Genomic DNA, 53,296 nt, shown 5'->3' with positions numbered 1-53,296 from the left:
CCGCCGCCTCCTTGGCCTCCTGCTCCTTCTTCGCCTCCTCGGCCTTGGCCTCCGCCTCGGCCTCCTTGGCCGCCGCCTTGGCCTCGGCCGCCGCCTCCTTGGCCTCCTGTTCCTCCTTGGCCTTGCGCTCCTTCTCCTCCTGCTCCGCCTTGGCCTTCCGTTCCTTCTCCTCCTGCTCGGCCTTGGCCTTCGCCGCCTCCGCCTCCGCCTTGGCAGCCTGGTCCTTCTGCCACTGGATGAAATCTTCCTGCTTCTTGGCAGCGGCAGCCGCAGCCGCGGCGGCCTCCTCCTCCTTCTTCTCCGCCTCCTCCTCGGCGACCTCGGCCTTGTCCTCCTTGTAATCCGACGCGAGGGTTCCGCTGGTGCCCCGGGACTTCACGGATCCCAGATCGAACGTGCTGTTGCTCCAGCTGTCCCGCACCTTCGTCATGGCCGTTATCGCCGCCGCGTCGAGCTGGTCCTCGACGGTCTGCTGCCACATCAGGAGAGCTTTGTTGCCGATCTGCTCCCAGGTGCTGAGCTCCTTGAGCTCGCCGAAATCCTGGGCGTCGACGCTCAGGCCCGTCTTGCCCGTGCCCGTGATCTTGTCGATGGCGGCCTTGTTGCTGAAGCCGGTCTCCGAGATGTAGTTCGTGGAGGAGCTGTATCCCCCATTGCCCGTCGGGTAGGTCTCGATCTCGTAGGTGATCTTCGTGATGTTGTGGTCCCACACGTACTCCATCACCGCGGACAGCAGCTTGTGGAGCACGGTCAGCGGATTCCCGTACTGCCACTCCCATGTCGCCCAGGCACTGTGGAGATCCGAGACCGCGGCCCTGAAGTCCTTCTTCGCCTGCCGGATCTCGTTGCCCTGTTTCGAGTAGCCCGTACCCGAACTCATGTCCTCCGCATAGTCGGTGTACTGCTTGTTGATCTTGTTGACGAGGTCCCAGAAGACACCTGCGGCCTTCCCTCGCCAGGCTTCGTTCTTCTCCGTGCCGACCCTGCTCTGCCACTCCTCCACCAGCTTCTGCTGACTGATGAAGAACTGCGCCACCCGATCGAAGGCACCGGCCACCACGTCGAAGTTGCCGAGCGTGACGGAATTGGCATCGTCCACGGGCAGGCCGTTCCAGCTGAAACCGTGGGTGCCCTCCTTCTCGTTGTTGAGCAGCTCCTCCAGGGCCAGTCCGGTGCCGTAGGCGTACCGCGCGGTCGGCGTGGTGTCCCAGGTGGGCTTTCCGTCCATCCCCAGGTGACCGTCGATGCTGCTGGAGAACTTCCCGCCCTCCTGGTACCCCTGGCTCGGCACCCTGCCGTCGCCCTTGCTGCCGAGCAGCGTGATGCGCGCTTTGTACATCGACACGTCCGACCCCGCCCCCTCACCCTTCGAGTGGTAGAAGGGGATGACGAAGTCGGTGTTCGAGATGTCGGAACCGGCGTTCTCGTAGAGCCAGTTCAGGTCCTCCGTGTCGACGTAGTCGACATAGCCCACGTCAGAGATCTCCACCTTCATCAGCGGGATTCCCTCGTTGCCGACAAGGGCGTCGAACAGTTCGCTCCTGTTCGGCGCCTTGTATCCCGTGAAGAAGTTGACGGCCTCGGACCACTTGTCGTTGGTACCGGTGAGGTCGTCGGTGATCTTGCTGGAGTCGAGCGCCATGCCAGGAAGCCTTTTCGGTCAGGGCGGAAGGGGGAGCGAGCGGCAGGGGTACGGTCTACGAAGTCGTGCGGGGACGGGCGGGAGGCCGCCCGCCGGGGCGGGCCGACGGCCGTGCCGGCTCAGTCCTCTTCATCGTTGTCGTTGTTCGAGCCGCCGCTGCTCTCGGAGAGCACCTCGTCCACGCCTTCGAAGAAGTCGACCAATTTCTTTCCGTCGATCTTCTCCAAGTTGTCGTCCTGGGTCTTGAACATCTTCTCGATGGTGTCCTCGAGGTTGTCCTCGATCTCCTCGAAGAGTTCGACCTGGAGCTTGAGAATCTCGTCGAGTTGATCGACCATCCCGTTCAGGCTCTTGACCAGATAGCCGCCGTTGGTGCGCCCCTCCGCGTCACCGGCCATCGCCCCGATCGCGAGCGGCACCTTCTGCCCGTCGAGGAAGCCGGGTGCCGTCTTCGCCCCGTCCTCCCCGCCCTGCAGCGTGGGCATCCCGGGCACGAGCACCTTGTCCGGCGAGTCCCCGTTCTCCCTGATCTTCTTGACCGCGGCGAGGAACGGGATGACGTCGTCGTCGAGAAAGCTCTGCAGCCATTCCTTGTTGAGATTGACCGTGGGTGATTCCGCCATGTCGAATCTTCCTGTCTTCTGAGGGGCCGTCGGCTGCGGGGGGAACGCACACGCGTGCCCTATGCCGACGGTTCACGGGGACGCGGGCGACGACAACGCCGCCCTCACGGCAGCGGGCGGCCGTTCGCGTGACAGACACGCGGACGGCCGCCCGAAGAGAGCCAAGGGCGTGTCGCCCCGGGTCAGCCGCCGATGCGCACGCTCTCCCACAGCGACGTCAGCGACTTCTCGCTGTACTGGTAGCTGTCGGAGACGTCGTTCAGCAGGGCCGAGTTCTCGGCGAGGATGCGCTTCATCTCCTCGACGGCGTGGTTCCAGGACGCCTGCTTCTCGGCGTACACCGCCTTGTCGTCACCTTCCCAGGTCTTCTGGAGCTCCTGGAGCTCCGCCTCCAGGTTGGTGAGGATGCTGTCGATCGCCTTGGTCTGCTGGACCATGTCGTCGGCGGCGTTCTGCATGTGGGAGTAGTCGACGTAGATCTGGCCGTCGGTGAAGTCAAGCGGGGGGGTCATGGTCGTCCTCGTCTCGCGGCAGGTACTTCAGGAGGGAAGGGTGTCGTGCCGTGCCCGGGCGCCGGTCGGCGCTACCGGGGCGGGTCGGGTCGTCAGCGGCCGGCGGTGGAGCCCGAAAGCGCGTTGAAGATCTCCTCGGAGCGGTTGTAGGCCTGCTGGATGGAGTCGTTGGACGTGGACTGCTGGATGCCCTGCGCGCGCATCGTCTCCTCCAGCGTGGTGATCATGTCGCGGAGGTTGCCGGAGATGATCTCCGCCTGCCCGTCCCATCGGTCGAGCAGCTTCTGGAACGCGCCACCGTCGCTGCCGGCGTAGCCGGAGGACAGGTTGTGCTTCATGTTCTCGACGTCCTGACGGCTGGTCTGGACACCGGTGAACGCCATCTCCAGGGCCGTGACACCGTTCTGTGTCGCCGATGCCAGTGACTGCTGTGCGCCTGTACCCGCCATGTTCCTGTGCCTCCTGGGATGTCACGCCGCCGGTCGTGGGACCCGGGCAGCGCGGTACGTGGCCGGACGCGGCCGGAGGACCGGCGTCCGGTTGGTTCGGACTAATGGAGCCTAAAGAGAAAGGAGTTGACGATTCAATGGCTTGCGTCACCTTGTCGGCTCCGACCGGGTGTTTCAGGCCTTCCGCCGCGGGATCCAGGCCGAATGTCAGCCCTTCCCGTCAGCCGAGCCCGTGCACTTCCCGTTCTAGGACGCTTGATCGTCGCGTCCCGTTGCGGTGACACGACCAATTTCCCTCGTGTCACACGATGTTCACCTTCCCTCCCTGTGGTGGGTCCTTCCGGCGCCACCGCGCGGCCTCGCCGCCGGTGCGTGTCACTTCGGCTCGCAGCGCGGAGTCGTGTTCGCACTCCGGCCCAGGGCCGCCGCCTCCTTCGTCAGGTCCGGCCCCGTCGGAAGCATCGCCAGCAGCGGTGCCGGCAGTCCGCGCGCCTGGCCCTGCGAGTAGCCGAGCGCGCCGAGCGCGTCGGCCGTCCCCACCCGGTACTTCATCCCGGTGTCCGTCACCAGGTAGACGGTGGTGCCGACCTTGCTCCCGCTCGCCCCGAGCGCGCGCACCAGGGACCCGCCGCCCGGCCGTACGGTGATCGTGCCGACCGGCATGCAGGCGGGGGTGAGCCCCTCGGGCGGGGCCTGGGAGACCGGGCCGAGGGCGTCCGTCCCGGTCAGGGCCACGCTGATCCGGGGGCCGCGCTCTCCCGGCTCGATCCGTACGCAGACGGTACGGTCCTCGCCCAGGGCCACCGCTTCCGGCGGCGCCGAGGGAAGGTCGGGGTCTTCGGCCGTCTCACCCGCGCCCGGAGCCAGATGGCTGCTCAGCACGTCCGCGCCCAGGGTGGTCAGCTTCGCCGCGCCGTCCCGGTACACCTTCTCGCGGGTCTCCGGGTCACCGAGCACCAGCGCGGCACCGGTCGCCGTGAGGGGCGCCAGGCCCTCCTTGCGCAGCAGGTAGTAGCGGTCGGCGGAACCGGGCACCGTGACCCGGAACACTTCGCCGATCCGGGTCTCCCGGCCACCCAGCGACGGGCCGTCCTGACCCTTCCCCGGCACATCCGGCGGGCGCAGGTCGGGCCCCGACGGGAGGGCGTTCAGGAAGGCCGCCGAGACGGGGAGCCTCGGGGTGGATCCGTAACCGAGGGCCTCGCGGGCGCGGCTGTCCTCGTCGAGCCGGAGCTTGCTGCCCCGCCACACGAGATAGCCGGCCTTGTCCGGGCCCGTCACCAGCATTCCCTGGCCGGTGGGCAGCCCGGCGGCGTCGGCCGGCGCGCCGACGGCCACGACGGTGCCGGTCGAGGCCGTCTCACCTCCCGAGCAGACCTGCCACGGGCCGGTGTTCAGGTCGCCGCTCCCGGGCAGCGCGTCCGGGGCTCCGTTGATGCCGACGGGCGATCCGTGCGGCGTCCCCTTCAGGGAGGCCGAGCCGACCGACACCGCCTTCATGTCGGCGCCCGCGAGCAGCCGGGCCGAGGCGTAGTTGCGCACCGGCCGCAGCCGCCCGTCCAGGTAGAGGTAGCGGGAGCCGGTGTCCTTGTTCACGACAAGGGTCCCGGCCGCCCGCCAGGAGTCCTTGGTGCCGGGTTTGAGCAGCCCGAGGACGAAGGACCCGGCCGACAGCAGGACGGCGATCACGATGCCGATCACCACGCCCCGGTTGGTCCGGCCCTGGGGGCTCTCCGGGGCGTCCGGATCCGCGCGCAGCATGCCCGAGGTCAGCCGGCCCATGACGAACATGTGGGCGTGTACCTGGTCGCGTTTGGACTGCATGGCAGCGTGTCTCCCTTCCGGTCAGCCGTTGATGGACCGCAGGGTGCCGTACACACCGAGCACCCACAGGGCGAGCGGCAGCACGCTGACCGCCAGGGCCGAGTGCAGCAGTTCCCCCGCGCGGCCCCAGTACGGCACGAGCCGGCGTCCGGGGACGGTCCAGGCGGCGATGGCGAGCGCCGCCGTGGCCGCGAGCAGGCCCGCGGCCGTCACCAGCCGGTAGCCCGGCGAGGCGGCCGGGGCGGCGACCAGCACCAGCAGGAGCAGCCCCGCCACCCCCGGGACCACCAGCGACATGCGCTGCCAGATGTTGCCCAGTCCCCGCGCGTGGAGGATGAGCAGCAGGGACAGCGCCACCGTCATGATGATCTCGGCCAGTTCGCGCTCGCGGGCCAGGGTGACCAGGCATCCGGCGCCGACCACGCCGACCGCCCCGTACAGCGAGGTCATCCAGCCGTCGGCGAGGATGGCGCGAGCCGCGACCACGGACGTGGCGTGGGGCTCGATGCCCTCCTGCAGCTGCTGGGCGTTGGTCGGCAGAGGGGGCATGCGCATGCCGGACATCCGGAACGCCAGCGAGGGCACGAAGGCGCCCAGGACGACGGCCAGGACGGCGAGGATCCCGGCGGCGTGCACGGGTGCCAGGTCCGTCGTGATGAGCAGGACGGCGGCCAGCGCCGCGAACACCGAGACGACGGCGACGCCCAGGAAGAGCGCGGCGAACGCCGCCACGACGGCGAGTGCGAGTACCGCCCCGCCGGCCGCCGCCGCGCCGGCGGCGAGCAGCCGCGCGCCCAGCGTCTCGTACGCGTGCGGTCCGCTGAGAGCGCCGCCCGGCAGCAGCCAGCCTGCCAGCGCCAGGTAGGGCCCCACCATGAAGCCCAGCGCGGCTCCGGCTCCGGCGTCCCCGACCGCCCGGCTCGCTGCGCCCGCGCCCGCTAGCAGGAGCAGGCCGGTCGCGGTGGCGAACACGGCCCGGGACAGCGCGGAGCCGCCGGGCCACGCGAGCACCACCATGCCGCCGATCAGCACCGCGACCGCAATGCCGAGCAGCACCCACCGGCTGACCTTGGGGGTCCAGCCGAAGGGGTGGTCCCGCATCGTGGTGGATATGCCGTCGACCAGATCGTCGAGGTGCACCTCGGGCAGGGCCTCGGTGCGCGGCCTGAGGTAGAGGGTGTCGCCGTCGCGCAGGCCGTAGGAGTCGAGGGTGCGTTCCTCGTCCAGCGGTTCGCCCCCGAGCCGCTGGAGTACCCAGCCGCCGTGGTCGATTCCGGCTTCTTCGAGGTCGTCGCCGGCGTATCCGAGCACCGCCGGCAGCAGGTCCGCCACGGGGACGTCGGCGGGCACGGCGAGGTCGATGCTCTTGGCTGGGGCTCGTACCGTCAGACGGCACAGCTCGGCCACCTGAGTGTCAGTCATCGGGATGGCTCACGCTTCTCCGGTTACTGCTGAGTACGGTCAGGGGAACGCGATCTGACGCACCGCCGGGCATCGCTCTGGGTCGAACGCGTTCCACAACCTCGGGGGACAGGGCCGGTTGTCGGCGGTCGGCGGTCGGCGCGATGATCGTAGTATCAGCTGCCTGTTGTGGGCGACCATGGCTCATGAAGCGGAACTCGACATGAACATCGGCCCAACCGCCCGGTGTGGCGCGCGGGACGCCGCGGCACGGACGGTGACGCGGCGCGCGCCGTCGCGCACCGATGACCCCGCCGCGTGGCGGACGTACGACCTGGCGATGTAGCAGGATTGTGACACTGCGGCACGCTCGAAGGGCCCGCCCCCGGCCGGGGTCCGGGCGGGCGGTCGTCGTCGGCCGACGCGCGGCGTAGGGTGCGTGCGACAGCGAGGCCCCGTCCGGTGTTCCGGCACCGTATCGGCGACGACGTCGACGTCGTTCCGCCCGCTCTCCCCCTTGCCCCGTAAGGAGACGGTTCCTTGAGTGTGGTCCTGTTCCGCCGCCCGGCCCGACGACGGGGTCCGGAGATGCCCGACGGGGAGCTGAATCTCCAGGAGCCTCCGATCCTGCCGGAGACGGTGCCCGACACCTCGGCCGTGTGGACATACCTCCCCATGGCGCTGATGTCCGTCTCGATGATGTTCATGTTCATGCGGCCCGGCATGACCCGGGGCTCCGGCGGCTTCATCTACATCGCCCTGGGCCTGATGGTGCTCGGCGCCGCCGCGATGTTCATCGGCCAGTTCATGCGCAAGGCGGCCGAGCGCAAGCAGAAGCTCAAGGGCGAGCGCCGGGACTATCTGCGCTACCTCACCCAGATCCGGCGCAAGGTCCGCGGAGCCGTGGTGGACCAGCAGACGGCCCTGGCCTGGCGCCACCCCGAACCCGCCGCCCTGTGGTCGATGACGGGCACCACCCGGCTGTGGGAGCGCCGCCCGCGCGACGAGGACTTCGGCGAGGTCCGGATGGCCGTCGGCGAGCAGAAACTGAGCCTGAAGCTGAACCCGAGCTCCACCAACCCGGTCGAGGACCTGGAACCGCTGAGCGCGCACGCCCTGCGCAGTTTCATCCGCGCGTACTCGACGGTGCCCGAGCAGCCCATCGCGATCTACCTGCGGGTCTGGGCCCGGGTGCTGTTCCGGGGCGACGAGGAGCGGATACGGTCCGTGACCCGGGCGCTGATCGCCCAGTTGGCCACCTTCCACTCGCCGGACGACGTGTGGATCGCGCTGTGCGTATCCGATGAGCGGCGCAAGGACTGGGAGTGGACGAAGTGGCTCCCGCACAGCCTCCACCCGCACGACACGGACGGCGCCGGCCCGACCCGGATGACCGTCTCGGCCCTGGGTGAGCTGGAGAACCTGCTCGGCGCCGAGTTCATGGAGCGGCCCCCCTTCGACCCGGAGGCCGTACCGGGGCGCGAGGAGCCGTTCACGGTGATCGTGGTGGACGGGGGCACCGTCCCGGCAGGCCATCGCCTGGACGGTGCCGGCTTCCGCAATACGGTCGTACTGGACCTGAGCGGCGCCCTCTCCTGGCGGCCCGGCCGGATCACGCTGCGCTTCGAGGTCGGCGAGGACGACCTCGGGCTGGTGCGCACGGACCGCGAGCGCAAGGAGCAGACCACCCGGCTCGGCCGGCCCGACACCTTCGGCCCGACGGGCGCCGCGTCGCTCGCGCGACGGCTCGCCCCGTACCGCATGGGCCTGGGCACGGCCTCCGACTCGGCCGAGCCGCTGTCGGCCAACGTCGAACTGACCACGCTGCTGGGCATTCCCGACCTGCACCGCCACGACCCGGAGACGCTGTGGCGGCAGCACACCGGCCCCACCCGGCTCAAGGTGCCGATCGCGGTCGGCGCGGACGGTGAGCCCGTCGAGCTGGACATCAAGGAGTCCGCCCAGGGCGGCACCGGGCCGCACGGCATGCTGATCGGCGCCACCGGCTCCGGCAAGAGCGAGCTGCTGCGCACCCTCGTCCTGTCGCTGGCCCTGACCAACTCCTCCGAGACGCTCAACTTCGTGCTCGTGGACTTCAAGGGTGGCGCCACCTTCCTGGGCCTGGACGAACTCCCGCACACCTCCGCCGTCATCACCAACCTGGCCGGGGAGGCGGCACTCGTCTCCCGGATGCAGGACGCCCTGCACGGTGAGCTGATGCGCCGCCAGGAGCTGTTGCGGTCGGCGGGCAACTACACCTCCGCACTGGACTACGAGAAGGCCCGCGCCTCGGGCGTGCCGCTGGAGCCGCTGCCCAGCCTGTTCGTCGTCGTCGACGAGTTCAGTGAGCTGCTCGCCGCGCACCGCGAGTTCATGGAGCTGTTCGTGATGATCGGCCGCCTCGGCCGGTCACTCGGAGTGCATCTGCTGCTCGCCTCGCAGCGCCTGGACGAGGGCCGGATGCACCAGTTGGAGAGCCATCTCTCCTACCGGATCGGCCTGCGCACGTTCTCCGCGATGGAGAGCCGCGGCGTCCTCGGCGTACCGGACGCCTACCAGCTGCCCTCGGCGCCCGGCAGCGGCTTCCTCAAGTCGGGCGTGGAGGCGCTGACCCGCTTCCGCGCTGCGTACGTCTCCGGCCCGTACCAGCAGCGGCGGGGCAGCGCCAACCAGGCGCGCGTGGCCAGCCAGACGGTCCCGTGGACCAACGGTTACGTGGTGCCGCGCCGGCTGCCGGACGCCCCCGCCCCCGAGCCCGCCCCGGAGCAGGAGGAGACCGGCGACACCCTGCTCTCGGTGGCCGTGGAGCGGCTGCTGACCGCCGGGCCGCCGGCCCACCAGGTGTGGCTGCCGCCGCTGGACCTCCCGGCCACCCTCGACCAGGTGCTGCCGCCGCTCACCGAGGACCCCGAGCTCGGTCTGACGACCGTCGGATCCTCGAACCGGGGACGGCTCACCATCCCGCTCGGGATCATCGACCGCCCCTTCGACCAGCTCCGCGACCTGCTGTCCGTCGACCTCTCGGGCGCGGGCGGGCACATCGCCATCGCGGGCGGCCCGCAGAGCGGCAAGAGCACGATGGTGCGCACGATCATGGCGGCGCTGGCGCTCACCCACACCCCCCGCGAAATCCAGTTCTACTGCCTTGACTTCGGCGGCGGCACGCTCGCCGGTCTGGCCGGCCTGCCGCACGTCAGCGGGGTCGCGGCGCGTCTGGACACCGAGCGGGTAGGCCGTACGATCTCCGAGGTCACCACGCTGCTGGCGGAGCGGGAGCGGTTCTTCCTGGACAACGGCATCGACTCCATGGCGACCTTCCGGCGCCGCCTGGCCGCCGGGGAGTTCCCCGAGCACCGGCACGGCGACGTGTTCCTGGTCATCGACGGCTGGTCGACGGTGCGCCAGGACTTCGACCGGCACATCCAGACCTTCGGCGCGATCGCCGCCCGCGGTCTCAACTACGGCATCCACCTGATCGTCACCACCGCCCGATGGGTGGAGCTGACGTCCTCGATCCGGGACCAGGCCGCGACCCACCTGGAGCTGCGGATGGGTGACCCCATGGACTCCGAGATCGACATGCGGCGCGCCGCGACCGTACCGCGGCTGCCGGGCCGCGGCCTGACACGGGACGCCAAGCTGCACTACCTCACCGCGCTGCCGCGGATCGACGGCGTGGAGTCCGCGGACGACCTGTCCGAGGGCGTGGCGGCTCTGGTGGCGGCGGTCCGGGAGAGCTGGCAGGGTCCGCCGGCCCCGCCGGTCCGGATGCTGCCGACCCGGCTCCCGCTGTCCGCGCTGCCGGCTCCGAAGGGTGACTTCAAGATGCCCATCGGTCTGGAGGAGGAGCGCCTCTCCACGGTGTGGCACGACTTCTCCGAGACCCCTCACATGATCGTGGTCGGCGACGCGGAGAGCGGCAAGACCAACATGCTGCGGCTGACGGCCAAGGCCATCATGGACCGGTACACACCGGCCGAGGCGCGCATCATGGTCGTGGACTACCGCCGCGCGCTGGTGGAGGCGATCCCGGACGAGTACCGCCTCGGCCACGCGGTGTCGATGGACGCCCTGAAGGAGCTGATCGCGGGTGCCGCCCGGGCGGTCGCGGCCCGTGCGCCCGGTCCGGAGATCACCCCGGCCCGGATGCGCACGTGCGACTGGTGGGACGGCCCGCGGCTGTTCGTCCTCGTGGACGACTACGACATGCTGGGCACCAGCCCGATGAACGCGCCCTTCGACCCGCTGCTGAACCACCTCGCCCTCGGCTACGAGGTCGGTCTGCACATGGTGGTCTCCCGCTCCGCCGCCGGCGCGGGCCGGGGCCTGGGAGAACCCATGCTGCGCCGCATGCAGGAGGTCAACACCCCGACGCTGCTGTTGTCGTGCCCGCCGTCGGAGGGCTTCATCCTGGGCAGCATCAAGGGCCGTAACCTGCCGCCGGGCCGGGGCACGCGGGTGACGCGCCGCAAGCAGACCCAGGTGCAGACGGCGGTGCTGGAGGACCAGGAGTCGTGAGGGGCGACGGCCGGGTCCGGGCGCCCCAGGCGTCCCCGCCCGGCCGTCGTCCCGGACCGTCAGCCGCCCGCCGGGGCGCCAGTTCCGTGCCCGGCCGTCGCCCCGGGCCCGTCAGCTGCCCGCCGGGCGCCAGTTCCGTGCCCGGCCGCGCGGGATCACCACCGCGCCCGCCGCCACCAGCAGCACCAGCCCGCCGCCCACGCCCGCGATCACCAGCGCACGGGTGCGCGGCTCGGTCGCGGGCGGGGGCGGGACCACTGCCCGCTCCGGCCGCGGCGCCGTGCCCTTGTCGTCCGTCGGTACGGCCGTGAGCGCGGCGTACGGGTCGAGCCGTGGCGGCACCGCCGGGTACGCCGCCTCGGTCAGGCGGCGCGAGACCTCCGCGGCCTTCAGCTCCGGGTAACGCGCCCGTACGAGCGCCGCCGCCCCCGCGACGTGCGCGGCGGCGAACGAGGCGCCCGAGCCGATGAAGTGGCCCGAGCCCTTCGGGCCGATGCTCACCACCGCGTCGCCGGGAGCGGCCAGGTCCGCCCCGCTCACCAGGGGCGCGTCGGCCGGTCGCGAGCCGTCCGGGCCGTAGTCCATCACCGCGAGCACGCCCGGGGCCGCCGCGGGCCAGTACCAGGGCGCCGGCTCGGTGTTCCTCGGCAGTGCGTCGGGCGCCACCGGGGCCACCACCAGCGCGTCCTTGCCGCTCGCGTAGGCGACCGCGTCCGTCAGCTGCGACTTGCCGCTGTCCAGGGCCACGGCGACGTAGATGACCTGGGCGCCCTCGTCGGCCGCCTGGCGGATCCCGTCGGCGACCTGGGCCGCCGTGGACCCGCCGCGCTCGTCCGTGCCCCGTACGGCCAGGATCCGGGCCTGCGGCGCCAGCCCCGCCGGGCCCCCTTCGTCGCCGGGGGCCGCCGCGATCAGACCGGCCGCGAACGTGCCGTGCCCGACGCAGTCCTCGCCGGCCGCCCCGAGCGCGGTCACCCGCCCCGACAGCGCGGGCGCCCCCTCGGCGACTCCGGTGTCCACGACCGCGACCGTCGTCCCGGCGCCCTGGGAGAGCGGCTTGGCGCGGGACATGCCCAAGGACCCCAGCGTCCAGGGTTCGGCCTTGGCCTTCTCGCCTGAGACCGAGGCGCAGGTGTCGTCCTCCGCCAGGACGGAGCGCACGACCGGCAGCCCCACGGAGTCGGCCGCGGCGGGCACGGCCCCGACGGCGCCCAGCGCGGTCGCGGTGGTCAACAGGGTGGCGGCCACGGCCGGGGCCCGGGGGCGGCGGCGGGGACGAACTCGGGCACGGGACATGGCGCGCATGATATGCGGCGCGTCCGACGGCGCGTCGAGCGGGCCGTGACCTGCGGACGACGAGGGGTGCATCACGGGACATACGCACGGCCTCACCCCAACTCGTCGGTCCCTCCTGGAACATCGCCGCACCGGTCCCGTAGCCTTCGTCGCGTGCGCACAGCCGTACGTACCCGGACGCGGAACAGTTGCCTGTCGGCCCCCTCGTCGGGAGAGGCACGCGGCGGCGGCACCACAAGGAGGAGGATCGAGCGTGTCACGGCAGTTGCTCAGGGTCGGGTCGGGACAACCGGACAGCTTCCGGACGATCGGTGATGCCCTGGACATGGCACGCACGGGTGCGGTGATCCGGGTCCACCCCGGCCGCTACCCGGAGAACCTCACGGTCAGGACCCGGGTCACCATCGTCGCCGACGGGGAGCCGGGCAGCGTCGACATCTGCCCGCGCAGGGGCACCGCCGTCGTCCTCGTCGCCGACGCCGTCATGCTCACCGACCTGACTCTGCGCGGCGGGAGTGAGGACCTGCCGGTGGTCGACGCGCCGCGGGGCCAGGTCGCCATGGACGGCTGTACGGTCATCGGCTCCGGCTGGACGGCCGTCCTGGCCCGCGAGTCGGGCTCGGTGGCCATGCGCGACTGCCGGGTCAGCAACCCGAAGGGCGCCGGTGTCGTGGACTCCGCGCCCACGGGCAGCATCATCGCCGGCTGCCTCATCGAGAACCTGGGCACCTCCGGTGTCGTCATCGGCGCGGAGGCCCGTGCGACCGTACGGGACTGCCGGATCCGCGACGCCCGCGCCAACGGCGTGCTGACCTCCGACGAGGCGCAGGGGCTGGTGGAGGACTGCGACATCTCCGGCACGGACAAGCCGTCCATCGCCCTGGAGGGCCGCAGCGGCACCCGGGTCGTGCGCACCTCGGTGCACGACACCTCCGTCGGCGTCTACATCACCAGTTCCGCCCGCCCGGTCCTGGAACACGTCACCGTCTCCGACACCTCAGGTCCCGGCATCATGCTGGCCGCGAGCGCCGACCCCGAGTTCGTGAACTGCCGCACCTCACGCACCAAGGGCAGTGGCCTGGCCGTCACCGAGCGCTCCCGGGGCACCTTCCAGGACTGCGAGTTCGACACCGCCGCCGCCCCCGCGATCCGGGTGGTCAACTCCAGCGCGCCCTTCCTGACCCGCTGTGCGGTGCGCGACTGCGCGGACGTGAGCGGCGCCGTGCTGCTGGAGGAGGAGTCGTCGGCGGAGTTCGACGACCTGCTGATCACGGACGCGGCCGGCACCGGCATCCGGATACGCACCGGCGCCGACCCGCTGCTGCGCCGCGCACGGATCACCTCATCGGGCGGCCACGGCGTAGAGGTGGCCGAGGACGGGCGCGGCCGGCTGGAGCACTGCGAGATCGACCGGGCGGGCGGCGCGGCCGTACGCATCGCCTCCGGGGGCAACCCCGACATCCGCGACACGGTCATGCGGGCGGCGACCGACGCCACCGTCTCCATCGGCGGCGAGGGCCGGGCCACCCTCCGGGACTGCCGCATCGAGTCCGCCACGGCCGGCGGCATCACGGTGGACAACGGCGGCGAACTCTCCGCCCTGCGCGCCCACATCACCGACTGCGGTGCCCACGGCGTCCTCCTCGCGAACGGCGCCCGTGCCACCCTCACCTCCTCCCAGGTCATCGGCAGCGTCGGCGACGGCATCCGGATCGACACCGCCGAGCCCGTCACCGTCACCGGCTGCGCCGTCCGGGACAACCGCGGCGCGGGCCTCAGGCAGACGAGGGTGAACGAACGGCTCACGGTCGAGAACCTGAACAGCTCCGGCAACGTGGCCCCCGACGCGTGGGGCGACACCCTCCCGCCGGACGTCGCGACGGGCGGGGCCGGTGACTCGGCCAAGGAGCCCGAGGGCCCGTTGGAGGAGCTGGAGTCGCTGGTCGGCCTGACCGAGGTCAAGAGCCAGGTGCGGACGCTCGTCAACCTCAACCAGCTCAACCAGCGCCGCGCCCAGCTGGGCATGCCCGTCCCCCAGATGAGCCGCCACCTGGTCTTCTCCGGCCCGCCCGGCACCGGCAAGACCACGGTCGCCCGGCTGTACGGCGGCATCCTGGCCGACCTGGGAGTCCTGCGCTCCGGGCACCTGGTGGAGGTCTCCCGCGCCGACCTGGTCGCCCAGGTCATCGGTGGCACGGCCATCAAGACGACCGAGGCGTTCAACGAGGCGCTCGGCGGTGTGCTGTTCATCGACGAGGCGTACACGCTGCTCTCCGACAGCAAGGGCTCCGGTGCCGACTTCGGCCGGGAGGCGGTCGACACCCTGCTGAAGCTGATGGAGGACCATCGCGACGACGTGGCCGTCATCGCCGCCGGCTACACCGGCGAGATGGACACCTTCCTCTCCTCCAACCCGGGCCTGGCCTCCCGCTTCACCCGCACCATCGAGTTCGCCAACTACTCGGTCGACGAGCTGGTGACGATCACCGAGAACATGTGCGCGGGGCACCGCTACGCACTCGACCCCCGGACCCTGGACACCCTCGCCCTGCACTACGGGCGTATGCCGCGCGACGCCACGTTCGGCAACGGCCGCGCCGCGCGACGGGTGTTCGAGGAGATGGTGGACCGGCAGGCGTCCCGGCTCGCCTCCATGACGAACCCGGCGGAGAGCGACCTCACCCTCCTGCTGCCCGAGGACGTGGCGCCGGACAACGCTCCGGCGGACGACGGCCCCGGTTCCGAGGAACTGCTCGCCGAGCTGCACGCCATGATCGGTCTCACGGCGGTCAAGAACGAGGTCGCCGCCCTGGTCAACCTGCTCACCGCGGCGAAGCAGCGCAAGGCCGCCGGGCTGCCCACCCCGAGGATCAGCAACCACCTGATCTTCTCCGGGCCCCCCGGCACGGGCAAGACCACCGTCGCGCGCCTGTACGCGGACCTGCTGCGCTCCCTCGGCGTCCTGCCCAAGGGTCAGCTGGTCGAGGTCGCTCGTGCCGATCTGGTGGGCCGCTACGTGGGTCACACCGCGCAGCTCACCAAGGAGGCGTTCGAACGGGCCCTGGGAGGTGTGCTGTTCGTCGACGAGGCGTACACGCTCACGCCGGAGGGCGCGACCTCGGACTTCGGCCGGGAGGCCGTCGACACGCTGCTGAAGCTGATGGAGGACCACCGCGACGAGGTCGTCGTCATCGCCGCCGGCTACACACGCGAGATGCGCCGCTTCCTCGACTCCAACCCGGGCCTGGCCTCGCGGTTCTCGCGGACGGTGGAGTTCGAGAACTACTCCACGGACGATCTGCTGGAGATCCTGTCCAAGCAGGCCACCGACTACGGTTACGACTGCTCCCCCGAGGCGATGACCGCGCTGCGCGGCTACATGGACGCCCTGCCGCGCGACCACGCCTTCGGCAACGCGCGTACGGCCCGCCAGGTCCTGGAGGGGATGATGACCCGTCAGGCAGGCCGGATCGGCGCGATGTCCGCGCCGGGCCTGGACGATCTGCGCCTGCTCCTGCCGGAGGACCTGCCCCCGGAGGCGGCGGCAATAAGCCAGTGAGGTGCGGCGGGCCCGCGGTCCCGGGCCCGCCCCCGCGGGTACCTCGGTTCGTGCAGACCTCCGCGCGGTCCACGCCGACGAAGGAGGCGCCCGACCAGGCGCTGTGCTCGCCGGTGACCCGGACGCGCAGGGTGAGGCCGTGGGCGGAGAGGTGGTCGGCGAGTGCGGTGAGTTCGGCAGCGTCGCGGCCGGGGCGTTCCACGGAGTCCGGCGCTCGGGGTGTCCGGTGCCAGGGCGAGCGGTACCGGAGTGCCGGGGCGCCACGGCTGGCCGGGGGCGCGGTCGGCGGGGGTCTGCACGCGCAGGAGCTCGGGAGGCGGAGCACCCTGGTGAGGCAGCCGGTGCGGTAGGTGCCGGCGACGCCGCGCCGGAGCGTGAGCGGCACGGCGAGCCGCGTTCGGCCCGGTAGCGCGGGCAGGGGTAGCGCTCGACGTCGTCCGCGTCGCTCAGGAAGGCTTCTTGAGGGGCCGTCATGACACCGGAGACGGTCACCAACGATTCTCAGAAGTACCCCGAACCCACGTACGACGCGGTCATGCGGGAGCGGCTCGCGCTGGTCGGCTCCTGGGCCTCCCTTGTGGCCGGTTCACCGGGGAGCATGTCGGCGAGCCACGTGTGATCAGCACGCTCGTCGGGCCGCCTCTCCTGCACGTCGACTTCAAGTTCGTCCGGGCCTCCGACTTCGCCGAGCGGACTGAGGCCCCGGAGATCCTGTGGGACCGGGACGGCCTCCTGTCCGGCGTCCTCGTGCAGCAGCCGCCGGTCACTCCGGTGTTCGACCTCCAGTGGATCGAGGACCGCTTCTGGATCTGGGTGCACTACGGTGCGACGAAGCTCGGCCGCGGAGAACTGTTCGAGACCATCAGCTTCCTCACCTACCTGCGCGAGACCGTACTCGGCCCGCCGGCCGCGCGCCGGGTGGGCGCGATCCCCCGCGGTGTACGCCACTTGGAGGCCATCGCCCCCGAAGAAGCTCGCAACATACTGGCAACTCTGAGCGGCTACGACCGCCACGAGGCCGGGCGGGCGCTCCTCGCCACCGTCGATCTCTACCGTCGATGGTCCGATGCCGGTGGTGCGGTCGTTGAACGGCGCCACCACGCCGAGAAGCTCGCCATGCAGTACCTCCAGGACGTCATCGACCAAGGCTGCTGACTGAAGCGGGCTGAAATACCTCGCCACCCTTGTCTGCTCGGCCCGCCTCCTCCCCTCCCACACACACCCACCACGCCTGATCGCGGGCGGCCAAGGTGGCGTTGAGGAGGCGGACCAGGACGGCGCGCAGGTTGGTGCTCGCGGAACCGTCCGCTCGGAGGCCCCCGAAGATCGAAAACCCGGACAAGCGCACCCCCGCCTTGCTACAGGGAGCTACTTGTCACTTCGCGGCAGCTTCGGGAAAACAGGGCCATGTCCGTCTCTTGTCTCCCGTTCCGGCATCACGCTGCAAGTGACCGGTGGGTGTGTCCGTCGATACCCTGACGGGCAGGCCGGGGCCTCTCCGGCGAAGGATCGAGACCTCAGCGCTCCGACAGAGACGTGAGGACCATCGCGGTCAGGGCCGCGCGCTCCACCATGCCGGCGACGGAGGTGTTCTCCGAGCGGGCGTGCGCTCCGGAACCGACCGCGCCGATGCCGTCCAGCACCGGGACACCCGCCGCCACCACGAAGTTGCCGTCGCTGGCACCGCCGACCGACGTCTCGCGCAGGTCCCAGCCGAGGTCCGCCGCGCAGCTGCGGGCGAGCTCCGCCAACTCGGCCACCCCTGCGGTGCGTTCGAAGACCGGACGGTTCCAACCGCCGGTCACCTCGATCGACGTACGCCCGTCCACCGGCAGGAGCGCGTCCAGAGCCGCTCCGATGCGGTCCTGTTCGGCGGCGGTGGCGACCCGGACGTCGAGCCGGGCCACGGCCCGTCCGGCCGTCACGTTGCTCCGGGTTCCGCCCTCGATCACACCCACGTTGAGCGAGGTGCCCGCCTCCGGGTCACGCAGGCCGGCCAGGTACAGGATCTGGTGGGCCAGTTCCTCGACCGCGCTGGCCCCGGCGTCCGGGTCGAGGCCCGCGTGCGCCTCCTTGCCGGTGACGGTGACGGTGAACAGGCCGACCCCCTTACGCGCCGTCTTGACGGCCCCGTCGGCGGCGGCCTCGAAGACGAGGGCGGCGCGGCTGCCCCGGGCCTCGGCGACGATGGCCTCGCTGGAGGTGAGGCTTCCGGTCTCCTCGTCACCGCTGAGCATGAGGGTGCAGGCCGGGCGCGGCAGGCCGAGTGCGTCCAGCGCGCGCAGGCTCCACACCGCCTGCACCAACCCGGCCTTCATGTCGAAGACGCCGGGCCCGGTGATCAGGTCGCCGTCCCGCCGGAACGGCCACTCCTCCAGCGTGCCGGTCGGCCAGACGGTGTCGTAGTGCCCCAGCAGGAGGACCGGCCGGTCGCCGTTTCCCGGGTAGCGGCGGACCAGGATGTCCCCCGTCCGCTCGCGTTCCAGCACCTCTTCGGCCTGGGGGGCGCCCAGGGCTCCGTCGAGCCAGCCGCGTACCCACGTCAGGCAGGCGGCGAGTGCCTCCCGGTCGTCGCTGGCGCTGCCCTGGGAGGTGTACGCGGCGAGGTCGTCGACCATGTCCTCCCGGTGCGCGTCCAGCCACTCCCGTACCGCCCGGGCCCTGTCACGGTCGGGGCCGACGGTGCCGCCGTGCGTGCCAGGGAGGGAGACCGCGAGGCGGTCGAGGGCGACCAGCCGCTCCTCCGCCATCAGTCCCGGATCGCGCTCCAGTTCCCGCAGCCCGGCGATGACGGAGCGCAGCACCGGGGTGCTCACCCCGTGCCGCTCGGCCTGGGTGAAGACCTCCGCGTAGTGCGTGGTCACCTCGACCGGGCGCCGGCGTACCGCCAGGTCGCGCCATATGCCGCTGCGGTCCTTGGCCTGGGTGGCCAGCCAGGCGGTGAGACGCCCTGTGGCTGCGCGGCGTACGGCCGGGTCGGCGCCGCGGCGGAAGGCCTCGGGCTCGAAGGCGTCGAACGCCTCCAGTTCCACCCCCAGTGCCTCGGCCACGTCGAAGACCTCCCCGGCCACCTCGTGCATGGTGAGCGGGTGGCGGTCGATCAGCTCGGCCATCGGTGCGTCGGCCAGGGCCGTGGCCGCCAGCATGGCGCCGAACCCGGCCTTGGCCCACAGGTAGCCCTCGACGTTGTCGCTGGCCACCGCCGGCCCCCAGCTCTGCAGGTCGGCGACGAGCGCGGCGACCCGCTCGGAGACCGCGGCGCCGTGGCGCTCGCCGACCACCAGGGCCCCGGCGCCGCCGTCGAGGATCACTCCGGGCTCGATGACGTCGGCGAAGATGTTGACGAAGGCGGCGACGGTGCGGTCCGGCCCGATCCGGTCCGCCATCAGCTCCTCGTTGAAGCCGTTCTGGAACGAGACGACCCAGCCGTCCGGAGCGAGGCGCGGGGCGATCCAGTCGAGCGCGGCGTCCGTGGCCTGTGCCTTGACCGCCAGCAGCACCCGGTGGACAGGGCCGTCGTACGCGTCCGGTGTCGCCGCCTCCACCCGTACGCTCTCGCGGTGCTCGCCCCGGGCGACGGTCAGCCCGCGATCCTGGATCGCCGTCACGTGCGCCGCGTCGGTGTCGATGAGCCGTACCCGGTGGCCCGCGCGGGCCAGGCTGAAGGCCAGGGTCCCGCCGATGGCTCCGGCTCCGACCACCGTGTAACTGTCGCTGCTCATGCGGGGTTTCCTTCCGTGGCCCGGTCGGCCGGTGAGGCGGGTGCGGTAACGGCGGTGCGGGTGTGCGGGGTGCCGCCGGCGGGCTCGGGGCGCTCCGGTGGCCAGATCCGGGGCAGATGGAGGGCTCCGGTGCTCGATCCCCCGTCGACCCGCAGGATCTCGCCGGTGATCCAGGAGGCCTCCGGCCCGGCGATCCAGCGGACCGCGCGGGCGATGTCCCGGGGCGTGCCCGCCCTTCCGAGCGGGTTGGCGCCGATCGCGGCAGCGTACTCCTCGGAGACCGGGTTGCAGGCGCTGTCGACCGGGATGAACCCGGGGCTGACGGCGTTGACCCGGATGCCCTGGGCGCCGAGTTCGAGGGCGGCGGCCCGGGTGGCCATCTCCAGCGCGGCCTTGGAGCTGGCGTAGGGGCCGCCTCCGGGACGGGCGCGGAGCGCCGAGCCGGAGGAGATGTTGACCACCGCGCCGCCCGGGCCGCGCTCGGCGGCCAGCCGGGAGAAGGCCGCGGTGGCCAGGACGGGAGCCCGCAGGTTGACGGCGAAGAGCCGGTCCCAGTCCGCGGCGGTCACCTCGCCCATGTCGAGCGACGGGTACACACCGGCCGCGTTGACCAGCACGTCGACGGGGCCGCTCGTCTCCCACGCCCGGCGGACGAGGTCCTCCGCCGCCTCCGGCCGGGTCAGATCGACGGTGAGCGTACGGACCGGGTCGTCGGATCCGGCGCCGGGGCCGGTCGCACGGAGCTGCGCGGCGACGGCCTCCAGTGCCTCACGGTCCCGGTCGGCGAGGGTGAGGACAGCCCCGTCCGCGGCGAACTCCTCGGCGATCGCCCGGCCTATCCCGCCGGCCGCGCCCGTGATCAGGACATGGCGGCCCATCAGTGGAACTCCTTGTTCTTGGTCTCCGGCATCGTCACGTAGACGAGGAACGACACCAGCGAAGCCCCGGCGACGTACAGCCACAGCAGGTCGCTGTGACCGCTCTCGTGCATCCAGGTGGTGAGGTAGGGGGCGGTGCCGCCGAAGAGCGCGACGGCCAGCGCGTACGGCAGGGCGATCCCGGTGGCGCGGATCTCCGCGGGGAACTGCTCGGCCATGATGACCGCGCAGTTGGCGGAGTAGCCGAGGATCAGCAGCATCCCGGTCAGCTGCACCAGGAACAGGCTGAGGAAGTTGTCGTTCAGCAGACGCAGCAACGGCCAGGCCAGCACCACGAATCCGCCGGCGAAGGCGGCCATGGTCGGCTTGCGGCCGAGCTTGTCGGAGAGCAGGCCGACGAACGGCAGCAGGACGACGAAGACCACCAGGCAGAGCGTCTGGGACAGCAGGGCCCGGCTCAGGGGGATCCCGGTGGTGAGATTGGCGTACGTCGGGAGGTAGTTGACCCAGATGTAGTACGTCAGGGTCCCCGCGACGGTGATGCCGGCGACGCGCAGCGCGGCCCCCGGGTGCTCGACGAACATTGCCTTGAGCGGGTTGGAACGCGTACGGCCCGCTCCTTGCGCCTGGGTGAAGGACTCGGTGTCCTCGACCGACACCCGCAGCCACAGACCGACCAGGCCGAGCAGCCCGCCGACGACGAAGGCGAGGCGCCAGCCCCACGCGTGCAGGGCCGCGTCGCTGAGGGCGGAGGTGGTGAGGGTGCCCAGCAACGAGGCGATCAGCACACCGCCGGCGACCGACACCTGCTGCCACGACCCGGCGAAGGCGCGGCGGCCGACCGCTGCGGACTCCACGAGGAACGCCGAGGAGGACCCGAACTCGCCTCCGGCGGAGAACCCCTGGACCAGCCGGGCCAGCAGCAGCACCAGCGGCGAGAGCACGCCGATGGAGTCGTAGCTCGGGGTCAGGGCGATGACGAACGCGGCGCCCGCCATCAGCCCGACCGTGAGCGTCATCCCCTTCTTACGGCCGTGCCGGTCGGCGTACACACCGAGTACGGCCGCTCCGACAGGCCGCATCACGAAGCCGACGGCGAAGACGGCGAGCGTGGACAGCAGGGCGACGGCGCCGTTGCCGGAGGGGAAGAACTCATCGGCGATGATCTTGGCGAAGATGGAGTAGAGGGCCCAGTCGACCCATTCCACGGTGTTGCCGATGGTGCCGGCGACAATGGCCTTGCGCTGCTTGCCGCTCAGTTTGTGCGTGGTGTTCGCGGCCGGGGCCGCCGGGGACCGGGTGCTCATGAGGTGTGCTCCGGGATCTCGTGCGGAGGAATCGCGGTACGGACGGCCTGGGCCAGCTCCGCGTGGGTCGCGAACCAGACGCCGGGGTGCCCGGCGATGTGGTCGAGGAGTTCGCGCAGGACGACCAGCCGTGAGCGGTGGCCGATGACATGGGGGTGAAGGGTGAGCTGGAAGACGCCGCCCGCGCGGTAGGCGGCGTCGAACTCGTCGGTCCAGATCTCCAGCACGTCGCGGGGACGGCTGTGGGGGCGGACGGCGCCGTAGCGGTCCATGGTGAAGTACGGCGCGTCGTCGCGGATCCAGTCGACCGGGATCTCGACCAGCCCGGTGGGCCGGCCGGCGGCCACGATCTCGTACGGTTCGTCGTCGGCCATCAGCGAGGAGTCGTAGGAGAACCCCAGGTCGAGGATGGTCTGCAGGGTGGAGTCCGAGAAGTCCCAGGACGGGGTGCGGATACCGGTCGGCCGCTGCCCCGTGAGGTCGGTCAGGGTGTCCAGGGCGCGCCCCACGAGCTCCTTCTCGTCCTCGGCCCCGAGCAGCATGTTGCGCTCGTGGATCCAGCCGTGGACGGCGAGCTCATGACCGTCGCGGGTGTAGGCGCGGGCCTCGTCGGGGTGAAGCAGCGCGGAGACGGCCGGCATGAAGAACGTCGCCGGGACCCCGAAACGGGCCAGCAGCTCCAGGACCCGCGGTGCGCCGACCCGCGCCCCGTACTCACCCTGGGCGAGCAGCCCCGGGCTGGTCAGTGCGTCCCGCAGGGGAATGGTCTCGTGGTCGGGGTCGAAGGACAGGGCGACCGCGACCCGGGCGCCGTCGGGCCAGCGCTCGGGCAGCAGCCGGCGGCCGGCCCGGACGCCCTCGACATGCCGCCGCCATTCGCTCTCGGGCCACCGCCAGCTCTCTGTCACGGTGTCCGGCTCGTTCGTGGACATGGTGCTCTCCCGGGGGACTCGGGGACGGGGAGGGATCTCACGGGCACACGCCGTGTACACGTGTCACGGGCATGCCGGAGGACCGGTGCGCGGTATGCGGATGTGCGGGTGCGGCTGTGGACCTGTGCGGCTGTGGAGCTGTACGACCGGATACGGACGGGCCCGCCGGCGGGGCGGACCAAGGGCTCAGTCGGACTGGTCCAGGCGGGTCCAGGCGCCCTTGACGGTGGCCAGGTGGACGGTGACATCGGAGGCGTTCAGCCCCGGCAGGGCGCCGATGACCTCACCGGTGTAGCGGAACAGGTCGGTACGGCGGGGCAGCACCATGTGGCCGACCAGGTTGAACCGGCCGGTGGCCGCGGCGAGGAACTTGGTGCCCGGGTGCCGCGCGAGCTGCCGCCCGGCGGCGTCGAGCCGGTCCGGCTCGATGGACAGCCACACCATGAACTCCGCCTGGTACCCCAGGAGCGCCGGGTCGACGAGGGTCCGGAAGTGCAGGACCCCCCGCTCGACCAGCCGGTCCAGGGCCCGCGAGACACTGGACTCGCTGCGTTCCAGCCGGCGTGCCAGCGTACTGACCGGCAGCCGGCCGTCCGCCGCGAGACCGTCGGCCACGGCCTGTTCGAGACCGGACAGCGCTTGTGGCGCCTGGTCCCAGTCGTCACGGTCGCAGGGTGGGGCGAGCGTGGCGGGCCTCAGGTCGGCGGCCGCCTCGGGCGGCAGCAGGCCGGTGTCCCACATGGCTGCCGAGGTGAAGTTGCGGATGACGGCGACACACTCGGTACCGGTGATGAGGTGCGCGCCGGGCAGATCGGTGAAGAGCAGCCTCATCAGCTGCTCGTTGTCCTGGGCGACGAAGTCGACGATCAGGTCGGCCGTGCCGGTGACGACGGCCAGGAACCGCACCTCCGGGCACTCGGCCAGCACCTCGGCGAGCTCGAGACCCTTGCCCGGCTTGGCGTGTACGCGTACGAGCATGGAGGAGCCGCTCTCGGTGCGGTCCAGCTCCAGCGCCCCGACCACGTGCACGAGCCTCCGCTCCCGCAGCACCTGGTAGCGCCGCTGCGCGGTGGTCTCGCTGACCCCCACCCAGCGGGAGACGGAGTTCCACGAGGCACGGCCGTTGAGCTGGAGCGCCGCGATGACGCGGCGGTCCAGCTCGTCGATCATGCCTGCATGGGCTCGGGATGACATGGCAGGGACGTTAACCACCGCCCGGAGACCCGTCAACGATGGAATCCTGCATGGATGCGCCTGCCGCCACCGGTCTCCGGCGTCAGGCGTGTTTCATACAGGGAAATACAGCAGATCGGCACCGGTCGGCCGGGGGCGGGACCCGCTGCAGGATCGCGCCGCGAGGATGTCCAACTTTCCTGCCTGCCTTCCCGCCGCTCCCCTGCCGGCCTGCGCGGGACGCCGGGCGTCGGTGGCACCACGCGCCCTACACGCCCGGGGACCCCGCGGGCCGGCGGCGTTCGGCGTTGATGCGCCGGGCCTCTTCGAGCTGGTCCTCGAGGATCACGATGCGACAGGCCGCCTCGATGGGGGTGCCCTGGTCGACGAGCTCGCGGGCGCGGGCGGCGATGCGCAGCTGGTAGCGGGAGTAGCGGCGGTGGCCACCCTCCGAGCGCAGCGGGGTGATGAGGCGCGCCTCGCCGAGGGCGCGCAGGAAACCGGGGGTGGTGCCGAGCATGTCGGCGGCTCGGCCCATGGTGTAGGCGGGGTAATCGTCGTCGTCGAGACGGCCGAGGGGATCGCCTGCTGTCATCTGCACCTCTCTGTGGAACGCGTGGAGGGGCCTTGGTGCCGTACGGCACCAAGGCCCCGAAGGAGAACTGCTACACCATCTGCCGACGCCGACAAGGCACCGGCCTTCTGTGTCCGCACGCCCGGCCGTCATGCTGGCGGGGGTACGGGGATCGCGGTTGCTTGACCGGAGACCACCTCACTATCGATGTCCTGCGGTACCCGGGCTCAGCACTTCCTCCCGGGCGATCCCGATGGCGCCTGGCTCCTCCGTTTCTTCCCTCTTGGAACGATCACGTGCGACTGCTGGTACTGCTCTTCCGCGTACTGCGCGTACGGGCACTGCCGCCATGGCACTGCTGCTCGGCGGCCCCTGATGACTGCGGGCCACCCGGTCCGGCCGTCAGTCCCGTCGCCGTCCTACGACAACCCTGGCTTCGGAACTCCACCGCCGAACCGTCCTGCGAACGGCAACCACCCGTACATCTCCCGGCAGTTCATCCCTGCCGGGCCTTGCGGTCCTTCTGGCTACGAGAGAAACCATAACCACGCCAGCACCCAATGTCTACTGTTGCCGCGATAGATTTTGGGATGCTCAAGGAAGAGGTAACCTGCCGCCGACACTGCGGGGGCGGGCCTTGGCCCGCAGGCCTCCACCGGGGACACCGGAGACGCCCGTGCGCATAGAATCCGGCCCATGTCGAAGCCTGACGAGCTGCTCGTTGACGTCGCCGCCCTGGTGGAGTCCGGGCAGAGCAACCAGATGTCCCTGACCGTGGTCACCGGTGGCGCTGTCATCACCGGTCGGCTGGCCCCCGAAGCAGTGTGGAGGCAGCGGGTGTCGGACGTACTCACCGATTCGGACCGGCTGCGCGAGTTCTCCGCCGTCTTCCGGGACCCCCCGAAGAACGACGGGGCACCCACGCATCTGCACTTCCATGTCGCCCGGATCCTGCAGGGCACGGTGGGGATCCCGGAGACCGGCGGGATGTACCGGGTGGCGATCGAGGACGTCGGCGCCTGGACCGTGGGCGACTTCAGCTACTCCGACCACTGAACAGCAGTGTGGGCCCGACCGGTGTTCCGGTCGGGCCCACACTGCTGTCGCGCCGGAGCGGTACTCACCAGCCCGTAGGTGACCTGGGGCGGAGTCTTCGGCTCCGCCTCCGGCCGGACCAGGCCGTCTCGGGCGCCCGCAGGAGCCTGGGAGAGCATCTTGTCGCTGACGCCCTGGTCGCTCTCGCGCGGCTCGTAGGACCGGAGACTGCTGCTCCGTAACGAGATCAGCGCCCAGAGGGCCCGCCTGCTGGTCACATGGTCGACCACGTGACGCTCCACGCCCTTTCGCCGAAGAGGCCGCCCCGATGCCGCCGGATTCCGCCGAGGCGGATCAGCCTCGATCGGCCGTGGGCACGGTGGGTTGCTGTGGAACCAGCCGGCCGCAGCGTCCGGCGGTCCGGCGGGGCATCACCTGTCTCCGGGTGCTGTCCACAATGCCGGTGCGGCTCGGGAGTACGGGCAGCATCGACGCTCTCGACCGGGCACGGATCGCCCGTTGGGCGTCCGGACCGGGCCGGTCTCCCGCCCCCGGCGCGCACATCTGCGGCGATGAACCGTTCAGTGACGGCGGCGCAACGAACGGCGAGCTCTGTATTTCGCGCCCTCCCATCAATGCGCGGGTCAGGTGGTCAAGGGGCAGCATCCGGGCCGAGCAGGGGGTGCGATGACTTCCGTGTCGCATGGCTCGGCATTCCGGGCGACCGGGCGATCTCTTCTTCGGCGGCTTCGATGATGCCCAGTACGGCGGCCGCCGCGGCCGAGGGATCGCGGGCCTCGACGGCACGCACGATGGCGCGGTGACCCGGCAGTGAGGCTTCCACCGCGCCCGGGGTCCGGGTGCTGACCAGGAAGCTGTGTTCCAGCGCGATGTCGAGAGCGCGGCCCAGCGAGCCGAGGAGACGGTTACCGCTGGCATCGAGCAGAGCCCGGTGGAAAGCGATGTCGGCCTCTACGTACCCACTGCGGCCGGGCTCCGCTGCTGCGGCCTCCATGGCCGCCAGGCAGTCGTACAGGCCCCGCACATCATCGGGGTGGGCCCGGCCGGCGGCTAGCCGGGCCGCCTCGGGCTCGACGATCCTGCGCAGTTCACCCGTGTCGCGCAGCAGAGCCGTGGCGTCCCCGGCCTGTTTCCAGCGCAGTACGTCACGATCCAGGTGGTTCCAGTGCTCCGGGGGCAGCACGCGCGTGCCGGTGCGCGGGCGTACGTGCAGCATCCCCTTGGCCACCAGCGCCTTGACCGCTTCCCGCAACACCCCTCGGCTGACACCGGTCTCGGCGGCGAGCGCCTCCTCGACCGGCAACGGATCCCCCGGCTCCCACGCGCCACCCACGATGCGCCGCCCGAGTTCGTCGACCACTCGCTGATGCATGGTCAGGAAGTGCACCACGATCCCTGCTCGCCCCCTGGACACCATTCATCGAATCATTTAATGATTGCCTCACAGGGTACGGCCTGCGGGGCCTCACCCGAAAAGGCCCCGTCGCGAAGCGACGACGCCAGAGCCACGGGAGTGCCTACATGACCGACGGTCGCAAGACGAGTCGCAGCCAGGCCTGGTTCGGCGCACAGGGCCGGAGCGGGATGCTGTACCGCTCCTGGATGCGTAACCAGGGGCTCGGGGCCGAGGTGTTCGACGGGCGTCCCGTCATCGGCATCGCGAACAGCGCCTCCGAACTCGCTCCGTGCAACGCCCATCTGACACACGTCGCCGAAGCCGTCAAACGCGGCGTGTGGCAGGCGGGCGGCCTACCGCTTCAGTTTCCCACCATGGCCACCGGCGAGACCCTCATGCGCCCCACCGCCATGCTGTACCGCAACCTCATGGCCATGGAGGTCGAGGAGCTGATCCGGGCCAATCCGCTCGACGGTGTCGTGCTGCTGTCGGGCTGCGACAAGACGACCCCCGCCATGCTCATGGGCGCTGCCAGCGTCGACCTGCCCGCCGTCATGGTCACCGGCGGACCGATGCTCAACGGCAAGTACCGGGGCCAGGACGTGGGGTCCGGCACCCACGTGTGGAAGTTCGAGGAGGACCTGAAGACCGGCCGGATGACCGAGGAGGAGTGCTTCTTCGCGGAGGGGTGCATGGCCCGTTCCAACGGGCACTGCATGACGATGGGTACCGCCTCGACGATGGCCTGCATGGCCGAGGCGCTCGGCATGCAGCTGCCGGGCTCGGCCGCCTGGCCCGCGGTCGACTCCCGCCGGATGGAGACCGCCCAGGCAGCGGGTCAGCGCATCGTGCGCATGGTGGAGGAGGAACTGCGCCCTTCGCAGATCATGACCCGGGAGGCGTTCGAGAACGCCGTCCGCGTCAACGCGGCCATCGGCGGCTCCACGAACGCGATCATCCATCTCACCGCCATCGCCGGACGCGTCGGCGTCGACCTGAGCCTGCAGGACTTCGACGACCTGGTCCGCGCGGTGCCGACCCTGGTCAACCTGATGCCCAGCGGCAAGTACCTCATGGAGGACTTCTGCTACGCGGGCGGGCTGCCCGCCGTCATGGCCGAACTGCTCCGGGGCGAGCTGCTGCACCGCGAACCGATCACGGTCACCGGACGCAGCGTCGCCGAGAACACGGAGAACGCCGAGTGCTTCAACTCCGATGTCATCACCGCCCTCGACGCGCCCTTCCAGCCGGCCGGCACCGGCACCGCCGTCCTGCGCGGCAACCTGTGCCCCGACGGCGCGGTCATCAAGCAGTCCGCCGCCTCACCCCACCTGCTCACCCACCGCGGCCCCGCCCGCGTCTTCGACTCCCCCGAGGCCTACCACGCGGTGGCCGACGACCCGGAACTCGACATCGACGAGAACACCGTCATCGTCATCCGCAACGCCGGCCCCAAGGGCTACCCCGGCATGCCCGAGGTCTCCAACGTGCCGCTGCCCGGCAAGCTGCTGAAGGCCGGGGTCAAGGACATGGTGCGCGTCTGCGACGGCCGGATGAGTGGCACCGGTTACGGCACGGTGATCCTGCACGTAGCGCCCGAAGCCGCCGTCGGTGGGCCTCTGGCCCTGGTGCGCGACGGGGACCCCGTGGTCCTCGACGTCCCGAACCGCACCCTGAGTCTGGACGTGGACGAGGCCGAGCTCGCGCGACGCCGGCAGACATGGAGGGCACCCGCTGAGCGGTATACCGGCGGCTATACCTGGCTTTACACCCAGAACGTGGAACAGGCGGACCAAGGGGCCGACTTCGGATTCCTGCGCGGTAGCCGTGGTCACGAGGTTCCCCGCGACTCCCACTGATCCCGTCCAGGGCGGCCCACCTTCCCCGCAACCCAGGAGAGCACCCACCGTGGAACCGGCAACGACGCGTCCCCGTCCGATGCTCACCACCGGCTCCGTCCTGCCCGAGGACGCCGACCGAGCGACCCTCGTCGCGCGCGTGTACAGCCCGGAACGGGGCGGACCGTGTGTGGCCGCCGTGCGCGGAGAGCACGTCGTCGATCTGACGGCCGTCGCACCTACGGTCTCCGACCTCATGGAACGCGATGACGCGGCGGCGGTCGTCCGCGAGGCCGACGGCGGACACGTCTGGAGCCTGAACGAACTGATCGAGGCACCGGTCGACCGCCGTGAGGTTCCGCATCTGCTCTCCCCCATCGACCTGCAGGTGATCAAGGCCGCGGGCGTCACCTTCGCCCGGAGTCTGCTGGAACGCGTCATCGAGGAGCGTACGGGCGGTGATCCGGCGCAGGCGGCGCGGGTACGGGCCCGCGTCGGGCAGGTGGTGGGCGGCACGCTCGACGGCATCCGTCCCGGATCGCCCGAAGCCCACAAGGCCAAAGAACTGCTCGTCGCCGAAGGACTGTGGTCGCAGTACCTGGAGGTCGGGATCGGGCCGGACCCGGAAGTGTTCACCAAGGCCCCGGTCCTGTCCGCGGTCGGCACCGGCGCCGACATCGGAGTGCTTGGTTCCTCGGTCTGGAACAACCCTGAGCCCGAGGTTGTCCTCGTCGTGGACTCGCGCGGCCGGGTACGCGGCGCAACGCTCGGTAACGACGTCAACCTCCGCGACGTCGAGGGTCGCAGCGCCCTGCTGCTGTCCCGGGCGAAGGACAACAACGCCTCATGCGCGATCGGCCCGTTCATCCGCCTGCTCGACGAGGGCTTCGACCTCGACACCGTGCGCGGACTCGACATCGGCCTGCGGATCGACGGCCCGGACGGTTACGTACTGCACGGCAGCAGTTCCATGCGTGAGATCAGCCGCGACGTACTGGAACTGGTGGCCGCCACCCACGGTCCGCACCATCAATACCCGGACGGGCACGTCCTGTTCACCGGAACGCTGTTCGCCCCCACCGAGGACCGACAGGCACCCGGCGCGGGCTTCACCCACGAGTACGGCGACGTAGTGCGGATCTCCAGCCCGCGTCTCGGCACTCTGGTCAACACCGTCGTTCCCTGCGAGCAGGCCGCCCCCTGGGCCTTCGGCGTGCGAGCGCTGATGCGCAACCTCGCGCGGCGTGGCGTGCTGTGAGATGACGGGAGTCCGTACGGTCACCGCCGAAACCCCGGGTGGGACGCATGACGGCGGAGGCCGGGACTCACGGAGTACTGACCCGCACCCGTGAGTGCAGGGCTCGGACCTGCACATGTCCGGCCCCGCGGTCCCGTGTGCGCAGCGCCGCCGCAGCTGCGACGTACGCTGCGCCCCCGGGTCACGCCTGATCGACCGGCTCCTGCCCGATCGTGGCGTGCAGGCGTCGCGTGTGATCCACGTGGCGCCCGGCTCCGGTCAGCGTGACCCTGGCCGTCAGGCGCGGATCCACGCTGGAGGCGGCCAACCGTACTTCCAGCTCGCCCGGCTCGACGACGCGCTGATTGTCGCGCCCGGTGAAGGAGGCGACGTCGGCCGGGACCGTGACACGCAGGCGCCGGGCCTCGCCCCGTTGCAGCTGAACCCGGGCGTAGCCGACGAGGCGCTGCACCGGCTGGACGACGGAGGCAACCGGGTCGTGCAGATAGACCTGGACGATCTCGGTTCCGGAGCGCCCGCCTGTGTTGCGGACGGTGAAGGTGAGGGTGAACTCCCCGTCCGTCGGGACCTCTTCGGCGAGCAGGGTCAGATCCGTCCAGTCGAACCGCGTATAGGACAGACCGTGACCGAAGGCGAACGCGGGGGTCGGGTCGCTGCTGGACACCTCGCTGGCGTGGGCGAGCCGCGCCCCGAGGTACGTGGCCGGCTGGGAGCCCGGCCCGCGCGGCACGCTGACCGGAAGGCGTCCGGAGGGATTGGTACGGCCGCTGATCGCCCCGGCGATCGCGTGGGTGCCCTCCTCACCCGGGAAGAAGGACTGCAGGATCGCGGCGGACTCCTCCACGGCGCGGCCGAGGGCGTACGGTCGTCCTGCGAGCAGCACGGTGACCAAGGGTGTCTCCAGGTCGAGCAGGGTGTCGAGCAGTTGCTGCTGCGCGCCGGGCAGCAGCAACGTCTCGACGTCGCATCCCTCACCGCTGGTGCCCCCTCCGAAAAGTCCGGCGCGGTCGCCGAGAACCACCAGGGCGATGTCGGACTCGCGTGCCACCCGGGCGGCCTCGCGGATGCCGGAGAGATCTCCGTCGTCGACTCCGGTGCCGCGGGCGACCGTGATCTCGGCGTCGGGGAACTCGGTGGCGAGAGTGTCGCGGAGTGTGGGCAGTCGGATGCCGAGTGGGGTGCCGGGGTGGCGGACGCCGATGTGCTGGGGGAAGGAATAGCAACCCAGTACGGCGACGGGCTCGTCGGCGTTGGGACCGAGCAGGGCGATACGGCGCGGCCTCTCGAGCGGCAGAGTGCCGTTGTTGCTCAGCAGCACGACCGCCTTCTCGGCGACCGTGCGGGCCAGCGCGCGGTTCTCCGGACCGTCCAGGTCGATCCGGCCGCGCAGGGCCTCCGGATCCGACCCGTCCAGCGCCTCCGGCAGGGGGTTCCAGTCGGGGTCGAGGAGGCCGAGCGACACCTTCTGGGTGAGTACCCGGCGCAGCGCGCGGTCGACCAGCGCCTCCGGCACACGCCCGTCGCTGACGGCCTCGGTCAGGGGGACGCCGTACGCCTTGACGTCGGGCAGTTCGACGTCGATGCCCGCCCGCAGCGCCGCGCCGGCGGCTCCGGCCCAGTCGGCCGCGATGCCGTGCAGGGTCTTCAGGAAGGCGATGGCGAAGTAGTCGGCGACGACGGTGCCGTCGAAGCCCCACGTGTCGCGCAGCAGCCCGGTGAGCAGTTCCTCGTCGGCTGCGGACGGCATCCCGTCGGTGTCGGTGTAGGCGTTCATCACCGACCGGGCGCCGCCTTCACGGATCGCCATCTCGAAGGGGGCCAGCAGGACGTCGGCGCGCTCACGCGGGCCCATGGAGGTGGGTGCGAGGTTGCGGCCCGCGCGGGAGGCCGAGTAGCCGGCGAAGTGCTTGAGGGTGGCGACGACGCCGGCGGACTCCAGACCCTGCACATAGGCCGTCCCGATGGTGCCGACGAGGTACGGGTCCTCACCGATGGTCTCCTCGACCCGGCCCCAGCGGGCGTCGCGCACCACGTCCAGGACGGGCGCGAGCCCCTGGTGGACGCCGACTGCACGCATGTCGCGGCCGATGGCGGCGGCCATGCGCCGCACCGTGTCCGGGTCGAAGGTGGCGCCCCAGGACAGGGGGACGGGGTAGGCCGTCGCCCCCCAGGCGGCGAAGCCGGCCAGACACTCGTCATGTGCGAGAGCAGGGATGCCGAAGCGGCTCGTCGCGGCGATACGGGTCTGGGTGCGGGCCAGGGAGAGCGCGCCCAGGGCGGGGTCGACCGGGACCGTGCCGAAGGGGCGTGTCAGCTGGCCCAGTCCGGTGGGCAGGAGTGCGTCGAGGTCGACGGCCGCCTCCCGCATGTCGTGCTGGTGGGGGGCCACTTCACCACCCTGGTCGGAGGCGCCCACCCACACTCCGTACAGCTGGGCGATCTTCTCCTGAAGGGTCATCGCGTCGATCAGGGCCTCGACCCTGGCGGTGACGGAAAGGGTGGGGTCGTTCCACGGGGCGATGTCGGGGGTGCTCTCTGCGGCCACGTTGATGTTCATTTTCCTCCCATGCCCGCCAGGCCCTTGACGGGGGCACGATCGGCGGGCAGTCGGACGTGCGGGGATCAGGAGCTCACGGAACGTCTGGGGCGGGAACCGGTCACCGGCTGAATCCGGCGGTCAGACCGCTCAGCAGCTGGCGGCGGCCGAACGCGTACAGGACCAGGAGCGGCAGCGTGGTGAGGACGACGGCGGCGAGAACCGCGGGGACGTTGACGCCGTACTGGCCCTGGAAGGTCCACAGCGCGAGCGGCAGCGTCCGGCGGTCGGGGCTCTGGGTGAGGATCAGGGGCAGCAGGAATCCGTTCCAGATGGTGAGTGCGTTGAAGATGGTGACGGTGAGGATGGCCGGCCGGGTGAGCGGTGCCGCCAGCCGCCACAGCGTCGTCCATTCGCTCGCGCCGTCGACGCGCATCGAGTCGAACAGCTCCTTGGGCACGTCGCGGACGAAGTTGGCGAGCACCAGCACGGACAGGGGGACAGCGAAGGCGATCGACGGAAGGATCAGCGCGAGCAGACTGTCGTACAGATGCAGTCTGATGATGATCAGGTAGACCGGGATCACCGTCGCCTGCAGCGGGATGGCCAGGCCCATGAGGAACAGCCCGTTGATCGCGCGAAGGCCGCGAATGCGCCGGCCTCGGACGATCGCGTAGGCGGCCATGAAGGAGAACACCACCGCCGGCACCACCGCGCCGGCGGTGACGACGAGGCTGTTCACGAAGTAGCGGACGAAGTCGGACTCGATGACCAGCCGGTAGTTGTCCAGGGTCGGGTCGGCCGACGGCACCAGCGGGTTGCTCGCGTAGTAGCGGCTCTGGGCCTTCAGGCTGGTGATGAGGGTCCAGTACAGGGGTACGGCGACGATGACGAGCCAGATCCATCCGGCCAGGCCACCGGCCCAGTTGCGCCGGCGGGGCAGGCGCTGCCGTGCACGGGGAGTGGTCTTCAGCGGGTGCCGGGCCTTGGCCGGCGTGGTGGTCACGTCAGGCGTGGTGGTCACGTCAGGCCCCCTCGAGTTGGCTCGCGCCGGCGTCCCGGCCGCCGAGCCGGCGCAGTAGCAGGGCGAGGGCCAGACCCACCAGGACCAGGATGACCGCGATGGCGCTGGCCGGTCCCATCAGGCTGGCCTGGAAGCCCCGCTTGTACATGTCCAGTGCGAGGACCCGGGTCGCGTCGCCGGGGCCGCCCTCGGTGAGGACGTAGATGAGGTCGAAGAAGGTCAGCGACCCGACCACCATCAGCGTGGACGAGGTGATGATCGTGTATTTCAGCTGGGGCAGGGTGATGCCGAAGAACTGCCGGATACGTCCGGCTCCGTCCAACTGAGCCGCCTCGTACAGGGACTTCGGGATCTGCTGGACACCTCCCTGGTAGATCAGGGAGTGGAACGGGATGAACTGCCAGGAGACGACGAAGACGACCACCCCGAACGCGAGCCCCGGACGTCCCAGCCAGTCCTGGCTGAGCAGAGGGATCTTCAGCCCGGCTCCGAGACCGAAGTTGGGGTCCAGCAGGGCCTTGTACGCGATCGCGATCGCCGCCGAGCTGAGCATCAGCGGGATGAAGTAGACCACGCCGAGCACGGCGCGGTAGCGCTGGCGGCCCGCCATGAAGGTGCCGAGCAGCACGCTCAGTGGCGTCTGCACGGCCCAGGACACGGCCATCACCAGGAACGTCACCCACAGGGCCCGCGGCAGCCCGGGGTCGGTTAGCACCGCTCGCCAACTGTCCAGCCCGGACGGGTGGATGGCGCCGATCCCGTCCCAGGTGGTGAAGCTCAGCACGAAGACACCGACGAGTGGGACCACGGCGAAGGCGACGAAGACCACCAGCGCCGGCGCCGCGAGCCACGGCAGGATGCTGCGCCGCTCGCGGCGCGGCGAAGGGCGGGTGAGATTGGTCATTTGGCGGTGGCCGCGTTGAGCTTGGTGGCGAACTGCTGCGGGGAAATGCCGAGTTGGAACAACTTGGCGATGTTGTCCAGCAGGGTCTCGGCGGCGGCCGGACTGAGCGCCTGGTCCCAGGACTGGCCGAAGACCTTGGCCTTGCTGGCGACGTCGTAGGTGAACTGCAGGAAGTCGGCGTTCTTGGAGGCCGCCAGCAGCTTCTCGGTGCCGAGCCGGATCGGGACCGACCCGTTGTCGATCCACTTCTTCGACTCCTCGTCCTGGAGGACGCCCGTGGCGAAGAATTCCTTGGCGATCTTCTTCTCCTCGGCACCGGCCTTCGACGAGATGGACAGGTACTGGGCCGGGTTGCCGACGGTGTTGCCAGGATCGCCCTTGCCGCCGTCCACGGGCGGGAAGTTCATGTAGCCCAGGGAGCCGCTGGAGACGAAGTCCCCGCCGTCGGCCTGCTGGATGCCGTACGACCAGGCGCCGTGCAGCATCATCGCGGCCTTGCCGCGGTACAGCAGTGCCTGATCGGCGTTGGAGTCCGCGGTGATCGATGAGAAGCCCTTGACGAACCCGTCGGCCTTGACCAGTTCCTGCACCTTTGTCAGCGCGGCGATGGCGTCCGGGTGGGACCAGGCGTCCTTCTCGCCTTCCATGATGGCCTGGAAGACCTCGGGGCCGCCGATGCGGTCGAAGAGGAACTCCAGCCACATCATGTTCGTCCACCGGGACTGGCCACCGAGTGAGAACGGCGCTATACCCTTCGCGTTGAACCTGGGCACCAGCGCCATGACGTCGTCCCAGGACTGAGGCGGTTTCACGCCGACCTGGTCGAAGACCCTCTTGTTGTAGTAGAGGATGATCGGCTGCACGACCTCGCACGGCATCGCGTAGATCTTTCCGTCGACGGTCGCCGCTCCGAACGAGGACGGGAACAACCCGTTCTTGATTTCGGAGTGCTCGCCGAACCACGAGGTGAGGTCCTCGACCTGGCCCGCTTCCACGTAGGTTCGCAGCGTCCCGCCACCCCAGCCCCAGATGATGGTGGGCGCCTGCCCGGCACCGATGGCGGTTTTGATCTTCGTCTTGTACGCGTCGTTCTGGAAGGTGGTGTCCTTGATCTTCCCCTTGGGGTGGGCCTTGTTGAAAGCGTCCACCGCGCCGGCTCTGACACCTTCCTGGGGCTGACCGTTCAGGTACCAGTACGTGGCCCCACCGCCACCGCCGGGACCGGACGAGCCGCAGGCCGCCAGCGCCGCGGAGACCGGCACGCCAGCTGCCAGACCGAGGAGGGTACGTCGGGAGAGCGCCATGTCGTTTCTCCGCACTCGAGAGCCACCGGCTTCTCGTGAGTCGTGGTGAAAGGTTTTCGAAAACAGCTTTCTCCGAGCTCTGTGCATGCAAATTAGGTTTCGGCATGACGCCCTGTCAAGACGCGTGCAGGCAAGCTCAGTCGGGCCTGAATCCGCTGCTCTGCATCAAGTGGGACCAGCACTCGTCCAGCCTCGAAAGCAACCGAAACAGTTTCGGAATCATCGTCAGAAGCGGAGAACGAAGTGACGATCACGGCTTTCCCACTGTTGATGCAGGCCACCCCCGCGTCCGGAGGACTCGGTACCGGGTTGGCGTAAGGTTGACCGGTTCCACAGGTGTTGCCGGTGCCACCGGCGGCACAGCGCACCAGTGAACGTACAACCGAGGGGAACCGATGCGACCGAACGCCAGGCGCACCACTTTGGCGGACATCGCCCAAGCGGCTGGGGTCTCCGTCGCGACCGTGTCCAAAGTGGTCAACGGTCGCGGTGACGTGGCGCCGCACACTCGTACCCGGGTGCAGGAACTGCTGCACCAGCACCACTACCTCGCACCCGTGTTCCGCCACACCGAGGCCGCCGAGATCCCGACGATCGAGGTGCAGTTCAAGGGGGGCCTCAAGTCGTACGTGGCCGAGACCCTGGAAGGCATCATCGACTCCGCGGCCGAGTCGGGGGCCTCGGTGGTGATCAGCAAGGCGTCCCGTGCCCCGCACTGGGCCCGGGACCTGGTCTCAGCCGGGCGCCGCGCAGTGATCGCGGTCACCAGCGTGTACACCGCGGCACACCTGGACGAACTCGCCCGGTCCGGTCTGCCCCTGGTCGTGCTGGACCCACTGCACCTGCCGGACAGCCGGGTCAACAGCATCGGGGCGACCAACTTCACCGGCGGCCTGACCGCGACCCGGCATCTGCTCTCCTTGGGCCACCGCCGCATCGCCTATCTCGGCGGACCGGTCGCAGCCGTGTGCAACCAGGCGCGCACGCACGGCTATCGCGCAGCCATGGAGGCGGAAGGCGTGCAGGTGCCCGACGGTTACGTCCGGTCCGGAGACTTCACCTACGAGACCGGGCTGCTCGGTGCCACAGCTCTGCTGAGCCTGCAGGAGCCACCAACGGCGGTCTTCGCCGGCAACGACGAGATCGCCGCCGGTGTCATCGAGACCGCCCGTGCACGCGGTCTGCGCATTCCCGAAGATCTGAGCGTGGTCGGCTTCGACGACACGAGCCTCGCCCGGATGACCACACCGCCCCTGACCACCGTGCGCCAGCCACTGAGGGAGATGGGCGGAACCGCGCTGCGCACCGCCCTGCGCCTGGCCAACGGCGAGAAGATCGAGTCCCACCACATCGAACTCGCCACCGAACTCGTGGTACGCGCCTCGTCGGCGCCACCGGGCGAAGGGACTTCGGTACCTGGCTAGTCGTGGCCGGGAGCATCGGACGGCATCGGCGGACCGGTCGGGCCGGGACGTCGGCCGCCCCCGCGCCCCGTCGTCGTGCGAGCGCTGATGTTCTTGCGTGACCCGGGCGGGCTCTGCCTGGGACCGAGCCCGCCCCGCCGACCCCGGCCTGGGGCCGGACTCGTGTCACGTCATCAGCGCTGCAGCGTCAGCAGGCCCGGGCGGTAGGGCAGGAGGCCGTAGTCGCCGCCGGAGTCGGGGCTACGCCCCTGGTAGAGCAACTGCAGATTGCAGGGATCGACGGTCATGGTCTGATCGGGGCTGGTGCGGATCAGTTCGCCATGGCTGATGTCATTGGTCCAGGACGCTCCGCTGTTGGCCTTGCCGGCGAAGGGGTTGCTCTCGGTCGCGGCCTGGGGTGTCCACGCGCCGTTCAGGCTGGTGGCCGTGAACGAGCGGAAGTAGCGGCCCCGTGAGCCGATCGCCTCGACGATCATGAGGTAGCGGTTCTGGCCCTCCAGCTTGTATACCTGCGGGGCTTCGAACAAGTTGTTCGTCGTGTCGCTCATGACCACCGTGGAGGTCGCGCCGAAGCTGCCCGGGAAGTTACCGATCGGCATGCTGGCCCGGTAGATCTTGCCGTTGTCACCGGCGAAGAACAGGTACATGTTCGTCCCGTCCCCGATGAGCGCCTGGTCTATGGGTCCCGTTCCGGAGTCGGCGATGCTGCCGGAGAAGAGTGTCTGCGGGGCAGACCACCCGTTCGGATTGGTCGGGTCGCTCGACGTCCGGTAGGAGAAGGCGGTTCCGCCCCACTGGTAGGCGAGCACCCAGATGTCCTTCGGCGCGAAGTAGAAGAGCGTGGGAGCGACCGTGGCGGTCGACATCGCGTTCTGGCCGGCCGAAGCCATCTGTGACCAGTCGGAGAACAGGTTGAAGTTCATGGAACCCCATCTCGTCCCGGTGTCGTGCGTCGTCGCGTAGACCAGTTGTCGGCCGTCGTACGGGACGACGGTGAAGTCCTTGAGCGAGGCCCATCCTGCCTTCGGCTGCGCAAGTGCGCCCGTCGACGACCAGCGGTATGCCGACGGCAGTGCGCACGAACCGGAGCTGTCGTCGCCGGCCTTGACCAGCCGCCACTGCTGGTTGGTGCCGCCCCAGTCGTCGTACTGGACAACGTTCGCGTTGTCGGCGGTGGAGGCACCCTGCACCTCGAGTGCCTTGCCGCTGTGGCGCGAGATCAACCTCACGTAACCGTCCGAGCTGTCGGCCAGCCGCCACTGCTGGTTCGTGGCGTTCAGGTCGGCCCACTGGACGATCGAGCCGCCGTTCGCGGCCGACCAGTTGTAGACGTCCAGCACCTTGGCCGAGTGGCGGGACTTCACGCGGTAGTAACCGTCTCCGCTGTCGACGAACTGCCACTGCTGCTGGGCCTGGTCGTTGCGGGTCCACTGGGTGACGCGAGCGCCGTCCTCGGTCGCCAGGTTGTAGACGTCCAGGGCCTTGCCACTGTTGCGATTGACCAGCACATAGGAGGCGTTGGGGTCCACGGTCGCCGCGGCGGCGGGCTGGGCACCGAGGAAGGCGACCACGAGCAACAAGGGTGCGAGTACAGCGAGCAGGCGTCTTGACCGGGGTGGGGACAAGCGGGGATACCACATGAGCTGCGCCTCCTGGGGACTGGAGTGAGGGGCCCTGATTGAGCGGCGGAGCGGACGTGCGCGGGGTGGGGACGGTGACGGTTCGAAAGTTTCGACACCTCCCGGAAGGTTTGACGCCACAAGCTAGGGATGCGGGATTCTCCGGTCAAGGCTTGTCGCCGGACTGTCCACAAACGGCGCCTCCCCTCAGAGCGCGCCAGGGCGTACACGCTACAGAAAAGAGCTGCACAGGCGGCGTCGATGCCCGCAGCCGGGCCCCGGCCCGCGGGGCCCGCCGACGGCGACTTTGAGCCCATCCTCGCCCACCGGTCTCCAGAAAGTTTCGGACCGTTAATCGAAACTGACTCGGCAAGGTGTATTGACGACCCGTCACTGCTACCTCAATCATCCCTGTCTGAGGAACTGACCGTGGTCCGAGATGCCGAACACGTCGGCCTCAGCAGTCCGTGCTGCACGGCAGATCCGCGCACCGCTCCAGTCCTTTCGTGATTTCCACCTTGGAGGCACAGTCATGGGCTCGTACGCCCTTCCCGGACCCGTCACCGGCCGGAGGATCCGCGGCCTGCTGCCGGCGCTGGTCGTCGGCGTCCTCGGCGCCGTCGCCACACTGGTTCCGCCGCCCGCACACGCCGCCGAGAGCACGCTCGGCGCCGCGGCGGCGCAGAGCGGCCGCTACTTCGGCACCGCCATCGCCTCGGGCAAGCTGGGCGACTCGGCGTACACGTCGATCGCGAACCGTGAGTTCAACATGGTGACGGCCGAGAACGAGATGAAGATCGACGCCACCGAACCACAGCGGGGGCAGTTCAACTTCAGTTCCGCCGACCGCGTCTACAACTGGGCGGTGCAGAACGGCAAGAAGGTGCGAGGCCACACCCTGGCCTGGCACTCCCAGCAGCCCGCCTGGATGCAGAGCCTCGGCGGCAACGATCTGCGCCAGGCGATGACCGGCCACATCAACGGCGTGATGGCCCACTACAAGGGCAAGATCGACCAGTGGGACGTCGTGAACGAGGCCTTCGCCGACGGAAGTTCAGGAGCCCGACGCGACTCCAACCTGCAGCGCAGCGGAAACGACTGGATCGAGCTCGCCTTCCGCACCGCGCGCGCCGCCGACCCGTCCGCCAAGCTCTGCTACAACGACTACAACGTCGAGGACTGGACCTGGGCCAAGACCCAGGCCATGTACTCCATGGTCCGGGACTTCAAACAGCGCGGCGTGCCGATCGACTGCGTCGGCTTCCAGTCGCACTTCAACAGCGGCAGCCCCTACAACAGCAACTTCCGCACCACCCTGCAGAACTTCGCCGCCCTCGGTGTCGACGTGGCCATCACCGAGCTGGACATCCAGGGCGCCTCGCCCACGACCTACGCCAACGTGACGAACGACTGCCTGGCCGTCTCGCGCTGCCTCGGCGTCACCGTCTGGGGTGTGCGCGACAGCGACTCCTGGCGATCGCAGGACACGCCGCTGCTGTTCAACAACGACGGCAGCAAGAAGGCCGCCTACTCAGCCGTCCTCAACGCACTCAACGGTGGCGACACCACCGAGCCCCCGACGGGATCCGGACAGATCAAGGGCGTCGGTTCGAACCGTTGCCTGGACGTGCCCAACGCCGGCACCACCGACGGCACCCAGCTCCAGCTGTGGGACTGCGGCAGCAGCTCCAACCAGCAGTGGACGGCCAGCGACTCGGGCGAGCTCCGGGTCTACGGCGACAAGTGCCTCGACGCCGCCGGCACGAGCAACGGAAGCAAGGTCCAGATCTACAGCTGCTGGGGCGGAGACAACCAGAAGTGGCGCGTCAACTCCGACGGATCCATCGTCGGCGTCCAGTCCGGCCTCTGCCTCGACGCCGTCGGGGCCGGCACCGCCAACGGAACCCGCATCCAGCTCTACTCCTGCTCCAACGGCAGCAACCAGCGCTGGACCCTCACCTGACAGGCACCACCGTGAGGGGAAGGCCGAACCGATGACGGCCTGAGGTGCGGCTCCTCCCGCCCCTCGGGAAGACCCGTCACCGGTCCCCGGGTCGCCGCCGTGATGGCGGCGACCCGGGGACCGGCATGCTCGCGCAGTGAATCCGGGGCCCGTCGAGGCGGCGGCGGTGGATACCGACAGGACGCCGGACCCGACGCGGGCCGCGCCCGGCTGATCAGCCGCACCGCCTACGGCGATGAGTCAAGGGCGGAGGCCGAGGGCCCTGCCGGGAGAATTACCGGCGACGTCCGGTTGCAACGCAACCCGGGTCCCGGGGGCCACCCGACAGTCGTGGAGTTGCGGCTGCAGGTGGCACGATCTGCCCCGGTCCTGCCCGATCCGAGCACGACGATGTGAGGGCCGGGCACATGCGTGCCCGGCCCTCACATCGTCGTGCGTCAGGAAGCCGACCCCCGGGACGCCTTGGCCGCGTTCGCCGAAGCGCTGACGTCTGGCTGATTCCTGTGGCGGATCGGGCGGCCGGGAGAGCGACGCGGACCGGCACACCACTTGCCGACACGCGCGTCGATTACATCCTCTATGATGCCGACAAGAGCGTCGTCAAGTTGCGGTAAAGCGCCCTCTGCGCGCCGCCGGATGCTCGCTGCCTCACCATCCAGCAACACGTGGAGACTCCTGTGTTCCTCGCCCTACGCGACCTGCGCTTCGCGCGCGGTCGTTTCGCACTGATGGGCGCGGTCGTCGCACTCATCGCCGTACTCGGCGTGCTTCTGTCCGGACTGGCCTCCGGCCTGGCAGACGCCGGTATATCCGGTCTGCGCGCCCTTCCCGTGAGCCACTTCGCCTTTGACGAGAAGGCGACCAGTGAGCAGTTCTCGCGCTCGACGGTCGGACAGGCTGACTGGCAGGCCTGGGGCAGGGCCCCCGGGGTGGAGCAGGCGGAGCCCTTCGGGAACACCCTGGCCAACGCCCAGGTGACCGTGGGAGCCGAGAAGGGCGAACAGATCAACCTCGCGGTCTTCGGTATGGCACCGGACTCCTCCCTGGCGCCCGACCCGACCAAGGGTGAGCGCTTGAAGGAGGGCAGTGACGGTGTTCTCATCACCCGGGAGATCGCCGACACGGGAGTGGAGATCGGGGATGTCCTCACCGCTGACAAGAGCGCGGTGCAGCTGAAGGTGGTGGGTCTGGTGGACGAGACCATCTCCTACGGTCACATCGGTGTCGCCTATTCCACCCTCGAAACGTGGCGACACCTTCACTACGGCTTGCCCGGGGAGCTGCCCGAGACCGCGAGCGGGCAGGCGACCGCTGTGGCCCTGACTCTGAAGCCGGGTGCCGACGTGGCCGATGTGGAAAAGGCCACCGGCACCCACGCCGCCACCAAGGAAGAAGCCTTCGGCGCGTCCCCCGGCTACGCGGCCGAGTCGAGCACGATGGCGCTGATCAAGGGCTTCCTCTACGCGATCTCCGCACTTGTCATCGGCGCGTTCTTCACCGTGTGGACCGTGCAGCGCAAGGCCGAGATCGCCCTTCTGAAGGCGCTCGGCGCATCCACCGGCTACATCCTGCGTGACGCGCTCGCCCAGGTCGTCGCGGTCCTCGTCGGGGCGACGGCCGTCGGCACCGCAGTTGGACTGGCCCTGGGAAGCGCGATGATCGGCAAGGCGCCCTTCTCCCTCTCTGCCCCGGCCATCGCCATCTCCTCCGGGCTCCTGATCGGCCTCGGAGCCGTAGGTGCCGTCGTCGCCGTCCGCCGCATCACCGCCGTCGACCCCCTGACTGCCCTGGGAGCCACCCGATGACCGTCCCCGCCACCGGCCCCCGTACCGCTTCGGACATCGCAGCCGGAGCCGAGCTGCAGCTGCTCGAAGTCACCCTCACCCTGGGAGACGGCGACACCGCCGTCACCGCTCTCGACCGGGTCTCCCTGCAGGTCGCCCCCGGTGAGTTCGTCGCCGTCGTCGGCCCCTCGGGCTCCGGCAAGTCCAGTCTCCTCGCGGTGGCCGGTGGCCTGCAGCGGCCCACCTCCGGCACCGTCGACATTGCCGGCACCGAGCTGACCACCCTGTCCGACAAACAGCGCACCGCGGCCCGCCGTCGTCACATCGGCTTCGTCTTCCAACAGTCGAACCTGCTGAGCTCACTCACCGTGAAGGAACAGCTCCTGCTCCCGTTGCACATCGACGGACGCCTGGACGCGACGGCCCGTGCACGAGCTGCCGAACTGATCGAGGCGGTCGGCCTCTCGCACCGCGCCGGCTCGCGGCCGCACCAGCTGTCCGGAGGCGAACGTCAGCGTGCCGGCCTGGCCCGTGCCCTCATGACCTCACCTGCCGTCCTGCTGGTCGACGAGCCCACCTCGGCACTCGATCGCGCACGGTCGGCCGAGGCTGTGCGGCTGATTTCCGAACAGACCCACGAGCGTGGGACGGCTACGGTCATGGTCACCCACGACACGGCGATAATGGACGCTGCCGACCGGGTGTACGAAATGGTCGACGGTCGCCTTTCCTGACAGGGACCGCGGGCCGGCTCGCCACCCGAACCGTCCGCCACCCCGGAGTCCGCCCAGCATGCCGAAGATCAACGCCTCGACTGTCGCAGAGCACCGTGTCCGCCAGCGCGAGGCGCTGATCCGAGCAGCGATCGACATCCTGGTGAACGAGGGCGCCGCTGCCGTATCCCCTGCGGCGGTCGGCGCCCGCGTGGGCTTGGCCCGCTCCAGCGTCTACCAGTACTTCGACTCGTCCGTGGCCTTGCTCGCGACCATCGTCGAAGAAGCCTTCCGCCGGTCGAACGAGGCACTCGCCGACGCCATGGCGGACGCGGCCGACGCCGTGGAACGCGTGGAGGCGTTCTTCAGAGAGAGCCTCCGCTTGGGCGCTGAAGGCGCACACCGTCCCGCAGCCGCTCTCATGAACGCCGATCTTCATGCCGCCTGCAAGGAACGCATGATGGAACTCCATCGGGAGCAGGTCGCACCGTTTCGCGCCGCCGTCAGGGAGATCGGTGTGCCCGATCCCGCGCTCACAGCCGACCTGATCGCCGGCATGCTGCACACAGCGCTTTCCGCCGTCGATCAGGGCGCCCCACTCGACAACGTCACGGAGCGCGCCCTCGAGCTGGTGCGCCGATGCCTGTTCACGACCGACTGAGGGGAGTCATCGCGCGCAGGGTCACACATCTTGTGCACGCCGTACGAACGGGCGAGACCCTTGGCCGCGCCCTGCGGACGGTGCCAACTGCGGACGTGGAAGCGCGAGTGAGCCATGGGGTCGACCGACCAGCCGACGTGTGGTTCGGTCAGCGCTCTGCCCCCCACCCGCGGCGGCATCGCGACCACCCGCCTGCCGTTTGCGGTGACTCCCCGCACGCACCGGCGCCGGTTGTGGATCCGCCCAGCGCTGGCCCGTCCTACCTCACTGCGCGCACGGCCTCGCCGTGGCGGTCAGCGGACGAGGCCGGGCGGTTTCACCCCGCCGGCCGGCGACGGGCACGTCCTTCATTCCTCGGCGAAGTCAGGAGCAGTGATCGCGTCGCCGTGAAAATGTCGCCGGGCCGGACCAGTGGAACCGCGTTCACCGCGGACGAGGAGACACTCGCCGGCTACGACCAGCTGCTCAAGAAGCTCAACGGCAGCAACCTGGCCTATCTGCATCTCATGGGCGCCCCCGGCACCATCGAGGAACGCATCGCCCTCTTCTCCCGCCACCGCGCCCACCACCGGGGCAACATCGTCGCCGACCTCGGCTTCACTCAGGCCCTCGGCAACGAGATCCTCGGCCACGGCGTCGGGGACGCGGTCTCCTTCGGCGCCCCCTTCCTCGCCAACCCTGACCTGGTCGGGCGCTTCGCGCAGGGCCACCCACTGGCCCAGGCCGACCGGGAGACCCGTTACGCCGGCCACGCAGAGGGCTGTACCGACTACCCCGCCTTCAGCGGCTGAGCAAGGAAACCAGGCGTCGGTCCCGTGCCGGTGGGCTGGGAGATCGCCGCGGTTGCGGGACCCGCCACGAGGACGGGGCCCGCAACCGGTTGATCGCCGGACAGATGTCAGCCGCTGACCGTGATGTTCGAGCTCCCGCTGCTCTGGTAGCCCTCGGTGGCCATGATCATGTAGTACTTGAACTGGCCCATGTTCATGCCCGCGCGCGCCCAGGCGTCGAAGTGATTGCCGGTGGTGATGGTGCCGGAGCCACTGGTCACCTTCGACTGCCGGACACTCCAGTACTGGTCGAAGGTACGGGTGCCCTCGACGGAGGGGGCGTTGTACCGCGTCGTCTTGTAGATGTCGTATGTGCCGCCGTCACTGGAGACGGTGCCCCTGTACTCGCCGGTGGGCCGGAAGCTGCCCCAGTTGTCGACGATGTAGTACTCCACCAGCGGGTTCGACGTCCAGCCGTAGAGGCAGCCGTAGCCGTTACCCGACGGGTTGAAGTAGCCGTTGTAGCGGACCGTCCTGCGCCCGCCGGCGTTCCATCCCTTACCGGCGACGAAGTTGTTGCAGTTGGTCCACTGGGTGCTGTAGCTACCGCCGCCGTTGAGCGTCATGGAGACGGAGCCGCCGCCGTCGGTCCAGAACGAGTAGTACATGCCGTCGGTGCCGGTCTGGCTGGTGGTGATGGTGGTGGCGGCGCTGGCGGTGCCGGGCAGCAGCAGCCCGGACGCCGTGGCGAGCGCGACCGTGCCGACGCCGCCGAGGAAGCCTCGTCGGCTCAGGCCGCCGAAGGGAGCGGGGTTCTGCTTGATCTGGTCCTGCTGCGTTCCGTCCTGCTGCATGGGTTCTCCCGATGAAGGCTGGTGGGGGGCGGACGGCTTCTGCTGCCCGCGACCTTGCACGAACGACGGCGGGACCGCCCGGCCGTCCCACCGCTACGACCGACCGCCATCCCGGCCACACGGCGCGAGCCGACCGACGGCTCCTGTCGTCCGATGGGCCACAGTTTTCCGCAGGACGCCATGCCCCTGTCAATAGTTTCGACAGTCTTTCGGAAACACTCCCCTCGCCAGAAGAGGTAGCAACGAGGGCATTCTCGCTGTTCAGGCCCCCTTTCACGCGTGCCTCCGTGAAAACAGAACGAGGATAAGCCAGGGACGCACCGCAAGCAGGCGCGCTACGTTCGAAACTTTCGAACCGGCCTGGACGGGATTGCGGCGGCCCAACGGACACCTGCGTACGAACGAGTCACCGCGGACGAGGCGGGAAGTCCGCGACCGTTCCCACGTCGCAGTACGGTGCCGCGCCCGGGACGCAGAGGCGGTTGGCAGGCACGGCCGCACCACCTGCGTCTGAACCGAGCAGACACGCCCATGTCGTCGACGGAGTGAACATCAGGTGCGGGCGTGAAGGCGCGAGGGAGCCATGGAGCCGCCCCTCCCGGTGCGGACCACTCCGAACCCTGCCGGGCCGCTGACCGTTGTGTTCTGTTCCTGCCCGCATGGGAGCCCTGGAACGGGCGCGGAACTCGGCGCGCACCGCCCCGTCGAAGCCCACTGCCCGGCCCGGACAGCACGCGGGTGCGGTGGCCGGAGTCGGCCGGGGCACCTCAGACCGACTTGGTCTCCCCACCGTCGACACGGATGTTCTGTCCTGTCATATAGGCCGAATCCTCGCCGGCCAGGAAACGTACGATCCGGGCCGCCTCCGCGGTACTCTGCGCTCGGCGCAGCGGGATGCCACTCGTCCACTCGGCCGGGACCGTGCTGGGGTCGTCCTTGGTCAGCCCGGTGAGTACGTTGTTCATCCGGATGCCCTGCGGGCCGTACTCGTTGGCGTACAGCTTGGTGAAGGAGGCCGGCGCCGCTCGCATCGTCACCGACACGGGGAACATCGGGCCGGGCTCGAGGGCGCCCGCGGTGGAGATGTTCACGATCGCGCCGCCGCCGGAGGCCACCAGGCGCGGCGTCACGAGGCGGGCCATGCGCACGACGTTCAGCAGGTAGAGGTCGACGCCCTCGTACCATTGCTCGTCGGTGATCTCGAGCACCGGGCCGCGCGTCGCGTGACCGCTGCTGTTGACGACTGCGTCGACCCTGCCGTACCGCGACACCGCGAGGTCGACGCACGCCCGGAGGTCCTCGATGCTGGTGTTCGAGCCGTCCAGGCCGACGCCACCGAGTGACTCGGCCAGGGCTGTGGCCCGGCCCGACGGCGACATCGCGACCACCCGGTAACCGTTCGCGGCGAACTCCCGCACGCACGCGGCGCCGATCCCGGATCCGCCGCCGACAACGATCGCGACCTTCCCGGATGCGGCCGAGAGGGTCTCAGGCACGGAGGTACTCCTTCAGACGGGTGGCGACCAGGGACTCGAGCGCGTCGGCGGCCAACTCGGCGTACCGGGCGAAGTCGGTGTCGTCGCCGGCGGCCGCGGCCACGCGAAAGCCGTCGGTGAGCGCCCGTCCCATGACCGCCATGTCGTGCGCCAGCGCTGCCGCGACATCCTCGGGTACCCCGGGGTACGAGGCTCGTCGCCGGGAGGTGACGAACTCGAACATCTCCTCACGGATGGCGAGGTACCGCTGCCGTGCGAGGTTGTCCTCCAGGCGTCGCTCGAATGCGAAGACGAGACCGATGCTCCAGAACGCGGCGGCCGGGTCGGCCACGCTCGCGGAGGCTGCCGCCGACTCGCTGATACTGCGTCGCACGAAGTCGCGCATGCCGTCGACGGACGCGTTGGTCTGCTTCCAGACCTCGAAGCAGTAGTCGAGCAGTGCGACGAAGAGTTGTTCCTTGTTCTGGAAGTGCCAGTAGACCGATCCGATCGGCAGACCGGACGCACGTGCGACGTCGGCCATGGTGGTGCCCTCGTAGCCGACCTCGGCCGCCCTTGCGAGCACCGCCTCGAGAATCGCCTGCTTGGACCCCTCGGAAGCCTGCTGGGCCTTTCGTTTGGCGGCCATCCATCCCCCTCGTTGCTCCGGACTGCGTTCTGTCGATTCTTGCTTCGACCCCTGACGCCGATCGCGCTCGCAGGTCACTGTAACCCTCAACCTAGAACCTAGATTCTAGATTCTAGGTTCTGGAGGTGACCGCGACCAGGACGCGGTCTCCCGACTCGCGGGCGGCGATGACGCCGGTCCGCGCGATACCTGACCCGAGAGAGCCGCCCATGAAGGTCACCGACCAAGTCGTTCAGGGGAAGATGAGCGGACTGCAGATCCGCGCCGTCGTCATCGCGATCGCCCTCGTCGTGCTTGATGGCTATGACGTCTCCCTGACCTCGTTCTCCGCCCCGTACATCGAGCAGGGCTTCGGGGTGTCGAAGGCCCAGCTCGGACTCGTCATGTCCGGAGCCCTGATCGGCATGCTCGTCGGCTCGATCTTCGTCGCGCCGCTCGCCGACCGCATCGGCAGGCGCAGGATGGGCGTCATCTCCACCACGACGATCGCCATCGGCATGTTCATCGGCCCGTTCGCGACGCCGGAGACCGGGACCTGGCCCCTCGTCGTGAGCCGCATCATCACCGGTGTCGGCGTCGGTTCCCTGGTGGCCGTGGTCGGCGTCATCCTCGCCGAATACACGGGCAAGCGCGTGTATGCCCTGGTGATGGCCGTCTACGCCGCCGCGATCAACATCGGCGGGCTGCTGGGCTCCACGATCGTGGGCCCGATGCTCGGCGAACGCGGCTGGCAGTTCGGCTGGTGGGTCGGCTTCGCCCTGAGCGCCCTCGCCGCGGTCGTCACGTGGGCCCTGCTCCCCGAATCCCTCGCCTGGCTCTCCGAGGGCCGTCGCTCGGACTCACTGCAGCGGCTCAACGTCCTCCTGACGAGGATGCACCGCCCCGCGCTCGAAGCCCTCCCGGAGTCCGACTCGACGAGCGTCAAGGTGAAGGGCTTGCTGCGCACCGTGTTCGCCGGCCGGGCCGGCCTCTACACGCTGCTGATGACCGTCGGGTACGTCGCGTACATGCTCAGTTTCTACTTCATGACGAACTGGGCGCCGAGCTCCGTCGCGTCCGCCAATCACGATCCGGCGCTCGCTCCGCAGCTCGTCTCCGCCTTCAGTATCGGCGGCATCCTCGGCAACGTGCTCTTCGGATTCCTCGGCAACAAGTTCAGCGTGCGCCTCCTCGCCCCGGTCTTCCTCATCCTGGCCACCGTCTTCCTGGCGCTGTTCGGCATCGTCGGCCCGGACATGCCGACTGCCTGGTGGACCCTGTTCGTCGCCTCGTTCTTCGTCTGCTCGGGCACCGCCGCCTTCTACACGATCGTCCCGGGGCTGTACCCGACGCTGGCCCGCTCGACCGGATTCGGTGTGGTCATCGGCATCGGCCGGTTCGGCGGTATCGCGGCGCCGATCGCGGGCGGCGCGGTCTTCGACGCGGGGATGGGGATGGGAACGGCCTTCACTCTCTTCGCGCTGCCCATGCTCGTCGGCGGCTTCTGCATCCTCGCCCTGCACCTGGTCCAGCGTCGCTCCGGCGCCCCGGGCCCCCGGCCCGCGCTCGCCGACGCGTCCGCGTAGGCACCCACCCGCCGTTTTCGAGACCCACCCTGTGAGAAAGGGGAACCACGCCATGTCACTGGCCGTCGCAGCGCTCTCCCACGCGCCGTCCTTCGGCAACGTCGACCCGGGCGGGGAGACGTTCGCCGAGATCAATGCCGCCATCGACGAGGTCAGGGCGTTCGTCGCCGACTACGACCCCGACCTGGTCGTGGTGTTCGGGCCCGACCACTTCAACGGCCAGCTCTACTCGCTGATCGCCCCGTGGGTGATCGGCGCCGTCGCCGAAGGCATCGGTGACTACGGCACCACCGCCGGGCCGCTCCCCGTCGACGCCGACGCCGCCCGGGCCTTCCACGCAGCCGTGCTGGACGAGGGCATCGACATCGGCCGCAGCGAGCGGATGAAGGTCGACCACGGCGTGGTCCAGCCGCTGGACTTCGTGTTCGGGAAGGGCTTCACACAGCCGATCGTGCCGGTGTTCGTGAACGCGATCGGCCTGCCGCTCTCGCCGATGCAGCGGGTGCGCCTGTTGGGCGAGGCGTTCGGCCGTGCGGCCCGGGCGATGGACAAGAGGGTGCTGTTCCTCGCCTCGGGCGGCATCTCCCACAGCCCTCCGATCCCGCGCTGGGACGGTGCCCCGGGCACCGTGCACGAGCGCCTGGTCGCGTACGCGCCGTCGCCCGAGGAGCGGCACAGCCGTGAACAGATGATCGTCAAGGGGATCCAGGCGATCGCCGACAGCAAGGCGCCGAGCGACCCGCTGAACGAGGAGTGGGACACGCTCGTACTCGATGTGCTCCGCTCCGGCGACCTGAGCCCGGTCGACGGCTGGGAGAACGGCTGGTTCATGGCCGAGGGCGGATCCGCCGCGCACGAGATGCGCAGCTAAATCGCCGCCTACGCGGCACTGTCCAGCGCCGGCCCGTACCGCCTCGCCGTCGACCACTACTGGGCGGTCGAGAAGTGGGGCGCCGGCTTCGCGATCCAGGCGGCGGTGACCGCATGAGCCAGGCAGGAGAGACGCACTTCGCGACCTTGTGGGAGCAGGTCGCGGACCTGGAGCACACGCTGCGGTACGTGGACGCGGACGGTTACCGCACCCGCGTCCTCGACTTCGCCGGAGCGGGCCCCGAGGCGCAGACGGTGGTCCTCGCCAACGGCACCAGTGGCCACATCGAGGCGTGGACGCAGAACATCCGCGCGTTCGTCGAGGCGGGCTTCCGGGTGATCGGCTACGACTATCCGGGCCACGGGTACACCGCACTGTCCGACCATCCCCTGGAAATCCGCGACTACGAGGATCACCTGCTCGCGCTGCTGGACGCGCTGGCACTTCAGCGCGTCCACCTCGCCGGTGAGTCGCTCGGCGGCTGGCTCGCGCTGAAGTTCGCACCGAAGCACCCCTCCCGGCTGCACACGGTGATCCTTTCCGCACCGGGCGGGCGGGTGATCGGCGAACCGCAGCTGGACAGGACACAGTCGGTGAGCACCCAGGCGGTGAGCGAGCCGACCTTCGACAACGTGAAGAAGCGCCTGCAGGTCGTGATCCACGATCCGGAGAAGATCACCGACGAGCTCGTCCGGGTCCGCCAGGCGATCTACGCCCGCGACGGGTTCAGCATGGCGTACGTGTCCGCCCTGCGGGAGCCGGAGCGGCGATGGCAGAACCGGGTGACGGACGACGACTTCGCGGCGGTCCCGGTCCCGGCCCTGATGGTGTGGACGGACAACGAGCCGACCGGCGACGAGGCCGAGGGCGAGCGCCTGTGCGGGCTGATCCCGGACGGCAAGTACCTGCTGATCCGCGGCGCCGCGCACTGGCCGCAGTGGGAGGGCGCCGCGGAGTTCAACGCCGCGGCCATCGCCTTCCTGAAGAACCATGGCTGACGAAAGGACCGGAGTGAACGTCACCCGGGAGACCATCACCCAGATCGCGCGCGAACTGTTCGAGGCGAAGCGCGACGTACACACCGTGCCGTACGTGAGCCCCCGGCTCCCCGAGCGCGATCTCGAAGCGGCCTACGCGATCTCCGCCGAGTTCGCCGCCCTGCGCGAACTCGAGCTGGGTGTGAAGCGGGTGGGCCGCAAGGTCGGCCTGACCAACCCTCTCGTACAGGAGCGGGTGGGTATCTCCGAGCCCGACTACGGCATTGTCCACGACGACATGGTGCACGCCTCGGGAACGCGCCTCCCGCTGTCCGGGTACAACCGCCTGCTGATCGAGGCCGAGGTCGCGTTCGTGCTGAAGAGCGACATCCTCGAGGCCACCCGCGAGGCCGTGGAAAGCGCGATCGACTACGTGACCCCCGCCTTCGAGGTCGTCGACTTCCGCTACGGCGGGTCGGTCGGGCAGATCGTCGACACGATCGCCGACAACGCCGGCTGCAGCGGCGTCGTCCTCGGCGAGGAGCAGCACCCGTACGGCGCGGTCGACCTGACCAAGGTCGAGATGGTCATCACGGGTGGCGGCACCGAGATCACCCGGGGCGTCGGCAGCAACGTGCTTCAGGACCCGGTCAACGCGGTGATCTGGCTGGCCGAGACCGCGATCCGCACCGGCGAGCCGCTGCGCACCGGCGAGGTGCTGCTGTCCGGGTCCATCGGCTACATCGAGCCGTGGCCCGCCGACGTCGAGTGCGTCGCCACCATCACCGGACTCGGCCGCGTCGTCGCGACCGCGGACTCGAAAGGCTGAACATGAACGACTACCGACCCGTCGACGCCGTCACCCGCGTCGAGATCGAGCAGTTCATCGCCGAGATGCTGTACCGCCTTGACCACGACCAGGCGGACACCACCTGGGAGCTGTACACCGAGGACGGTGTGTCCGTCGGCCCCCTGGGTGACATGGACCGCGAGGCCATCAAGGCCTGGGGCGCCCAGCGCGCCAAGCAGACCGACATCGTCAGCCGGCACTTCATCGGCGGGATCCGCCTCGTACGGGACGGCGAGGAGGTCGAGGGAACGGTGCAGTATCTGACGTTCCGTGACACCAACGACCCGCAGACGCAGCCCGCTTCGGTCGGCGAGTTCCGCGAGCGGTACCGGAAGGCCGACGGGCAATGGCGGTTCGCCCGCCGCGAGATCGTGCCGGTCTTCGGCGGCAGGGCGGCCGCGGCACACGCCGCGCGCCTGGACGGGCGGGAAGGGCCGGCGCAGTGAGGCAGACAGCGCCCGGCGGCGCCAACCCCGTCCTGTACCACCAGTCGGTCCCGTCCTTCGCGATGCCCGAGTGGGCGGCGGCAGCCGGCTACGACGGGGTAGTCCTGGACCTCCAGCACGGCGAACTGGGGCTCGATGCGGCATGCGGGATCCTGCGCTCGATCCCGCGGGACAACCCGTACGCGTACGCGCGCGTGGGCTCACTGGACCCCGCCCCCGTCCTGCGGCTGCTCGACAGTGGGGCCCGCGGCATCATCGCGCCCACCATCGAGTCCCGGTCCCAGACCGAGGCTCTGGTCGCGGCCACCAAGTACCCGCCGGCCGGGAACCGCAGCCTGGGTCCGTCCAGGCCGGCGCTGTACCCGGGTGACTCGTACACCGAGGCCGGCAACCGCGCGGTGTCCGCCATCGTCCAGATCGAGACGAAGGCCGGCGTCGACCGTGCCGAGGAGATCGTCTCGACCCCGGGCCTGGACTCGGTCTACATCGGGCCGGCCGACCTGGCCGTCTCCCACGGCCTGCCCGGACGCGGCGACTGGGAGGACGGCCCGGTGCGCGAGGCGATCCTGCACCTGCGCGAGGTGACGACCGCGCACGGCGTCACCCTCGGCATCTACTCCGGCCGGCCGGAGTACGCGGCCGGTCTGTTCGCGGACGGCCTCGTCGACTACGTGGGCCTCGGCATCGATCTCGTCCTGCTGAACCGCGCGTTCGGCGACACCCTCGCCGCGCTGGACTCGGCATCATCCACCAGGAGCACCTCATGACCACCGCTTGCGACGTCCTCGTCGTCGGTGCGGGCCCCGTCGGCCTGACCCTGGCCAACCTGCTCGGGCAGCAGGGCGTCGACGTCCTGGTCGTCGAGCGGGAGCACGAGCTCATCGACTACCCGCGGGCCGTGGGCATCGACGACGAGGCACTGCGCGCGATGCAGACCGCGGGCCTCGTC

Annotated in this window: 42 protein-coding genes; 20 read left to right on the top strand and 22 right to left on the bottom strand. The window is 70.1% G+C overall.

The window, feature by feature from the left end; genetic code table 11:
* From JKV81_RS07750 to eccD, 6 genes are all read right to left on the bottom strand, one after another.
* Positions 1-1,642 (bottom strand): AAWKG family protein (locus JKV81_RS07750; protein ID WP_202075246.1); only part of this gene is annotated, 1,642 nt, incomplete at its 3' end.
* Positions 1,643-1,761: 119 nt separating this feature from the next.
* A complete protein-coding gene (locus JKV81_RS07745; RefSeq protein ID WP_129265995.1) occupies positions 1,762-2,265 on the bottom strand; it encodes a type VII secretion system-associated protein in 504 nt (167 codons plus the stop codon).
* 182 nt (positions 2,266-2,447) lie between these two features.
* Complete coding sequence (locus JKV81_RS07740) at positions 2,448-2,777, bottom strand: WXG100 family type VII secretion target (protein ID WP_014048941.1); 330 nt, start codon at positions 2,775-2,777, stop codon at positions 2,448-2,450.
* 92 nt (positions 2,778-2,869) lie between these two features.
* Complete coding sequence (locus tag JKV81_RS07735; RefSeq protein WP_129265994.1) at positions 2,870-3,226, bottom strand: hypothetical protein; 357 nt, start codon at positions 3,224-3,226, stop codon at positions 2,870-2,872.
* 375 nt (positions 3,227-3,601) lie between these two features.
* The gene (gene eccB, locus JKV81_RS07730; RefSeq protein ID WP_202075245.1) at positions 3,602-5,050 is read right to left on the bottom strand and encodes a type VII secretion protein EccB; all 1,449 of its coding nucleotides are present in this window, start codon (positions 5,048-5,050) and stop codon (positions 3,602-3,604) included.
* Positions 5,051-5,071: 21 nt separating this feature from the next.
* Entirely contained in the window at positions 5,072-6,472 is a 1,401-nt protein-coding gene (gene eccD / locus JKV81_RS07725; RefSeq protein WP_202075244.1) for a type VII secretion integral membrane protein EccD, read from the bottom strand.
* Between the two features lie 525 nt (positions 6,473-6,997).
* Between eccD and eccCa the strand changes: the two genes are divergently transcribed.
* Entirely contained in the window at positions 6,998-10,969 is a 3,972-nt protein-coding gene (gene eccCa / locus JKV81_RS07720; protein WP_202075248.1) for a type VII secretion protein EccCa, read from the top strand.
* Positions 10,970-11,080: 111 nt separating this feature from the next.
* Here the strand turns inward: eccCa and JKV81_RS07715 are convergent, their stop codons facing one another.
* Positions 11,081-12,274 carry a S8 family serine peptidase gene (locus JKV81_RS07715; RefSeq protein WP_129265991.1) on the bottom strand — a complete coding sequence of 398 codons (1,194 nt, stop codon included), beginning with the start codon at positions 12,272-12,274 and terminating at the stop codon, positions 11,081-11,083.
* Between the two features lie 244 nt (positions 12,275-12,518).
* On the opposite strand from JKV81_RS07715, the gene JKV81_RS07710 reads away from it, so the two are divergent.
* The 3 genes from JKV81_RS07710 to JKV81_RS07700 all read left to right on the top strand — a co-directional run bounded on the left by JKV81_RS07710 (position 12,519) and on the right by JKV81_RS07700 (position 16,979).
* Positions 12,519-15,824 carry a right-handed parallel beta-helix repeat-containing protein gene (locus JKV81_RS07710; RefSeq protein WP_202075243.1) on the top strand — a complete coding sequence of 1,102 codons (3,306 nt, stop codon included), beginning with the start codon at positions 12,519-12,521 and terminating at the stop codon, positions 15,822-15,824.
* Between the two features lie 472 nt (positions 15,825-16,296).
* Positions 16,297-16,443 (top strand): hypothetical protein, encoded by a 147-nt coding sequence (locus JKV81_RS07705; protein ID WP_202075242.1) that lies wholly within the window; start codon positions 16,297-16,299, stop codon positions 16,441-16,443.
* Entirely contained in the window at positions 16,440-16,979 is a 540-nt protein-coding gene (locus JKV81_RS07700) for a hypothetical protein (protein ID WP_202075241.1), read from the top strand. Before JKV81_RS07705 ends, JKV81_RS07700 begins: the two co-directional genes overlap by 4 nt.
* Before the next feature lie 362 nt (positions 16,980-17,341).
* Here the strand turns inward: JKV81_RS07700 and JKV81_RS07695 are convergent, their stop codons facing one another.
* The 6 genes from JKV81_RS07695 to JKV81_RS07670 form a co-directional block, all read right to left on the bottom strand.
* Entirely contained in the window at positions 17,342-19,546 is a 2,205-nt protein-coding gene (locus JKV81_RS07695) for a 2-dehydropantoate 2-reductase (RefSeq protein WP_129265989.1), read from the bottom strand.
* Positions 19,543-20,424 carry an SDR family NAD(P)-dependent oxidoreductase gene (locus JKV81_RS07690; RefSeq protein WP_129265988.1) on the bottom strand — a complete coding sequence of 294 codons (882 nt, stop codon included), beginning with the start codon at positions 20,422-20,424 and terminating at the stop codon, positions 19,543-19,545. Before JKV81_RS07690 ends, JKV81_RS07695 begins: the two co-directional genes overlap by 4 nt.
* Entirely contained in the window at positions 20,424-21,731 is a 1,308-nt protein-coding gene (locus JKV81_RS07685) for an MFS transporter (protein WP_129265987.1), read from the bottom strand. The genes JKV81_RS07690 and JKV81_RS07685 overlap by 1 nt, the downstream gene beginning before the upstream one ends.
* Positions 21,728-22,663 carry a polysaccharide deacetylase family protein gene (locus JKV81_RS07680; RefSeq protein WP_129265986.1) on the bottom strand — a complete coding sequence of 312 codons (936 nt, stop codon included), beginning with the start codon at positions 22,661-22,663 and terminating at the stop codon, positions 21,728-21,730. Before JKV81_RS07680 ends, JKV81_RS07685 begins: the two co-directional genes overlap by 4 nt.
* A 186-nt stretch (positions 22,664-22,849) precedes the next feature.
* Positions 22,850-23,833, bottom strand: coding sequence for an Lrp/AsnC family transcriptional regulator (locus JKV81_RS07675; RefSeq protein ID WP_129267155.1), 984 nt, complete (start codon positions 23,831-23,833; stop codon positions 22,850-22,852).
* Positions 23,834-24,104: 271 nt separating this feature from the next.
* Complete coding sequence (locus tag JKV81_RS07670; protein WP_129265985.1) at positions 24,105-24,431, bottom strand: helix-turn-helix domain-containing protein; 327 nt, start codon at positions 24,429-24,431, stop codon at positions 24,105-24,107.
* 675 nt (positions 24,432-25,106) lie between these two features.
* Between JKV81_RS07670 and JKV81_RS07665 the strand changes: the two genes are divergently transcribed.
* A complete protein-coding gene (locus tag JKV81_RS07665; protein WP_099176565.1) occupies positions 25,107-25,466 on the top strand; it encodes a hypothetical protein in 360 nt (119 codons plus the stop codon).
* 631 nt (positions 25,467-26,097) lie between these two features.
* Here JKV81_RS07665 and JKV81_RS07660 read toward each other — a convergent pair.
* Positions 26,098-26,883, bottom strand: coding sequence for a FadR/GntR family transcriptional regulator (locus tag JKV81_RS07660; protein ID WP_164493652.1), 786 nt, complete (start codon positions 26,881-26,883; stop codon positions 26,098-26,100).
* 104 nt (positions 26,884-26,987) lie between these two features.
* Between JKV81_RS07660 and JKV81_RS07655 the strand changes: the two genes are divergently transcribed.
* Positions 26,988-28,721 (top strand): IlvD/Edd family dehydratase, encoded by a 1,734-nt coding sequence (locus JKV81_RS07655; RefSeq protein WP_202075240.1) that lies wholly within the window; start codon positions 26,988-26,990, stop codon positions 28,719-28,721.
* 49 nt (positions 28,722-28,770) lie between these two features.
* On the top strand, positions 28,771-29,958 hold the full coding sequence (locus JKV81_RS07650; protein WP_129265983.1) for a fumarylacetoacetate hydrolase family protein: 1,188 nt from the start codon (positions 28,771-28,773) through the stop codon (positions 29,956-29,958).
* 181 nt (positions 29,959-30,139) lie between these two features.
* Here JKV81_RS07650 and JKV81_RS07645 read toward each other — a convergent pair whose 3' ends face one another.
* The 4 genes from JKV81_RS07645 to JKV81_RS07630 all read right to left on the bottom strand — a co-directional run bounded on the left by JKV81_RS07645 (position 30,140) and on the right by JKV81_RS07630 (position 35,726).
* Positions 30,140-32,515, bottom strand: a complete 2,376-nt coding sequence (locus tag JKV81_RS07645) for a beta-xylosidase/alpha-l-arabinosidase (RefSeq protein ID WP_202075239.1) — start codon at positions 32,513-32,515, stop codon at positions 30,140-30,142.
* A 100-nt stretch (positions 32,516-32,615) separates the two neighbouring features.
* Positions 32,616-33,500, bottom strand: a complete 885-nt coding sequence (locus JKV81_RS07640) for a carbohydrate ABC transporter permease (protein ID WP_129267153.1) — start codon at positions 33,498-33,500, stop codon at positions 32,616-32,618.
* Between the two features lie 19 nt (positions 33,501-33,519).
* Entirely contained in the window at positions 33,520-34,422 is a 903-nt protein-coding gene (locus tag JKV81_RS07635; protein ID WP_202075238.1) for a carbohydrate ABC transporter permease, read from the bottom strand.
* Complete coding sequence (locus JKV81_RS07630; RefSeq protein ID WP_124275162.1) at positions 34,419-35,726, bottom strand: extracellular solute-binding protein; 1,308 nt, start codon at positions 35,724-35,726, stop codon at positions 34,419-34,421. Before JKV81_RS07630 ends, JKV81_RS07635 begins: the two co-directional genes overlap by 4 nt.
* Before the next feature lie 395 nt (positions 35,727-36,121).
* Between JKV81_RS07630 and JKV81_RS07625 the strand changes: the two genes are divergently transcribed.
* Positions 36,122-37,150 (top strand): LacI family DNA-binding transcriptional regulator, encoded by a 1,029-nt coding sequence (locus JKV81_RS07625; protein ID WP_124275161.1) that lies wholly within the window; start codon positions 36,122-36,124, stop codon positions 37,148-37,150.
* Positions 37,151-37,323: 173 nt separating this feature from the next.
* Here the strand turns inward: JKV81_RS07625 and JKV81_RS07620 are convergent, their stop codons facing one another.
* Positions 37,324-38,790: a non-reducing end alpha-L-arabinofuranosidase family hydrolase gene (locus tag JKV81_RS07620; protein ID WP_129265981.1), complete on the bottom strand. Its 1,467-nt coding sequence runs from the start codon at positions 38,788-38,790 to the stop codon at positions 37,324-37,326.
* Between the two features lie 511 nt (positions 38,791-39,301).
* Between JKV81_RS07620 and JKV81_RS07615 the strand changes: the two genes are divergently transcribed.
* From JKV81_RS07615 to JKV81_RS07595, 5 genes are all read left to right on the top strand, one after another.
* Positions 39,302-40,732 (top strand): endo-1,4-beta-xylanase, encoded by a 1,431-nt coding sequence (locus tag JKV81_RS07615; RefSeq protein WP_129265980.1) that lies wholly within the window; start codon positions 39,302-39,304, stop codon positions 40,730-40,732.
* Positions 40,733-41,409: 677 nt separating this feature from the next.
* A complete protein-coding gene (locus tag JKV81_RS07610) occupies positions 41,410-42,537 on the top strand; it encodes an ABC transporter permease (protein ID WP_129267152.1) in 1,128 nt (375 codons plus the stop codon).
* Complete coding sequence (locus JKV81_RS07605; RefSeq protein ID WP_202075237.1) at positions 42,534-43,250, top strand: ABC transporter ATP-binding protein; 717 nt, start codon at positions 42,534-42,536, stop codon at positions 43,248-43,250. Before JKV81_RS07610 ends, JKV81_RS07605 begins: the two co-directional genes overlap by 4 nt.
* Positions 43,251-43,308: 58 nt before the next feature.
* The gene (locus JKV81_RS07600) at positions 43,309-43,890 is read left to right on the top strand and encodes a TetR/AcrR family transcriptional regulator (protein ID WP_202075236.1); all 582 of its coding nucleotides are present in this window, start codon (positions 43,309-43,311) and stop codon (positions 43,888-43,890) included.
* A gap of 386 nt (positions 43,891-44,276) precedes the next feature.
* Positions 44,277-44,681, top strand: a complete 405-nt coding sequence (locus JKV81_RS07595) for a beta/alpha barrel domain-containing protein (RefSeq protein ID WP_202075235.1) — start codon at positions 44,277-44,279, stop codon at positions 44,679-44,681.
* A gap of 107 nt (positions 44,682-44,788) precedes the next feature.
* Here JKV81_RS07595 and xynA read toward each other — a convergent pair whose 3' ends face one another.
* From xynA to JKV81_RS07580, 3 genes are all read right to left on the bottom strand, one after another.
* Entirely contained in the window at positions 44,789-45,514 is a 726-nt protein-coding gene (xynA, locus tag JKV81_RS07590; protein WP_124275156.1) for an endo-1,4-beta-xylanase XynA, read from the bottom strand.
* Between the two features lie 767 nt (positions 45,515-46,281).
* Positions 46,282-47,010: an SDR family oxidoreductase gene (locus JKV81_RS07585; protein ID WP_129265977.1), complete on the bottom strand. Its 729-nt coding sequence runs from the start codon at positions 47,008-47,010 to the stop codon at positions 46,282-46,284.
* Entirely contained in the window at positions 47,003-47,638 is a 636-nt protein-coding gene (locus JKV81_RS07580) for a TetR family transcriptional regulator (RefSeq protein ID WP_129265976.1), read from the bottom strand. The genes JKV81_RS07585 and JKV81_RS07580 overlap by 8 nt, the downstream gene beginning before the upstream one ends.
* A 242-nt stretch (positions 47,639-47,880) precedes the next feature.
* On the opposite strand from JKV81_RS07580, the gene JKV81_RS07575 reads away from it, so the two are divergent.
* From JKV81_RS07575 to JKV81_RS07545, 7 genes are all read left to right on the top strand, one after another.
* Positions 47,881-49,203: an MFS transporter gene (locus JKV81_RS07575; protein WP_236055672.1), complete on the top strand. Its 1,323-nt coding sequence runs from the start codon at positions 47,881-47,883 to the stop codon at positions 49,201-49,203.
* 52 nt (positions 49,204-49,255) lie between these two features.
* Entirely contained in the window at positions 49,256-50,074 is an 819-nt protein-coding gene (locus tag JKV81_RS07570) for a 3-carboxyethylcatechol 2,3-dioxygenase (RefSeq protein WP_236055670.1), read from the top strand.
* Positions 50,075-50,187: 113 nt separating this feature from the next.
* Complete coding sequence (locus JKV81_RS07565) at positions 50,188-51,072, top strand: alpha/beta fold hydrolase (RefSeq protein ID WP_202075233.1); 885 nt, start codon at positions 50,188-50,190, stop codon at positions 51,070-51,072.
* The gene (locus JKV81_RS07560; RefSeq protein WP_236055668.1) at positions 51,065-51,880 is read left to right on the top strand and encodes a 2-keto-4-pentenoate hydratase; all 816 of its coding nucleotides are present in this window, start codon (positions 51,065-51,067) and stop codon (positions 51,878-51,880) included. The genes JKV81_RS07565 and JKV81_RS07560 overlap by 8 nt, the downstream gene beginning before the upstream one ends.
* Before the next feature lie 2 nt (positions 51,881-51,882).
* Positions 51,883-52,347, top strand: coding sequence for a nuclear transport factor 2 family protein (locus JKV81_RS07555; RefSeq protein WP_202075232.1), 465 nt, complete (start codon positions 51,883-51,885; stop codon positions 52,345-52,347).
* A complete protein-coding gene (locus tag JKV81_RS07550) occupies positions 52,344-53,114 on the top strand; it encodes an HpcH/HpaI aldolase family protein (RefSeq protein ID WP_202075231.1) in 771 nt (256 codons plus the stop codon). The genes JKV81_RS07555 and JKV81_RS07550 overlap by 4 nt, the downstream gene beginning before the upstream one ends.
* The coding region (locus tag JKV81_RS07545; protein WP_202075230.1) for an FAD-dependent monooxygenase at positions 53,111-53,296 on the top strand (186 nt) is incomplete at its 3' end. The genes JKV81_RS07550 and JKV81_RS07545, both read left to right, overlap by 4 nt.

The organism is Streptomyces silvae (genome assembly GCF_016745505.1).
GTDB lineage: Bacteria > Actinomycetota > Actinomycetes > Streptomycetales > Streptomycetaceae > Streptomyces > Streptomyces silvae.
Note: the sequence above shows the minus strand (reverse complement) of the source record. Positions and strands in the feature narration are given on the sequence as shown.

What these genes read in the sequence shown, in the direction of transcription:
- JKV81_RS07690 (WP_129265988.1), bottom strand. Translation starts at nt 20,424, where the DNA reads ATGGGCCGCCATGTCCTGATCACGGGCGCGGCCGGCGGGATAGGCCGG.
- JKV81_RS07670 (WP_129265985.1), bottom strand. Translation starts at nt 24,431, where the DNA reads ATGACAGCAGGCGATCCCCTCGGCCGTCTCGACGACGACGATTACCCC.
- JKV81_RS07685 (WP_129265987.1), bottom strand. Translation starts at nt 21,731, where the DNA reads ATGAGCACCCGGTCCCCGGCGGCCCCGGCCGCGAACACCACGCACAAA.
- JKV81_RS07745 (WP_129265995.1), bottom strand. Translation starts at nt 2,265, where the DNA reads ATGGCGGAATCACCCACGGTCAATCTCAACAAGGAATGGCTGCAGAGC.
- JKV81_RS07665 (WP_099176565.1), top strand. Translation starts at nt 25,107, where the DNA reads ATGTCGAAGCCTGACGAGCTGCTCGTTGACGTCGCCGCCCTGGTGGAG.
- JKV81_RS07675 (WP_129267155.1), bottom strand. Translation starts at nt 23,833, where the DNA reads ATGATCGACGAGCTGGACCGCCGCGTCATCGCGGCGCTCCAGCTCAAC.
- JKV81_RS07680 (WP_129265986.1), bottom strand. Translation starts at nt 22,663, where the DNA reads ATGTCCACGAACGAGCCGGACACCGTGACAGAGAGCTGGCGGTGGCCC.
- JKV81_RS07630 (WP_124275162.1), bottom strand. Translation starts at nt 35,726, where the DNA reads ATGGCGCTCTCCCGACGTACCCTCCTCGGTCTGGCAGCTGGCGTGCCG.
- JKV81_RS07715 (WP_129265991.1), bottom strand. Translation starts at nt 12,274, where the DNA reads ATGCGCGCCATGTCCCGTGCCCGAGTTCGTCCCCGCCGCCGCCCCCGG.
- JKV81_RS07635 (WP_202075238.1), bottom strand. Translation starts at nt 34,422, where the DNA reads ATGACCAATCTCACCCGCCCTTCGCCGCGCCGCGAGCGGCGCAGCATC.
- xynA (WP_124275156.1), bottom strand. Translation starts at nt 45,514, where the DNA reads ATGCAGCAGGACGGAACGCAGCAGGACCAGATCAAGCAGAACCCCGCT.
- JKV81_RS07705 (WP_202075242.1), top strand. Translation starts at nt 16,297, where the DNA reads ATGACACCGGAGACGGTCACCAACGATTCTCAGAAGTACCCCGAACCC.
- JKV81_RS07565 (WP_202075233.1), top strand. Translation starts at nt 50,188, where the DNA reads ATGAGCCAGGCAGGAGAGACGCACTTCGCGACCTTGTGGGAGCAGGTC.
- JKV81_RS07735 (WP_129265994.1), bottom strand. Translation starts at nt 3,226, where the DNA reads ATGGCGGGTACAGGCGCACAGCAGTCACTGGCATCGGCGACACAGAAC.
- JKV81_RS07570 (WP_236055670.1), top strand. Translation starts at nt 49,256, where the DNA reads ATGTCACTGGCCGTCGCAGCGCTCTCCCACGCGCCGTCCTTCGGCAAC.
- JKV81_RS07660 (WP_164493652.1), bottom strand. Translation starts at nt 26,883, where the DNA reads ATGGTGTCCAGGGGGCGAGCAGGGATCGTGGTGCACTTCCTGACCATG.
- JKV81_RS07580 (WP_129265976.1), bottom strand. Translation starts at nt 47,638, where the DNA reads ATGGCCGCCAAACGAAAGGCCCAGCAGGCTTCCGAGGGGTCCAAGCAG.
- JKV81_RS07615 (WP_129265980.1), top strand. Translation starts at nt 39,302, where the DNA reads ATGGGCTCGTACGCCCTTCCCGGACCCGTCACCGGCCGGAGGATCCGC.
- JKV81_RS07645 (WP_202075239.1), bottom strand. Translation starts at nt 32,515, where the DNA reads ATGAACATCAACGTGGCCGCAGAGAGCACCCCCGACATCGCCCCGTGG.
- JKV81_RS07695 (WP_129265989.1), bottom strand. Translation starts at nt 19,546, where the DNA reads ATGAGCAGCGACAGTTACACGGTGGTCGGAGCCGGAGCCATCGGCGGG.
- JKV81_RS07560 (WP_236055668.1), top strand. Translation starts at nt 51,065, where the DNA reads ATGGCTGACGAAAGGACCGGAGTGAACGTCACCCGGGAGACCATCACC.
- JKV81_RS07555 (WP_202075232.1), top strand. Translation starts at nt 51,883, where the DNA reads ATGAACGACTACCGACCCGTCGACGCCGTCACCCGCGTCGAGATCGAG.
- JKV81_RS07620 (WP_129265981.1), bottom strand. Translation starts at nt 38,790, where the DNA reads ATGTGGTATCCCCGCTTGTCCCCACCCCGGTCAAGACGCCTGCTCGCT.
- eccB (WP_202075245.1), bottom strand. Translation starts at nt 5,050, where the DNA reads ATGCAGTCCAAACGCGACCAGGTACACGCCCACATGTTCGTCATGGGC.
- eccD (WP_202075244.1), bottom strand. Translation starts at nt 6,472, where the DNA reads ATGACTGACACTCAGGTGGCCGAGCTGTGCCGTCTGACGGTACGAGCC.
- JKV81_RS07625 (WP_124275161.1), top strand. Translation starts at nt 36,122, where the DNA reads ATGCGACCGAACGCCAGGCGCACCACTTTGGCGGACATCGCCCAAGCG.
- JKV81_RS07575 (WP_236055672.1), top strand. Translation starts at nt 47,881, where the DNA reads ATGAGCGGACTGCAGATCCGCGCCGTCGTCATCGCGATCGCCCTCGTC.
- JKV81_RS07740 (WP_014048941.1), bottom strand. Translation starts at nt 2,777, where the DNA reads ATGACCCCCCCGCTTGACTTCACCGACGGCCAGATCTACGTCGACTAC.
- JKV81_RS07600 (WP_202075236.1), top strand. Translation starts at nt 43,309, where the DNA reads ATGCCGAAGATCAACGCCTCGACTGTCGCAGAGCACCGTGTCCGCCAG.
- JKV81_RS07605 (WP_202075237.1), top strand. Translation starts at nt 42,534, where the DNA reads ATGACCGTCCCCGCCACCGGCCCCCGTACCGCTTCGGACATCGCAGCC.
- JKV81_RS07655 (WP_202075240.1), top strand. Translation starts at nt 26,988, where the DNA reads ATGACCGACGGTCGCAAGACGAGTCGCAGCCAGGCCTGGTTCGGCGCA.